Genomic DNA, 53,695 nt, shown 5'->3' with positions numbered 1-53,695 from the left:
ACTTTTGCGCTTTTCAAAAGTGAGCCGCTGTAAAAGCGGAACCCTAAGTGGCCGTTACCGCAGGAATGGATATGTACTCGGTATAGCTGTGTCGGCTGTCAGGCCGTCTTCGCAGGCAAGCTAGCTCCCACATTGACCGAGTTGAGCGCCAAACTCGGCGGCATATTCATATATCGTTTCGGTCTAGCTGGCGCCCTAAATAGAAGAAGTTGCTGTGCTAGCATGCCTCGCTCGAACACGGCCCGCTGGCCGTCCATAAGATCGTTTTTCCGTGAGTAACCATGGTCGACAAACTGACGCATCTGAAACAGCTGGAGGCGGAAAGCATCCACATCATCCGCGAGGTCGCCGCCGAGTTCGATAACCCGGTGATGCTCTACTCGATCGGTAAAGACTCCGCCGTGATGCTGCACCTGGCACGCAAGGCCTTTTTCCCAGGCAAGCTGCCGTTCCCAGTGATGCACGTCGACACTCGCTGGAAATTCCAGGAGATGTACGCGTTCCGCGACAAGATGGTCGAGGAACTGGGCCTGGACCTCATCACCCACATCAACCCCGATGGCGTGGCGCAGAACATCAACCCGTTCACCCACGGCAGCGCCAAGCACACCGATATCATGAAGACCGAGGGCCTCAAGCAGGCGCTGGACAAGCATGGTTTCGACGCCGCATTCGGCGGTGCCCGTCGCGATGAAGAGAAATCCCGTGCCAAAGAGCGCGTGTACTCGTTCCGCGACAGCAAGCACCGCTGGGACCCGAAGAACCAGCGCCCCGAGCTGTGGAATGTCTACAACGGTAATGTCAACAAGGGCGAGTCGATCCGCGTGTTCCCGTTGTCCAACTGGACCGAACTGGACATCTGGCAGTACATCTACCTGGAAGGCATCCCGATTGTGCCGCTGTATTTCGCCGCCGAGCGCGAGGTGATCGAGAAGAACGGCACGTTGATCATGATCGACGACGACCGCATCCTCGAGCACCTGTCCGACGAAGACAAAGCCCGCATCGTCAAAAAGAAAGTACGTTTCCGCACCCTTGGCTGCTACCCGTTGACGGGTGCGGTGGAGTCCGAAGCCGAGACGCTGACGGACATCATTCAGGAAATGCTCCTGACGCGAACTTCCGAGCGCCAGGGCCGTGTCATCGACCACGATGGTGCAGGCTCGATGGAAGATAAAAAACGTCAAGGGTATTTCTAAGGGGCTGTCATGTCGCACGTATCTGATTTGATCAGCGAGGACATCCTCGCCTACCTGGGCCAGCACGAGCGCAAAGAGATGTTGCGCTTCCTGACCTGCGGCAACGTCGATGACGGCAAGAGCACCCTGATCGGGCGCCTGCTGCACGACTCCAAGATGATCTATGAAGATCATCTGGAAGCCATTACCCGCGACTCGAAAAAGTCCGGCACCACCGGTGACGATATCGACCTGGCGTTGCTGGTCGATGGCCTGCAGGCCGAGCGTGAGCAGGGCATCACTATCGATGTTGCCTACCGCTATTTTTCCACCGCCAAGCGCAAATTCATCATCGCCGACACCCCCGGCCATGAGCAGTACACCCGCAACATGGCCACCGGTGCGTCCACCTGTGACCTGGCGATCATCCTGATCGACGCCCGCTACGGCGTGCAGACCCAGACCCGTCGCCACAGCTACATCGCCTCGTTGCTGGGCATCAAGCACATCGTGGTGGCCATCAACAAGATGGACATCAACGGCTTTGACCAAAGCGTATTCGAGTCGATCAAGGCCGATTACCTGAAGTTCGCCGAAGGTATCGCATTCAAGCCGAGCACCCTGGCCTTTGTGCCGATGTCGGCGCTCAAGGGCGACAACGTGGTGAACAAGAGCGAGCGTTCGCCCTGGTACACCGGCCAGTCGCTGATGGAGATCTTGGAGACTGTCGAGATCGCCAATGATCGCAACTACACCGACCTGCGTTTCCCGGTGCAGTACGTCAACCGCCCGAACCTGAACTTCCGTGGGTTTGCCGGCACCCTGGCGAGCGGCATCGTGCACAAGGGCGACGAAGTGGTGGTGTTGCCGTCGGGCAAGAGCAGCCGCGTCAAATCCATCGTCACCTTTGAAGGTGAGCTGGAACACGCAGGCCCAGGCCAGGCTGTGACCTTGACCATGGAAGACGAGATCGACATCTCCCGTGGCGACCTGTTGGTGCATGCCGACAACGTGCCGCAAGTGACCGACGCCTTCGACGCCATGCTGGTGTGGATGGCTGAAGAACCGATGCTGCCAGGTAAGAAATACGACATCAAGCGCGCCACCAGCTACGTGCCGGGTTCCATCACCAGCATCGTGCACCGCGTGGACGTAAACACCCTGGCCGAAGGCCCGGCGAGTTCGCTGCAGCTCAACGAAATTGGCCGGGTCAAGGTCAGCCTGGACGCCGCCATCGCCCTGGACGGTTACGACAGCAACCGCACCACCGGTGCGTTCATCGTGATCGACCGCTTGACCAACGGCACGGTGGCCGCGGGTATGATCATCGCGCCACCGGTGGGGCATGGCGGCGCTGCGCAGCACGGCAGCCTGGCGCATGTCGCCACCGAAGAGCGCGCCCTGCGTTTCGGCCAGCAGCCGGCCACGGTGTTGTTCAGCGGTTTGTCGGGCGCTGGCAAGAGCACGCTGGCCTATGCGGTTGAGCGCAAGCTGTTCGACATGGGCCGTGCGGTGTTCGTACTGGATGGCCAGAACCTGCGCCACGACCTGAACAAAGGGTTGCCGCAGGACCGTGCCGGGCGTACCGAGAACTGGCGTCGTGCCGCTCATGTGGCGCGCCAGTTCAACGAAGCCGGCCTGCTGACCCTGGCGGCCTTCGTTGCCCCGGATGCCGAAGGCCGTGAACAGGCCAAGGCGCTGATTGGTGCCGATCGCCTGCTGACCGTCTACGTACAGGCATCGCCGTTGGTGTGCGCCGAGCGTGACCCGCAAGGGTTGTATGCGGCCGGTGGGGATAATATCCCTGGCGAATCCTTCCCGTATGACGTGCCGTTGAATGCTGATCTGGTGATCGACACCCAGGCATTGTCGTTGGAAGACAGCGTCAAGCAAGTGCTGGAGCTGTTGCGTCAGCGCGGCGCGATCTAAACCCCGCGGCCATCAAAAAGCCCGCCATCGATCACTCGGTGGCGGGCTTTTACATGCTTGAGGCCTGGCTATTGCCATCTGTAGGAGCGAGCTTGCTCGCGAAAAACGTCAACGATTACGCGTGCTTCCTGGACAAACGCGGTGCCTATGAGTTTTTCGCGAGCAAGCTCGCTCCTACAAAGTGATATTAAGGCAAGCCTGCTCCCCCATTTTGATCAGCGGCTGGCTGGAAAGTCTTTGTGCAGTTGCTCCAGCAATGCATCCTTGTCTTCCCACAGCCGGTTGATCCAGCCCTGGAACGCCAACCGATACTCCCCATCCTGCTCATAATTCTTGCCGATGAAATCAGCCGGGATCTGCACCTCTTCAAAGTGCACCACCACGTCCTTCATATTGCCGCACAGCAAATCCCAATAACCTGGGCGCCCGCCGGGGTAGTGGATGGTCACATTCACCAGTGATTTGAGCTGCTCGCCCATGGCGTCCAGCACAAACGCAATACCGCCCGCCTTGGGTTTAAGCAGGTAGCGAAACGGTGACTGCTGCTGCGCATGCTTGCCCGGGGTAAAGCGTGTGCCTTCGGCAAAGTTGAAAATCCCCACGGGGTTGTCGCGAAACTTCGCACAGGTCTTGCGCGTGGTTTCCAGGTCTTTGCCTTTCTTCTCCGGGTGCTTCTCCAAATAAGCCTTGCTGTAGCGCTTCATGAAGGGAAAGCCCAGCGCCCACCACGCCAGGCCAATCACCGGTACCCAGATCAGCTCTTGCTTGAGGAAGAACTTCAGCGGACGAATGCGCCGATTGAGCACGTACTGCAGCACCATGATGTCGACCCAGCTCTGATGGTTGCTGGTCACCAGGTACGAGTGCTGGTAGTCCAGGCCCTCAAGGCCGGTCAGCTGCCAGCGTGTGCGCCGCACCAGGTTCATCCAGCCCTTGTTGTTGGTGACCCAGGCTTCGTGGGTGTGGTTCATCAGCCATTCGCTCAGGCGCTTGGCAAACGGCAGCGCCTTGAACAGCGCGACGATAAACAGGAACGAACACAGCAGGATCGTGTTCAGCGCCAGCAACAGCGAAGCGATCACCCCGCGCACGGCGGCAGGTAGAAAATCCAGCATTTAGATATCCATGGGTCGGTTGGCGGCTTGGATCGCCGTGAGGGCGATGGTGTACACGATGTCGTCCACCTGGGCGCCACGTGGCAGGTCATTGACCGGTTTGCGCAGGCCTTGGAGCATTGGCCCCAGGCTCACGCAATCGGCGCTGCGTTGTACGGCTTTGTGAGTGGTGTTGCCAGTGTTCAGGTCCGGGAACACAAAGACAGTGGCCTTGCCCGCCACCTGGCTGTTGGGCGCCAGTTGCCGGGCGACGTTTTCGTTGGCGGCGGCGTCGTATTGCAACGGGCCGTCGATCAGCAGCGAGCTTTGTTGTTCGTGGGCGAGCAGGGTGGCTTCGCGGACTTTTTCCACCTCCTCGCCACTGGCCGAGTCGCCGCTGGAATAGCTGATCATCGCCACTCGTGGCGTGATGCCGAACGCGGCCGCCGAGTCGGCGCTTTGCAGGGCGATTTCCGCCAGTTCCGCAGCGCTGGGGTGCGGGTTCATCACACAGTCGCCGTACACCAGCACCTGCTCGGGGAACAGCATGAAGAACACCGACGACACCAAGGTGCAGCCCGGCGCGGTCTTGATCAGTTGCAGCGCTGGGCGAATGGTATTGGCGGTTGAGTGAATCACGCCGGAGACCAGGCCATCCACTTCGTCGAGGGCGAGCATCATGGTGGCGATCACCACGGTGTCTTCCAGTTGTTGCTCGGCCATGGGCGCGTTGAGGCTCTTGCTCTTGCGCAAGGCGACCATTGGCTCCACGTAGCGTTGGCGAATCAGGTCGGGGTCGAGAATCTCCAGGCCTTCGGGCAGGTCGATGCCCTGGGCGCGGGCAACCGCCTCCACATCCGCAGGCTTGGCCAACAGCACGCAACGGGCAATGCCTCGGGCCTGGCAGATCGCGGCGGCCTGTACGGTCAGCGGCTCGCTGCCTTCGGGCAGTACGATACGTTTGTTGGCGGCCTGGGCACGTTGGATCAACTGGTAACGGAACACCGCCGGCGACAGGCGCATCTCCCGTGGCGTGCCGCAACGCTGGTGCAGCCAGCGCGCATCGAGGTGGCTGGCGACGAAATCGGTGATGATTTCCGCGCGCTCGCGGTCATCGATGGGGATTTCCTTGTTGAGGCTATTGAGCTGGTTGGCGGTGTCATAGGAGCCGGTGCTCACCGACAACACCGGCAACCCGGCCTGGAAGGCGCCTCGGCACAGATCCATGATGCGCGGGTCGGGCAGGGTGTCGCTGGTCAGCAGCAGCCCGGCCAGCGGCACGCCATTGATGGCGGCCAGGCTGACGGCGAGGATGATGTCGTCGCGATCGCCTGGGGTCACCACCAACACACCGGGCTTGAGCAGCTCGACGGTGTTACGCATGGTGCGCGCGCATATGATGATCTTGGTCATGCGCCGGCTTTCGTAGTCACCGGCGTTAAGGATCTGCGCGCCCATCAAGTCCGCCACATCGCGGGTGCGCGGCGCATTGAGTTCGGGTTGGTAGGGGATGCAGCCGAGCAGCCGGAAATCGCCGCTGCGCAACAGCGGCGAATGCTCTTTGAGGCGCGCCGAGAAGGCCTCCATGCTTTCGTCGGTGCGTACCTTGTTGAGGATCACGCCCAGCACTTTCGGGTCTTTGGGGCCGCCAAACAGTTGGGCCTGCAACTCCACGCGGCCGGAAAGCTCGGTAAGCACTTCGTTTTCCGGGGCCGAGACCAGGATCACTTCCGCGTCCAGGCTCTTGGCCAGGTGCAGGTTGACCCGTGCCGCGTAGCTGGCGCTGCGGGTCGGCACCATGCCTTCGACGATCAGCACATCTTTGCCCACGGCCGCCTGCTGGTACAGGGTGATGATTTCTTCGAGCAGCTCATCGAGCTGGCCGTCACCCAGCATGCGCTCTACGTGAGCCAGTCCCAGGGGCTGCGGCGGTTTCAGGCCGTGGGTGCGTGCCACCAGCTCGGTGGAGCGTTCCGGCCCGGTATCGCCAGGGTGTGGCTGGGCGATGGGTTTGAAAAAACCGACTTTCAGGCCGGCTCGTTCCAGGGTGCGCACCAGCCCAAGGCTGATGGAGGTCAGACCCACACCAAAATCGGTGGGTGCGATAAAAAAAGTCTGCATGCGAATTCTCTGGAGGTGCATGGCTTGGGTGGCGCTCTATGGGTGAGCGCCTACCGCGAATCAGGCGCCAAGGTTATCGTTATTCGTGCCCTTGCGCACACCAGCCGCACGCAAAGGCCTGGCCTATTTTTTCAAGGCGTTGCGTGGGGTCGAGCACCCAGGCGCGCGACTGCCAGGGCGGCTGGTGGCGCAGGTGCTGGGTGTGGCCGCAGGACAGCTCAGCCACCCAGTGCCCATCGTCGTCCTGATGAAAACCTGTGATCGTGACCGTTGATCGGTCCCGTCCGTCCGGGTTCTGTTCGCTTTCGGGCAAATCCTTGTTTAGACTTGTCCGTTCTTCATTCTTATGCAAAAGGTCTCGCCCCATGACGATCGCCGCTAACAAGGCTGTCTCCATCGACTATACCCTGACCAACGACGCTGGTGAGGTCATCGACAGCTCCGCCGGCGGCGCGCCGCTGGTTTACCTGCAAGGCGCAGGCAACATCATCCCGGGCCTGGAAAAGGCTCTGGAAGGCAAGAGCGTCGGTGACGAACTGACCGTCGCCGTAGAACCTGAAGATGCCTACGGCGAATACTCCGCCGAACTGGTCAGCACCTTGAGCCGCAGCATGTTCGAAGGTGTTGATGAGCTGGAAGTGGGCATGCAGTTCCACGCTTCGGCGCCGGACGGCCAAATGCAGATCGTCACCATCCGCGACCTGGACGGCGATGACGTTACCGTTGACGGCAACCACCCTCTGGCTGGCCAGCGCCTGAACTTCCAAGTGAAGATCGTGGCCATCCGCGACGCTTCCCAGGAAGAAGTGGCTCACGGCCACGTCCACGGTGAAGGCGGTCATCAGCATTGATTGATGTTTTGATCAAGCGCTAGCAAAAACGCCCCGACTGGTTCGGGGCGTTTTTTTTGCCCTGAGCTCACTGTAGGAGCGAGCTTGCTCGCGAAAAAACCGAGAGCCCCGCTGGGCGCCAGGCTTCCCGCGTCATCGTTAACGACCTTCGCGAGCAAGCTCGCTCCTACAGTTGTTGGGCGTGTTTTCGGGCACAAACAAAAATGCCCCGGACCTTTCGGTACGGGGCATTTTTTAACTGTTACACAGCCTGGGCTGCGTTGCAGTTGTTACCACTTAGGCTGCAGCAGGAACGCTCAGAGCCTTGATGTGGCCATTCAGGCGGCTCTTATGGCGAGCGGCCTTGTTCTTGTGGATGATGCCTTTATCGGCCATACGGTCGATAACAGGCACAGCCAGAACGTAAGCTGCTTGAGCTTTTTCAGCGTCTTTGGTGTCGATGGCTTTGACTACATTCTTGATGTAGGTGCGAACCATGGAACGCAGGCTGGCGTTGTGGCTGCGACGCTTCTCAGCCTGTTTTGCACGTTTTTTGGCGGAAGGTGTGTTGGCCACCGTCGAGCTCCTCGAAAGACTTTTTAGGAAATAGCAAACAAAATAGGCCGCGAATCATGCCGATGACTTGACGGGTTGTCAAGGGCGGCTGATGCGAACTGCTGAGTGGTCGATCTGAAGAGGCGGGTGATTTATTTCCGGCGCTTGACCTGTAAACTCGCGAGCTTTGGCTCTGTGCTGTTGCAGGCGCGCAGTATCGCATAAGTGGGCGCGTAGTTCGCCTGCTCTTTATCTATAGGCGCAAACTCTTTCAATGAATCTGCTCAAATCGTTGGCTGCCGTCAGCTCTATCACGATGATTTCCCGGGTGTTGGGGTTTGTGCGTGACACCCTGCTGGCACGCATCTTTGGCGCCAGCATGGCCACGGATGCGTTCTTTATCGCCTTTAAACTGCCCAACCTGTTGCGGCGGATCTTCGCCGAAGGCGCATTTTCCCAAGCATTCGTGCCGATCCTGGCCGAATACAAGACCCAGCAGGGCGAGGAGGCGACTCGCACTTTTATTGCCTACGTCTCGGGCCTGCTGACCCTGGTGCTGATGCTGGTGACCCTCATCGGCATGCTCGCCGCGCCCTGGGTGATATGGGCCACCGCCCCCGGCTTTGCCAATACCCCGGAAAAATTCGCGCTGACCACCGATCTGCTGCGGGTGACCTTTCCTTATATATTGCTGATCTCCCTGTCGTCCCTGGCGGGCGCGATCCTCAATACCTGGAACCGTTTCTCGGTGCCGGCCTTCGTGCCGACCTTGCTGAACGTCAGCATGATTATTTTTGCGCTGTTCCTCACGCCGTACTTCGACCCGCCCGTCATGGCGCTTGGCTGGGCGGTGCTTGCCGGTGGCTTGGCGCAGTTGCTGTACCAACTGCCCCACCTGAAAAAAATCGGCATGCTCGTACTGCCGCGCCTGAACCTCAAAGACACTGGCGTGTGGCGCGTCATGCGCAACATGTTGCCGGCGATCCTCGGGGTGTCGGTCAGTCAGATTTCCCTGATCATCAACACCGCGTTCGCCTCGTTGCTGGTGTCCGGCTCGGTGTCGTGGATGTACTACGCCGACCGCTTGATGGAATTGCCATCCGGTGTGCTGGGCGTGGCGTTGGGCACGATCCTGCTGCCGACCCTGGCGCGTACCTATGCCAGCAAAGATCGCCAGGAATACTCACGCATTCTCGATTGGGGCCTGCGCCTGTGCTTTTTGCTGGTGTTGCCGTGTGCGCTGGCACTGGGCATCCTCGCCGAACCGTTGACGGTCTCGCTGTTTCAATACGGACAGTTCGATGCCCATGACGCCTTGATGACCCAGCATGCGCTGGTCGCCTACTCCGTCGGCCTGCTCGGCATTATCGTGATCAAAGTGCTGGCGCCCGGCTTCTACGCCCAGCAGAACATCCGCACGCCGGTGAAAATCGCGATTTTTACCCTGGTCGTCACGCAACTGCTCAACCTGGTGTTTATCGGCCCGTTGGCCCACGCCGGCCTGGCCTTGGCGATCAGCGCGGGTGCATGCATAAACGCGGGCTTGTTGTTTTACCAACTGCGCAAACAACAGATGTACCAGCCCCAGCCAGGCTGGGGCGTGTTTGCGCTCAAGTTGCTAGTGGCCGTAGCCGCGATGTCGATTGTGCTGTTTGGCCTGATGCACATCATGCCGGCCTGGGGCCAAGGCACTATGCTGGAGCGCTTCATGCGCCTGGGTGTATTGGTAGTGGCGGGCGTGGTGGTGTACTTCGGGATGTTGCTGTTGCAGGGTTTTCGCCTGCGCGATTTCAATCGCAAGTCGCTGGGGTAGCGAGTTTGCCGCGATAAAACGGTTGTTTTATCGATTCGACCCATTTGGCCTGCGCTGTTGCCTGTCGTCCGGGGCTGGGTGTGGTTATAATCGACCACTTTATGAGCAAGAAGCGCGTTATGCAGCTGGTTCGAGGTCTCCACAACCTGCGCCCCGAGCATCGGGGCTGCGTCGCCACTATTGGCAACTTTGACGGTGTTCACCGCGGCCACCAGGCTATCCTGGCTCGGCTGCGCGAGCGTGCGGTCGAGTTGGGCGTGCCCAGCTGCGTGGTGATTTTTGAGCCACAACCGCGGGAATTCTTTACCCCGGAAACGGCGCCGGCACGCTTGGCGCGCTTGCGGGACAAGTTGCAGCTGTTGGCGGAGGAGGGCGTGGACCGTGTCCTCTGTCTGGCTTTCAACCAGCGTTTGCGCAGCCTCAGCGCCGCCGAGTTCGTCGACCGCATCTTGGTGGACGGCTTGGGTGTGCAGCACCTGGAGGTCGGCGACGACTTCCATTTCGGTTGTGACCGTGTCGGGGATTTCGATTTCCTGCAACATGCCGGTGTCAATCAGGGCTTCACTGTCGAAGCCGCGCAAACCGTCGAACTGGACGGCCTGCGCGTGAGCAGCACCCAGGTGCGTAACGCCCTGGCCGCCGCCGACTTCGACCTGGCCGAGCGTTTGCTCGGTCGCCCGTTCCGCATTGCCGGACGGGTATTGCACGGCCAGAAGCTGGCGCGCCAATTGGGCACGCCAACCGCCAACGTGCAACTCAAGCGCCGTCGTGTGCCGCTGACCGGGGTTTACCTGGTAAGCGTCGACATCGACGGCCAATCGTGGCCAGGAGTCGCCAATATAGGCGTCAGGCCCACGGTTGCAGGTGATGGCAAGGCCCACCTGGAAGTTCACCTTTTGGATTTTGCCGGTGATTTATACGACCGGCGTTTGACGGTGGTTTTCCACCAGAAGCTGCGTGAAGAGCAGCGTTTCGCCTCCCTGGAGGCGTTGAAAACGGCGATCAATGCGGATGTCGCCGCCGCCCGTGCACTAGCCGCACCTAGCGCCCATCGCTAACCGAAGAGCCTTAAATGACCGACTATAAAGCCACGCTAAACCTTCCGGACACCGCCTTCCCAATGAAGGCCGGCCTGCCACAGCGCGAACCGCAGATCCTGCAGCGCTGGGACAGTATTGGCCTGTACGGAAAGTTGCGCGAAATTGGCAAGGATCGTCCGAAATTCGTCCTGCACGACGGCCCTCCTTATGCCAACGGCACGATTCACATCGGTCATGCGCTGAACAAGATTCTCAAGGACATGATCCTGCGCTCCAAGACCCTGTCGGGCTTCGACGCGCCATATGTCCCGGGTTGGGACTGCCACGGCTTGCCGATCGAACACAAAGTCGAAGTGACCTACGGCAAGAACCTGGGCGCGGATAAAACCCGCGAACTGTGCCGTGCCTACGCCGCCGAGCAGATCGAAGGGCAGAAGTCCGAATTCATCCGCCTGGGTGTGCTGGGCGAGTGGGACAACCCCTACAAGACCATGAATTTCAAGAACGAGGCCGGTGAAATCCGCGCCTTGGCCGAAATCGTCAAGGGCGGTTTCGTGTTCAAGGGCCTCAAGCCCGTGAACTGGTGCTTCGACTGCGGTTCGGCCCTGGCCGAAGCGGAAGTGGAGTACGAAGACAAGAAGTCCTCGACCATCGACGTGGCCTTCCCGATCGCCGACGACGCCAAGCTGGCCCAGGCGTTCGGCCTGGCAAGCCTGGCCAAGCCTGCCGCCATCGTGATCTGGACCACCACTCCCTGGACCATCCCGGCCAACCAGGCGCTGAACGTGCACCCGGAATTCACCTACGCCCTGGTGGACGTCGGTGATCGCCTGCTGGTGCTGGCCGAAGAAATGGTCGAGTCGTGCCTGGGGCGTTACGAGCTGCAAGGTTCGGTGATCGCCACCACCACCGGTTCTGCGTTGGAGCTGATCAACTTCCGTCACCCGTTTTATGACCGTCTGTCGCCGGTGTACCTGGCTGACTACGTCGAGCTGGGTTCGGGTACTGGCATTGTTCACTGCTCGCCTGCCTATGGTGTGGACGACTTCGTGATCTGCAAGAAGTACGGCATGGTCAACGATGACATCATCAACCCGGTGCAGAGCAACGGCGTATACGTGCCTTCGCTCGAGTTCTTCGGTGGCCAGTTCATCTTCAAGGCCGATCAACCGATCATCGAAAAGCTGCGTGAAGTCGGTGCGTTGATGCAAACCGCTGCCATTCAGCACAGCTACATGCATTGTTGGCGTCATAAGACCCCGCTGATCTACCGCGCTACGGCGCAGTGGTTTATCGGCATGGACAAAGAGCCGACCAGCGGCGACACCCTGCGTGTACGTTCGCTCAAGGCCATCGAAGACACCACGTTCGTCCCGGCCTGGGGCCAGGCGCGCCTGCACTCGATGATTGCCAACCGTCCGGACTGGTGCATCTCCCGCCAACGTAACTGGGGCGTGCCGATCCCGTTCTTCCTGAACAAGGAAAGCGGTGAACTGCACCCGCGCACCGTCGAGTTGATGGAAGTCGTGGCCCAGCGCGTTGAGCAAGAAGGCATCGAAGCCTGGTTCAAGCTGGACGCCGCCGAGCTGCTGGGCGACGAAGCGCCGCTGTACGACAAGATCAGCGACACCCTGGATGTGTGGTTCGATTCGGGCACCACTCACTGGCACGTGCTGCGTGGCTCGCACCCGATGGGTCACGAGACCGGCCCGCGCGCCGACCTGTACCTGGAAGGTTCGGACCAACACCGTGGCTGGTTCCACTCGTCATTGCTGACCGGTTGCGCCATCGACAATCACGCGCCGTACCGCGAGCTGCTGACCCACGGTTTCACCGTCGACGAGACGGGCCGCAAGATGTCCAAGTCGCTGAAGAACGTGATCGAACCGAAAAAGATCAACGATACCTTGGGCGCCGACATCATGCGTCTTTGGGTGGCTTCCACCGATTACTCGGGTGAAATCGCCGTGTCGGACCAGATTCTGGCCCGCAGCGCCGACGCCTACCGCCGTATCCGCAATACCGCGCGCTTCCTGCTGTCGAACCTGACCGGTTTCAACCCGGCCACCGACCTGTTGCCGGCCGAAGACATGCTCGCCCTGGACCGTTGGGCCGTGGACCGTACCCTGTTGCTGCAGCGTGAGTTGCAAGAGCACTACGGCGAATACCGCTTCTGGAACGTCTACTCCAAGATCCACAACTTCTGCGTGCAGGAGCTGGGCGGTTTCTACCTCGACATCATCAAGGACCGCCAGTACACCACCGGCGCCAACAGCAAGGCGCGCCGTTCGGCGCAGACCGCGCTGTACCACATCAGCGAAGCGCTGGTGCGCTGGATCGCACCGATCCTGGCGTTCACCGCCGACGAGTTGTGGGAATACCTGCCAGGCGAGCGTAATGAGTCCGTCATGCTCAACACCTGGTACGAAGGCTTGACCGAATTGCCGGCCGACTTCGAACTGGGCCGCGAGTACTGGGCAGGCGTCATGGCCGTCAAGGTTGCAGTGAACAAGGAACTGGAAGTCCAACGTGCGGCCAAGGCCGTGGGTGGCAACTTGCAAGCCGAAGTCACTCTGTTTGCCGAAGATGGCCTGACCGCCGACCTGGCCAAGCTGAGCAACGAACTGCGCTTCGTACTGATCACCTCCACCGCGAGCCTGGCACCTTTCGCCCAGGCCCCGGCAGATGCCGTGGTCACCGAGGTGCCGGGCCTGAAGCTCAAGGTGGTGAAGTCGGCCTTCCCTAAATGCGCCCGTTGCTGGCACTGCCGTGAAGATGTGGGTGTGAACCCTGAGCACCCGGAAATCTGTGGTCGTTGTGTCGACAACATCAGCGGTGAAGGCGAGGTTCGCCACTATGCCTAATGCAGCCAGTCGTTTCGGACGTCTGGGCTGGCTCGTACTGAGCCTGCTGGTACTGGTCATCGACCAGGTCAGCAAGGCTCACTTCGAGGGCTCCCTGGAAATGTTCCAGCAAATCGTGGTGATCCCGGATTACTTCAGCTGGACCCTGGCCTACAACACCGGCGCCGCCTTCAGCTTCCTGGCTGACGGCGGTGGCTGGCAGCGCTGGCTGTTCGCGGTGATCGCCGTGGTGGTCAGTGCTGTGCTGGTGGTGTGGCTAAAGCGCCTGGGCCGCGACGACACCTGGCTGGCCATCGCGCTGGCGCTGGTGTTGGGCGGCGCGCTGGGCAACCTGTATGACCGCATTGCCCTTGGCCATGTGATCGACTTCATCCTGGTGCATTGGCAGAACCGCCACTACTTCCCGGCGTTCAACTTTGCCGACAGCGCCATCACCGTTGGTGCAATCATGCTGGCGCTGGATATGTTCAAGAGCAAGAAAACCGGAGAGACCGTCAATGACTGATCAGGTATTGGCTGAGCAACGCATCGGCCAGAACACGGAAGTCACTTTGCATTTCGCATTGCGCCTGGAGAATGGCGACACGGTAGACAGCACTTTCGATAAGGCCCCGGCGACCTTCAAAGTTGGCGACGGTAACCTGCTGCCTGGTTTTGAAGCAGCGTTGTTCGGGTTCAAGGCGGGCGACAAGCGCAACCTGCAGATCCTGCCGGAAAACGCCTTCGGCCAGCCCAACCCGCAAAACGTGCAGATCATCCCGCGTTCGCAGTTCGAAGGCATGGACCTGTCGGAAGGCTTGCTGGTGATCTTCAATGATGCGGCGAATACCGAATTGCCCGGTGTGGTCAAAGCCTTCGATGATGCGCAAGTAACCATCGATTTCAACCATCCGTTGGCCGGTAAAACCTTGACGTTTGATGTTGAAATCATCGACGTTAAAGCGCTCTAACTGACGAAACCGGTTCCTGTGGGGCTGGCTTGTGTGGGAGCTGGCTTGCCTGCGATAGCATCACCTCGGTGTACCTGATACATCGAGTCGTTTGCATCGCGGGCAAGCCCGCTCCCACAGACGCTTATTCTATAGAGCTGAGTTGATCCAATTTCTTGGCCTGCAAGGCACGAGGCACAGCATGCAAATCAAACTCGCCAACCCCCGTGGCTTCTGCGCTGGCGTGGACCGGGCGATCGAAATCGTCAACCGCGCTTTGGAAGTCTTCGGGCCGCCGATTTATGTGCGCCACGAAGTCGTGCATAACAAGTTCGTGGTCGAAGACCTGCGCGCACGCGGTGCGATCTTTGTCGAAGAACTCGACCAGGTACCCGACGACGTTATCGTCATCTTCAGTGCCCATGGCGTGTCCCAGGCGGTGCGTACCGAAGCGGCCGGCCGCGGCCTTAAAGTGTTCGATGCCACCTGCCCGCTGGTAACCAAGGTGCACATCGAGGTAGCGCGTTATAGCCGCGACGGCCGCGAATGCATCCTGATCGGCCATGCCGGTCACCCGGAAGTCGAAGGCACCATGGGCCAGTACGATGCCAGTAACGGCGGCGCCATCTACCTGGTGGAAGACGAAAAAGACGTCGCCAACCTGCAGGTGCACAACCCTGATCGCCTGGCTTTCGTCACTCAGACCACCTTGTCCATGGACGATACCAGCCGCGTCATCGACGCCCTGCGCACGCGATTCCCGGCCATTGGCGGGCCCCGCAAGGATGACATCTGCTACGCCACGCAAAACCGCCAGGATGCGGTCAAGCAGCTGGCGAATGAGTGCGATGTGGTGCTGGTGGTCGGCAGCCCTAACAGTTCCAACTCCAACCGCTTGCGCGAGCTGGCCGAACGCATGGCCACACCGGCATACCTGATCGACGGCGCCGAAGACATGCAGCGCAGCTGGTTCGACGGTGTCGAGCGTATTGGCATCACGGCGGGCGCCTCCGCTCCGGAAGTGCTGGTGCGCGGCGTGATCCAACAGTTGCAGGCCTGGGGTGCCACCGGCGCCGATGAGCTTGCGGGTCGTGAAGAGAACATCACGTTCTCGATGCCCAAAGAGCTGCGGGTCCGCTCGCTGCTCTGACGGCCAGGGTGCTGGAATAACCTCGGCATAACGCCTGTTCGGTCTTGTCACTGCGCAGGCTGACGCGCCCGCTGGGGGCCAGCACGATCTGATACAGGCTCTGTGCCTGGTCCTTGTCACACACATGCACGGTGCCGGCACGAAATCCCCCGCCGGCGAACACCGGCTCCCCCACGCCGCTGAAGCGCACCTGGCTCGTCACCGGGCCATTACCGGCGACTGGCACGCGTCCATTGTCCTCGCGCTCCAACAATACCGGATTGTCGTCATCCAAGTGGCCGCGCCCACTTACATCCAGTATCACGCGCCATCCCAGGCTCCAGTCCTCGCCCTTTGCATGAACCACCACCGCCCGGTTGCGCGCGATGGCCTCGGTGCGTGCGTAGCGCAACCCGGAGGCGAGTGACTGGGCCACGCTTTGTCGTTGCTGCGATTCAAGCAAACCCTTGAAACCGGGTACGGCCAGTTGCGCTAGAAAACTGGTGACGATCAGCCCCAGCAACATTTCAATCAGGGTGAATCCTTGTTGTTTCATGTGCGTTCCCTCCTTGGGCACGAGTGAGTTGTCTAGGTATAGCGCTTGGTCCTTGGCGCTGGATGATGGCCTTTATATCCAAAGTGTTTCCCTTTATTCCGGGAGCAGCGCGGCTCTAAAACCGACGCTAGTCTTGGGTCGCACAGCAGGCTTTGCCTGCTTTTTTTACCGGCCTTCGACATGGATGACGACGCAAATGCCAGCCTGCCAGAACCGATTTTTCCTGCGCGCTGCGCACTCGCGCCAGTCCGGCATGACGCTGGTCGAAGTGCTGGTAGCGCTGTTGATTTTGGCGATCGGCCTGATGGGCGCTGCGGTACTGCAACTCAACGCGCTCAAGTACACCAACAGCGCCAGGATGACCAGCCAAGCGAGCTTTATTGCCTATGACATGCTCGACCGCATTCGCACCAATGCTGGCGCGGATTACACATGGGGCAGGGCGGAGTTGGCACCACCCAACACTGCCACCGCCAGCGTGCGTGACCTGGACCTGCACGATTTCCAAGCCAATATCATGGGGTTTGCCGGAGAGGATGCCAAAGGTTCAGTGGTGGTGAACGGGCACGAGGTCACCATCAGCATCAGTTGGGCGGATGCCCGGGCAGCAAACCGTCCAGGGGCGCGGGAAACCTTCACCCTGACCAGTCGCATCAGCAATGAACAAGGAGTGTCGCAATGAAGCGTGTTGTGCGAGGTTTCAGCCAGGTGGAAGTGCTGCTGGCGCTCGCCCTCGGGTTGGTCTTGATACTGGGGGCGAGCCAGATACTGATCAGTGCGCGGTTGACCCATGCCAGCCAGCAGGCCGCCATGGTGTTGCAGGATGACGCGCGGTTTGTGCTGAGCAAGATCACCCAGGATATTCGCCAGGCAGGCATGTTGGGCTGTTTGGCCGTGGCCGTTATCGACAATGCTCCGGCTGCCTTTGATCGGCCGATAAGCTGGGAAGCGGCGGGGAGTGCGAAGTCGCTGACGCTGGTGACCGCGAATGTCGGCGATGGCATCGGCAAGCCTGACTGGACCGTGTTGTCCGACTGCAAGGAGGCGGCCAGGGCTTATGCCGGCACACCACCCGCTGTCGAACCCGGCCAACTTCGCTTTGGCATACGCCAACTCACCTACACCTACGAGTCGGGCCAGTTGAAGATCAGTACCCCGGCAGCACCGGCCAGGGCGGTATTGATGGATAACGTACGGGCATTCGATGTCAGCTTCGGCATGGCGGCCACCTCGGCATCAATGGGTGTAGTGCGCTACGACAGCCATCCCGCCGATGAGTCGCTGATACGTAGCGTGCGCATCCTCATGACCCTTCAAGACCCCGCTGGGCGGGTGAAGGACCAGACTTACAGTGTCGTGGCGGCACTGCGGAATCGACTGGGGTAGGGGCGATGACCATACAGGGTGGTATTCGTGTACGGCAGGCCGGGATGGTGCTGCTGATCAGTCTGGTGTTTCTGTTGGTGATGTCGCAGGTGGGGCTGTCTTCGATACAGGCTGCGGTCTCCCAGCAAAAAGTCGCGAGCAGCCTGTGGCATGGCAATCAATCGTTTCAAGCTGCCGAAAGCGGGCTGAGGTGGGGAGAGTCGGCCGTGCAAAGGGCTGGCCAGGCGATGCCTGTCTGCCACTCCATCACCCGCTGTGCGCCGCCTGCTGAAGCTTTTTCCTTGACGGCGGCCGGGACGAACCCTGTCTCGGCGGTCACCTGGCTTGCCTTGAAGGACGGGTTTTATGGCATTCAATCCCTTGGGGAGGGTGAAGGGCTGGCTCATTTGCCGTCCCGTTCCCCGGCCATGCTTTTTCGAGTCACGTCGGTCGGGCTTGCGGGGCAATCGCGCACGGTGCTGGAGACGGTCTATGCGCGGGTAGAGGAGGGCGGCCGCGTCAGGTTTCGACGGGTCTTATGGCGGCAACTTCAATAAGGAGCAATCGGATGGGCAGGGAGAGCCAGGGTTTTACCCTGATGGAGTTACTGATCGTCGTGGCGATCATCGCGTTGCTGGCCGGGATTGCGTATCCCGGGTATCTCGGCCAGGTGAAAAAGGTGTACCGGGCGCAGATCGTCGCGTTGTTGAGCGAACAAGCCCAGCATCTGGAGCGTTCTTACACGAGGAATGGCACTTTTATTGATGCAGGCGACGTCAGCGCGGGCAATGATCACTATAGAATCAGTGTCGTCCTGAACCCCCAGGATTTTGACCTGCTCGCCACACCTGCTGCGGACTCGGTCATGGCGAACGACGCGTGCGCAGCCTTCAGCTTGACCAGCACCGGTATGCGCAGCAACCCGGGAGCGGGGCCTGAAATGTCGCCCAAGGTCTGCTGGGGGCAAGGATGAGCGTACTTGAAGCGTGGGCGCCGGGCGCGCCTTTCCCTGTTTATCGGCTGGATCAAATGATGGCTAAGCAACAGCAAATGGTGATTGTCGGTGGCGGAGTAATCGGGCTGTTGACGGCGTACAACCTCGCCAGTGAGGGCCAGGCGGTCACACTGCTGGAGCGCGGTGGGCTTGGGCAGGAGTCTTCCTGGGCGGGTGGCGGGATTGTTTCACCGTTGTACCCGTGGCGCTATAGCCAGGCGGTCACGGCCTTGGCCCATTGGTCCCAGGATTTTTACCCGCAATTGGCGCAACGGCTGTTTGCTGCCACCGGCGTTGATCCAGAGGTTCATACCACAGGGTTGTATTGGCTCGACCTGGATGATGAAGCGGACGCATTGGCCTGGGCTGCGCGTGAAGGGCGACCGTTGAGTAAAGTGGACGTGTCGGCGGCCCATGACGCGGTGCCGGTGCTGGGGGGCGGCTACGCCCAGGCGATCTACATGGCCGACGTGGCCAATGTTCGCAACCCGCGCCTGGTCAAATCACTGAAGGCGGCGCTGCTGGCGTTGCCGAACGTGACGATTCACGAGCAATGCGATGTGTCAGGTTTTGTGCTGGACGGCGAAAGGGTGGTGGGTGTGAATACCGCTACCGGCCAGGTTTTGGGTGATCAGGTTGTACTCGCGGCCGGCGCCTGGAGCGGGCAATTGCTGGGTACGCTGGGCTTGGGGCTACCCGTGGAGCCGGTCAAGGGCCAAATGATCCTGTACAAATGCGCGTCCGACTTTTTATCCAGCATGGTCCTGGCCAAGGGGCGCTATGCGATCCCGCGGCGTGATGGGCACATCCTGATCGGCAGCACGTTGGAGCATGAAGGATTCGACAAGACGCCAACCGACACCGCGCTGGAAAGCCTCAAGGCGTCTGCGGTGGAATTGATTCCCGCCTTGGCGGACGCCGAGGTAGTCGGGCATTGGGCCGGTTTGCGGCCTGGCTCACCCGAAGGTATACCGTTTATCGGTGAGGTCCCTGGTTTCAAGGGGTTGTGGCTCAACTGCGGGCATTACCGCAATGGCCTGGTACTCGCACCAGCCTCTTGCCAGTTGTTCACCGACTTGCTGCTGGCGCGGGCTCCGATCATCGATCCGGCGCCTTACGCCCCCGTAGGTCGCCTCAACGCTGGATAGACTTTGGCCCTTGTTCCAGGTGGGCCTGGGTGCAGTACCATTGCTGGCGTGAGCTTAGTGCGCGGTCCTGCGGCAGGTGCACGCCACAGTGGGCGCAACGCACCATCAGGGCCGCATCCGGCTCAGCAGGCCGTTGCTGACGGGCGGCAGGGTTTTTGAATTTGCGCCAGAACCATACCGCGGCAGCAATGACAGCAATCCAGAACAGTAGACGAAGCATGATGGGCAGTTTCTCGACAAGGAATGCGCCAGTTTAGCCAAGGTGGTCCCGGGCGCACAGGGCAATAAATACTCGCTCATAAAAAAGGGAGCTCCTTAAGAGCTCCCTTTTGCGTTGCGTCGAACAATCAGTCGAACACACCGAAGGTCATGTAGCTGAACCACGAGCGGTCCTGGTTATCGCCCAGAGCTTGCGGCTCTTCTTCTTCGATCACATCGCCGTTCTCGTCGTGCGGCTTGAGCTCGGAAGGAATGGCGTCCTTGGCGTCCTGGTACTGCTTGATCACGTCCTGGTTGGCGCGGGTTTCACCCGGCGGCAGCGGTGGGCGGGACTCGATCAGGCCCAGGGTGTACTTGCTCAGCCACGAACGGTTGTCCGCTTCGTCAACCTGAGGCACGAACTGGCCGTCTTTCAGGCTCGGGTGGTCAGGGTAGTTGAGCTTCAGGGTTTCCAGGCTGGTGGTCGCCAGGGTGTCCAGGTGCAGACGCTGGTAAGCCTCGGTCATCACGGCCAGGCCGTCACCGACGGACGGGGTTTCCTGGAAGTTTTCCACCACATAGCGGCCACGGTTGGCGGCGGCCACATAAGCCTGACGGGTCAGGTAGTAGTGGGCCACGTGGATCTCGTACGAAGCCAGCAGGTTGCGCAGGTAGATCATGCGCTGCTTGGCGTCCGGCGCGTAGCGGCTGTTGGGGTAGCGGCTGGTCAGCTGGGCGAACTCGTTATAGGAGTCGCGGGCAGCACCCGGGTCACGCTTGGTCATGTCCAGCGGCAGGAAGCGCGCCAGCAGGCCAACATCCTGGTCGAACGAGGTCAGGCCTTTCATGTAGTAGGCGTAGTCCACGTTCGGGTGCTGCGGGTGCAGGCGGATGAAACGCTCGGCAGCGGACTTGGCAGCTTCCGGCTCGGCGTTCTTGTAGTTGGCGTAGATCAGCTCAAGCTGGGCCTGGTCGGCATAGCGGCCGAACGGGTAACGCGACTCCAATGCCTTCAGCTTCGCTGTGGCGCTGGTGAAGCTATTATTGTCCAAGTCTGTCTGAGCTTGCTGGTACAGCTCGACTTCGCTCAGGTTTTCGTCGACGACGTCCTTTGTTGACGAGCAAGCAGCAGTCATGGCGAGGATGGCGATCAGCAGCAGGTGTTTCACTTGCATGGCGGCTTGCGTCCCTATGACGGCCGCTGTCTTGGGCGGGGCCGTCCTGTTATGATGAGCGCCCCGTTGAAAGCCTCGGGGCAAAAGACGCCGTATTTAACCACAAGCGCGCAGCCGAAACCAAAGGCTACGCCACGCCTAGTCTGAGCATGTCCGATAAAATTGAACTTCGCGCAGAGGTGCCGTCCGAATTGGGCGGCCAACGCCTCGATCAAGTCGCCGCACAATTATTCGCTGAGCACTCGCGCTCGCGCCTTTCCGCCTGGATCAAAGACGGCCGCCTGACTGTGGATGGAGCGGTTATCCGCCCGCGAGACATAGTCCATGGCGGTGCGATTCTTGAGCTGACTGCCGAGCAGGAAGCCCAGGGAGAATGGGTCGCCCAGGACATCGAGCTGGATATCGTCTATGAAGACGACGACATCCTGGTCATCAACAAACCCGCGGGCCTGGTGGTTCACCCGGCCGCCGGGCACGCTGATGGCACCTTGCTCAATGCCCTGTTGCACCACGTGCCGGACATCATCAATGTGCCGCGCTGCGGCATCGTGCACCGTCTGGACAAGGACACCACCGGCCTTATGGTGGTAGCCAAGACCATTCAGGCGCAGACGCAACTGGTTACGCAATTGCAGAGCCGTAGTGTCAGCCGTATCTATGAGTGCATTGTGATCGGCGTTGTTGTGGCCGGTGGCAAGATCAACGCACCCATTGGTCGTCACGGCCAGCAGCGCCAGCGTATGGCGGTGATGGAGGGCGGCAAGCAAGCCGTCAGCCACTACCGCGTGCTGGAGCGTTTCCGCTCCCACACCCATGTGCGGGTCAAGCTGGAAACCGGGCGTACCCACCAGATTCGCGTGCACATGGCGCACATCAACTTCCCGTTGGTCGGCGATCCGGCCTACGGTGGTCGCTTCCGTATTCCGCCAGCGGCCAGCCAGACCATGGTTGAGTCGCTCAAGACGTTCCCGCGCCAGGCACTGCATGCACGTTTCCTGGAGCTGGATCATCCGACGAGCGGTAAGCGCATGAGCTGGGAATCGCCACTGCCAGACGATCTGGTCTGGCTGTTGTCGCTGCTCAAGCAGGATCGCGAGGCGTTTGTCGGATGAGTGACTGGCTGATACCTGACTGGCCCGCGCCGGCTCGGGTAAAAGCCTGCGTCACCACCCGTGCGGGCGGCGTCAGCCTGGCGCCGTTCGACAGCCTCAACCTGGGCGATCATGTCGAGGACAGCCTTGAGGCCGTCCTTGAAAATCGCCGTCGCCTGAGTGACGCCTTCGATATCCAGCCTGCCTGGTTGCGCCAAGTCCACGGTACTCAGGTGGTTGAGGCCGATCCGGGCCGCACTGTCGAGGCTGACGGAAGTTGGACCAGTACCCCTGGTATCGCCTGCACGTCCATGACCGCCGATTGCCTGCCGGCGCTGTTCTGTAATCGGGCGGGCACTCGGGTTGCCGCAGCCCATGCTGGTTGGCGTGGTTTGGCGGCTGGCGTGCTGGAGGCTGCGTTCGAACGCCTGGATAGTGCTCCTGCAGATGTTCTGGTCTGGCTCGGCCCTGCCATTGGCCCACAAGCCTTTGAGGTCGGCCCGGAAGTGCGTGAAGTGTTCATGCAGCAAATGCCGGCCACCGCTCAAGCCTTTGTTCCCAGCCACAACCCCGGCAAGTTCATGGCCGACATCTACCAGCTGGCGCGCCTGCGCCTGGCAGCGCGCGGTGTCACCGCTGTGTATGGTGGCGGTTTGTGCACTGTGACCGACCCGCGTTTCTTTTCTTATCGCCGCAGCCCGCGCACGGGCCGATTCGCCTCCCTTATCTGGCTTGAACGCTAGACTGTCCTGACCTGTATCAACCGTCCGCCGCTTGAAACCCCCAGAATCCACCCCATCTATAAGGGTATCTGGCAGGTTTCTTCATTCAGGATGTGTTTGTTCATAGCTCCGGCCTGCTCAAAAGGAAGGTGACTAATGCGTATTGATCGTTTAACCAGCAAATTGCAGTTGGCCTTGTCTGACTCTCAATCCTTGGCGGTGGGCCTCGACCACCCGGCCATTGAGCCTGCGCACTTGATGCAGGCGCTCCTGGAACAGCAAGGTGGTTCTATCAAACCCTTGCTGATGCAGGTGGGCTTTGACGTCAACAGCCTGCGCAAGGAGTTGAGCAAAGAGCTCGACCAACTGCCGAAAATCCAGAACCCCACCGGCGACGTGAATATGTCCCAGGATCTGGCGCGCCTGCTCAACCAGGCCGACCGATTGGCCCAGCAGAAAGGTGACCAGTTCATCTCCAGTGAACTGGTGCTGCTCGCCGCCATGGACGACAACAGCAAGCTCGGCAAATTGTTGCTGGGCCAGGGTGTAAGCAAGAAAGCCCTGGAAAACGCCATCAACAACCTGCGTGGCGGCGAAGCGGTGAACGACCCCAACCACGAGGAGTCGCGTCAGGCCCTGGACAAATACACCGTCGACCTGACCAAGCGTGCCGAAGAAGGCAAGCTGGACCCGGTGATCGGCCGTGACGACGAGATTCGTCGCACCATCCAGGTGTTGCAACGTCGCACCAAGAACAACCCGGTGCTGATCGGTGAACCTGGCGTGGGTAAAACCGCGATTGCCGAGGGCCTGGCCCAGCGCATCATTAATGGTGAAGTGCCAGACGGCCTCAAAGGCAAGCGCCTGCTGTCTCTGGACATGGGCTCGCTGATTGCCGGCGCCAAGTTCCGGGGTGAGTTCGAAGAGCGCCTCAAATCCTTGCTTAACGAATTGTCGAAGCAGGAAGGGCAGATCATTCTGTTTATCGACGAATTGCACACCATGGTCGGCGCCGGTAAAGGCGAAGGCTCCATGGACGCGGGCAACATGCTCAAGCCAGCCTTGGCGCGGGGTGAGTTGCACTGCGTTGGTGCCACCACGCTCAACGAATACCGTCAGTACATCGAAAAGGACGCAGCGCTTGAGCGTCGCTTCCAGAAAGTGCTGGTGGAAGAACCGAGCGAAGAAGACACCATCGCGATCCTGCGTGGCCTGAAAGAGCGCTATGAGGTCCACCATAAGGTGGCGATCACCGACGGTGCGATTATTGCGGCGGCCAAATTGAGCCATCGCTATATCACTGATCGCCAGTTGCCGGACAAGGCCATCGACCTGATTGACGAAGCGGCCAGCCGCATCCGTATGGAGATCGACTCCAAGCCGGAAGTGCTGGATCGTCTGGATCGCCGTCTGATTCAACTGAAAGTCGAATCCCAGGCGCTGAAGAAAGAAGAAGACGAAGCGGCCAAGAAACGCCTGGAAAAACTCCAGGAAGAAATTGTCCGCCTGGAACGTGAATATTCGGACCTCGAAGAAATCTGGACCTCGGAAAAAGCCGAAGTACAGGGTTCGGCGCAGATCCAGCAAAAAATCGAGCAGTCCCGCCAGGAACTGGAAGCCGCGCGTCGCAAAGGCGACCTGAACCGCATGGCCGAGTTGCAGTACGGGGTGATCCCGGACCTGGAGCGCAGCCTGCAGATGGTTGACCAGCACGGCAAGCCTGAAAACCAGTTGCTGCGCAGCAAGGTGACCGAGGAAGAAATTGCCGAAGTGGTCTCCAAGTGGACCGGTATTCCCGTGTCGAAGATGCTCGAAGGCGAGCGCGACAAGCTGCTGAAGATGGAAAGCCTGTTGCACCAGCGCGTCATCGGCCAGGAAGAGGCGGTGGTAGCGGTGTCCAACGCGGTACGGCGTTCGCGGGCAGGTTTGTCCGACCCGAACCGCCCAAGCGGCTCGTTCATGTTCCTCGGCCCAACCGGTGTAGGTAAGACCGAGTTGTGCAAGGCCCTGGCCGAGTTCCTCTTTGATACTGAAGAGGCCATGGTGCGGATCGATATGTCCGAATTCATGGAGAAACACTCGGTGGCTCGCCTGATCGGTGCGCCACCAGGCTATGTGGGTTACGAAGAGGGCGGTTATCTGACCGAAGCCGTGCGGCGCAAACCTTACTCGGTGATCCTGCTGGATGAGGTCGAGAAGGCGCACCCGGATGTGTTCAACATCTTGCTGCAGGTGCTGGAGGATGGTCGCTTGACGGACAGCCACGGGCGTACGGTGGACTTCCGTAATACGGTGATCGTGATGACCTCCAACCTGGGCTCGGCGCAGATCCAGGAATTGGTGGGTGATCGTGAGGCCCAGCGTGCGGCGGTGATGGACGCGTTGACCACGCACTTCCGTCCGGAATTCATCAACCGGGTCGATGAAGTGGTGATCTTCGAGCCTCTGGCGCGGGATCAGATCGCGGGCATCACCGAGATCCAGTTGGGCCGCCTGCGTAGCCGCCTGGCTGAGCGCGAGCTGGACCTGGAGCTGAGCGGCGAAGCGCTGGACAAGCTGATCGCGGTCGGTTACGACCCAGTGTATGGCGCACGGCCACTTAAACGTGCGATCCAGCGCTGGATCGAAAACCCACTGGCGCAGCTGATCCTGTCGGGCAGCTTTATGCCTGGCACTCGCGTCACGGCGACGGTGAAAGATGACGAAATCGTCTTCCATTAAGCCCAGCGTTTGGCGTAAACAGAGAAGGCCCCGCATCGCGGGGCCTTTTTTTTCGATAGGGCGTTGAACTGTAAGGCAAAGGCTTGTAAAGTGCGCCCCGCAGCAACGTCAGCCCACGGGTTTCTTCTCCCCAAGAAGAAATCAGAAAGAAGCGCAAATCATTGTCTTAAAAGCAATTTAAAGGGTTGACAGGGGTTTTTAAGATTGTAGAATAGCGCGCCTCAGAGACGCTAACGTAGCGATACGGACAGGGTCGAAGAGGAAGCAACACAGTAGTAACTTTGAAATATGTAGTTCCGTGATAGCTCAGTCGGTAGAGCAAATGACTGTTAATCATTGGGTCCCAGGTTCGAGTCCTGGTCACGGAGCCAATTTCAAACCGGGGTATAGCGCAGTCCGGTAGCGCGCCTGCTTTGGGAGCAGGATGTCGGGAGTTCGAATCCCCCTACCCCGACCATATTTGGGTCGTTAGCTCAGTTGGTAGAGCAGTTGGCTTTTAACCAATTGGTCGTAGGTTCGAATCCCACACGACCCACCATTTTTGAGACCAGTTAACGCTGGAATCGAATCTTAAGATCAGAGGCCAAAAGCGCTGATCGAAGAAGGCGACTGAAAGGTCGCCTTTTTATTACCGGGGTATAGCGCAGTCCGGTAGCGCGCCTGCTTTGGGAGCAGGATGTCGGGAGTTCGAATCCCCCTACCCCGACCATATTAAAAATCCTCGTATCGAAAGATACGGGGATTTTTTTTGCCTGTTGTTGTTGTAGGAGCGAGCTTGCTCGCGAAAAACTCACAGGCGCCGCGTTCACTTAGAAAGCCCGCGTTATCGTTGACGTTTTTCGCGAGCAAGAACTAGGCGTCCCCCTCGCTCCTACAAGGGGCAAGGTTCGCTTACTTGCCCCCCCCACAGATTAATGCAATTTGAGGCGTGGCTCGGTGCCTCGGCCGATCTTGCTGCCCAGCATCAGCATCGCCGTGCGGAAGAACCCATACAGCGCCATCTGGTGCATGCGGTACAGCGACACGTAGAACATCCGCGCCAGCCAGCCTTCCAGCATCACACTGCCCGTCAAATTGCCCATCAGGTTACCCACCGCAGAAAAGCGCGACAGCGAGATCAGCGAGCCGTAGTCGGTGTACTTGTAGGTCGGTAGCTCTTTGCCTTCAATCCGCAGCTTGAGCGATTTGGCCAGCAATGACGCCTGTTGGTGAGCCGCTTGGGCCCGTGGCGGTACATTGCGGTCGGTGCCCGGCTGCGGGCAGGCGGCGCAATCACCAAAGGCGAAGATGTTTTCGTCGCGGGTGGTTTGCAGGGTTTGCAGGACTTGCAGCTGGTTGATGCGGTTGGTTTCCAGGCCGTCGATGTCCTTGAGGAAACCGGGTGCGCGGATACCGGCCGCCCAGACCTTGAGGCTGGCCGGGATCACCTGGCCGCTGCTGGTGATCAAGGCGTCGGCGGTTACTTCACTGACCGCCGAGTTGGTCAGTACCGTTACCCCTAGTTTCTCCAGGGTCTTGTGCACTGGCCCACCGATCCGCTCCGGCAGGGCAGGCAATACCCGCGGGCCGGCTTCGATCAGGGTGATGTGCATGTTTTCTGGCTTGATACGATCCAGGCCATACGCGGCCAGCTCATGGGCAGCGTTATGCAGCTCGGCGGCCAGCTCAACGCCGGTGGCACCGGCGCCGACGATGGCGACGCTGATCTGTTCGACGGCGTCGGTTTGGCCTGCATGGGCGCGCAGGTAGTGGTTGAGCAGTTGCTGGTGGAAGCGCTCGGCCTGCTTGCGGGTATCGAGGAACAGGCAATGTTGCGCTGCGCCTTCAGTGCCGAAGTCGTTGGTAGTGCTGCCTACCGCAATCACCAGGCTGTCGTAGCCCAGCACGCGGGCGGGCACCAGTTCGCGGCCTTCTTCGTCGAGGGTGGCGGCCAGCTGGATTTTCTTATGTTCACGGTCAAGCCCGCTCATACGGCCCAGCTGGAACTCGAAGTGGTTCCATTTGGCTTGGGCGACGTAGTTGAGTTCGTCTTCCGAGGAATTCAGCGAGCCGGCCGCCACTTCGTGCAGCAAGGGCTTCCAGATGTGGGTCAGGTTGGTGTCGACCAGCGTGATGCTGGCCTTGCCACGCTTGCCCAGGGTCTTACCCAGGCGGGTAGCCAACTCCAGGCCGCCGGCACCGCCGCCGACGATAATAATACGATGGGTCATGGGGATATCTCGCAAGGCTAAAAGAAATCGGAGCAGTTACCCTCGCGAGCGCCAGGCGGCTCATAGCGTCAGGTAACTCAATAGGCGGCTCAGCACACCGAGCCCGATCACCACTACCAGCACCACGCAGAGGAGCAGCCACGGCCGGAAAGGCTTGCGCTCGACTCTGTTCTGGGAGAGTTGCAGGTACTGTTCGACACGCTCTTGGTCATCGGGTTTCAGGCGGCTGGTCATAAAGGCCTCGTCAGGTAGACGTTGCAAAGGGGCGCCACGTTACAGCCAGGGGCATCAGAGGCTGATGCCCACGTCAAACACTATGCTGCGGCCCAGGTTGTTGCGCAAGAAGTCCGGCGCGTCCGGGTGCGCGAACAACACGCGGGCGAAGGTTGGACCCACCAGTGACAGCGAGCGCCAGCCCTGGCGCAGATATTCGGTCGGTGGAGGAAAATGGCTGTTGAGGTCCAGTACCTCGCGTTTGAGGCTGGTAAACGCGATGAGATCCAACTCCCCCAGGTCCATGCCGCGCTCTTTGTAGTTGTGGGCTTTTTTACGCAGTGTGGGGGCCAGGCGCAGCAGGAACTCATGGGCGGGGATACGCCGTGGCTTGGCTTCGCGCCGTACCAGTTGGCTCAAGGAGAAAGCGCTGCGCCTGCGCAGCAACTCATCGCGCCACTCGTCGTTCAGGCGGCGCCCCTCGTCGAGCACAAAAAACACCTCGAAGCTGGCGTCGCGAAACAACACGTCGGGCGGCTCCTGGCCTGCTGCGTGGAACTCTTCGACGCGGTAGGGCACGTTCAAGCCTTGCAGCAGGCGCTGGCAGACCCAACGCTCACGCTCCCACTTGCGGGCATTGGACAGGAATGCGTTGGCTTGTTCGGCCGCTACGGTGAGCAGGCGCAAGTAATCTGAGTCATCCATAGTCGCAGCTTAGCGTTCAAATGATGACCACAGGAAGTCTTGCCTTAAAACGCGGGTGTAGAATGCTCACGTGAAACAGGCCAGGGACGAGGTGTGTGATGAGTTTTTTGGTAAAGGCAGAGCGTCCGTGATCAGTGCAGCGGTTCTGGCACCCCAGACCCTCGGTATCGGCTGGCTGGTGTATGCGCCCGTGGTGATATGGGCGATCCTGCGCTCGCCATGGGTGGAGCTGTTTGCCGACCGACGGCGCCAGCATTTGTTGTTCGGTACGGTGTTCGCGCTGTTCATGCTGTGGCTGGTGCGGCGGGATTTCGATACCGGTGTGTCCTATCACTTTATCGGCATGACCGCCGTGACTTTGCTGCTCGATTGGCCGCTGGCAATCGTCGGTGGCTTTGCCGCCCAGCTTGGCTTGATGCTGTTGGGGCGTCAGGACCTTGCTGCGCTTGGCGTCAATGGCCTGCTCCTGATTGCGCTGCCGGTGCTGGTCACCGAAGGATGCGCGCTGTTGGTGGAGCGGGCACAGCCGCGAAACCCCTTTGTGTATATCTTCTGTTCGGGCTTTTTTGCTGCCGCACTGTCGGCATTGCTGTGCCTGTTGGCCGGCCTGGGCCTGCTGTGGTTCGACGGCCTTTTTGCGATGCCGGAATGGCTGGAGGATTTTGTCGGTTACCTGTGGCTGATCATCTTTCCCGAAGCCTTTATCAACGGCATGGTCATCAGCGCGCTGGTGGTGTTTTGCCCGGAATGGCTGGAGACCTTCAACCGCACCCGCTACCTCTCGGCGCCCTGGAAGGACGACGATTCGCGGCGTTGATCCAGGTCAAATGCAGGGCAGCGGCGCAGGTCCATGCTCGGCAAAATTTTCAGGAGCACGAATTATGAGTGTGTATGAATGGGCACGGCAGGAGTTGCGCAGAAGCCAGGATGCAGCGCAGGAAATCGGTTTTGACCCAGGTTTGACCTTGCGCGCCATGCTCAGCGCAGTGGTGCAGCAAAGCAAGGGTGTACGCAGCTTTGAAGACCTGGCCGACGAGTTGCAATACCTTGCAGAAAACCTCGACGACCAGCAGGAATATGCCTTTATGCGGCCTTAGTGGCGCGGCGGCAGGTCTTCGGAAAACAGTTCGTCTTCGGCGTCCGGGGCCACGGGGATCTTGTGTTCTTCAGCGGCCCAGGCACCCAGGTCGATGAGTTTGCAACGGTCCGAGCAGAACGGCCGGTTGAGGTTGGTCGCTTTCCATTCCACGGGGGCGCCGCAGGTTGGGCAGTCGACGGTCAAGGGTTGGCTCATGATCGGCCTCCACGCAAAGTAAGGTAAAAGTGGTGCAGTCGCTCGACCTCGCCGTGCAGCCAGGCGAGGTCCTTATCGTTGACCAGCACGTCATCGGCATGGTTCAGGCGGTCTTCGCGGCTGGACTGGGCCTTGAGAATCGCCTGCACCTGTTGTTCGCTGATGCCGTCGCGCTGCAGGGTACGCTGAACCTGCAGCGATTGCGGCACGTCGATCACCAGGATGCGCTGGGTCATGCTGTACTGCCCGGACTCGATCAGCAGCGGTGACACCAGGATCGCGTAGGGCGACTGGGCGCGTGCCAGGTGGCTGCGAATTTCCTCGGCGATCAGCGGGTGCAGCAAGGCTTCCAGCCACAGGCGCTCTTGTGGGACCTCAAAGATCAGCTTGCGCAGCGCGGCACGGTCCAGTTGACCGTCGGCCTGCAGCACGCTGGCGCCGAAATGTTCGGCAATGCGCGCCAGCGCCGGGCGGCCAGGCTCGACCACCCAGCGCGCGGCGTGATCGGCGTCCACCAGGTCGATGCCCAGCTTGATAAAGTGCTCGGCCGCAGCGCTTTTGCCGCTGCCAATGCCGCCCGTGAGCCCAAGAATCCAGGGTGTTGCAACAGAAGTGGTCATCTGAAACCGACAGACTGCAAATAGAAGTCGGTTATTTGACCACCCCAGAGCAATGCAATCCAGCCGGCAATTGCCAGGCAGGGGCCAAACGGCATTGGCGCTGACGCCTGGGCCTTACGCAAACGCAGCAAAATCAGCCCGGCAAACACGCCCAGCAGCGAGGCCATCAGCAGGGTCATCGGCAGTATCTGCCAGCCGCCCCAGGCTCCCAGCAAGGCCAATAACTTGAAGTCGCCATGGCCCATGCCGTCTTTGCCGGTGGCCAGCTTGAACAGCCAAAACAGGCTCCACAAGCTCATGTAGCCGATAACCGCGCCCCACACGGCATCGGGCAGTGGCGTCAGCAGGTCAGCGCTGTTGAGGATTAGCCCCAGCCATAGCAGCGGCAGCACCAGCACATCCGGCAGCAGCTGGTGGTCCAGATCAATCAGGCTCATCCCCAGCAAGCCCCAACTCAGCAGCATCACCGCGCCGGCTTGCCAGCCGAAGCCGAAGTGCCAGGCGACAGCGGCGCAGATCAGCGCGCAGGCCAGTTCGGTGAGAGGGTAACGCCGGCCGATGGGCTCACGGCAATGGGCACAATGCCCCCGGAGCAGCAGGTAGCTGAGCACCGGGATATTTTCCCAAGGCCGAATCGGATGATTGCAGCGCGGGCAGCAAGAGTTCGGATGCATCAGGTTATAGGCCGGCCCACCTGGCTCGGCTGGCAAGTCGAGAATCTCATGGGCCTGGGCACGCCATTCCCGCTCAAGCATTTTGGGCAGGCGCCACGCCAACACATTGAGGAAGCTGCCGACGATCAGGCCCAACACCAGCGCCACGCCGACAAACGCCCAGGGATACTCACTCAGCAGCAGGCTCAAAACGCCGTCCCCAATTGGAACACCGGCAAGTACATGGCGACTACCAGCGCGCCGACAATCCCCCCTAATACCACCATGATCAGCGGCTCCATCAGGCTGGTGAGGTTGTCGACCAAGGTATCCACGTCTGACTCGTAGTGGTTCGCGACTTTTTCCAGCATGCGGTCCAGGGTGCCGGACTCCTCACCGATTGCGGTCATCTGGATCGCCATGCGTGGGAACAGGCCGCTGTTATGCATGGATTGATTCAACTGCATGCCTGTGGATACATCGTGGCGCATACGTTCAATTGCCTGTTTGAAAGGGCCATTACCGACGGCGCCGGCCACCGATCCCAATGCCTGTACCAGAGGAACGCCCGCCGCAAAGGTAGTGGATAGCGTGCGAGCGTAGCGGGCGACCGCAGATTTGTGCAGCAGTTTGCCTGCCACGGGCACTTTCAACAAACCTGCTGCCCACCAATGGCGAAACCCCGGGTAAGTACGGTAGACGTGGCTTCCTGCAACCAGCGCCGCGCCCACACCCAGCCCAAGCATCCACCACGCCTGTTGCAGCAGTTCCGATAGCGCGATGACCGCCAGGGTAAACCCCGGCAATTGGCCGTTGACCCCGGCGAACAAGTTCTGGAATTGCGGCACCACATGGATCAACAGCACTGTGCTCACCCCTGTGGCAATTACCAGTACCGCGATAGGGTAGGTCATGGCTTTCTTGATCCTGGTTTTGAGCCGTTGGCTTTTTTCCAGATGAATCGCCACGCGCTCCAGCAGGGTTTCCAGGGCACCGGCCATTTCGCCAGCCGCTACCAGATTGCAGTACAGCTCATCGAAGTGGCGGGGATACTGACGCAGGGCAGCGGCCAACGGGTGGCCGCTGGCAATATGCTGTTTCAGCGCCTTCACCTGTTCGCGCAGCTGTTGGTTTTCGACGCCTTCACTGATGATGTCGAAGGCTTGCAGCAGCGGGATGCCGGCCTTGAGCAAGGTGGCCAACTGGCGAGTGAACAGGGCGATATCCACAGGCGTTATGCGCGTCTTGAAGGTTGGCAGTGCACAAGACTTCTTGTGCACACGCTCGGGGCAGATTCCTTGCTGGCGCAGTTGTACCTTGATCAGCGCAAGGTTATGCCCGGCGATCGTTCCGGATACCCGGCGCCCTTTGCGGTTGATGCCCACCCAGGCATAGATTGTCGACGTGTCGTTCATGTGAGGTTGGCGCACCCAGGTCGTGAAGAATTTATAGCTTAGTCAGGTGGCGGAGTCGGGCAGGCTGGTGCTGGGCGATAAAATGTCAGATTGTGCGTCTTGCAGGCGAACGGCTGCGTGGGGATGAGTACACTGGCGCCGTTGCACACTACGAGGCGCAGGACGCGCCTTGTCATGGTTCTATTCTGGAGAGTGAAAGAGATGCGTCAAAAAGGTTTTACCTTGATCGAGTTATTGATCGTCGTGGCAATCATCGGCATTTTGGCCACCATCTGCCTGCCCATGTACACCAAGCACCAGGCCAAGGCCAAGTTCACCGCGGGGTTGGCTGAAATCAGCGCGTTGAAGGCCGGCTATGAGGACGTCATCAACCAGGGCGCCGTGCCGACCCTGGCCCTCATCGGGGGCACAAGCCCTACCGCCAACTGTACGATCGAAGTGACGGGCGATGTGGCCTCGGGCGCCGGTACCCTGCGTTGTGAAATCCTCGATGCGCCCGCGCCCGTGCTCGGCAAGACCATCACCCTGACCCGCAGCGCCACCACCGGCTGGAGCTGTGCCACCACGGTAGACCCGCAGTACGCTGCCAAGGGTTGTGGCGCCAACGGGGCGTGACAGTCGCCGGGCGGTGAGCGTGCAAGTTGCTGCCTGCCCAATGCAGTGCTAGCTTTAGCCCACCGCCCGTGTAGCTCAGCCGGTAGAGCAGCGCACTCGTAACGCGAAGGTCGCAGGTTCGATTCCTGTCTCGGGCACCACAGGCACCACTGTTTCAACGGCAATGTTTTCAGATGATCCCAGAATGGTTCTGAAGGCCAGGTGAGCCGGGCATTTGCGCCCGCTCTTTTGTATCTGCGCAACCTTGAAGACCCAGATGCATTCCCATTCCTCGATCTAAGAGAACAACATGACCACGACTGAGATGACCCAGGAAGTTCGGCACCAAGAAGCTCTCGAGAAATACCTTGAGGCGACGCCGCAGCTTAAAGAAGAGATCAAGGACCTGAGTGCCGACGATCAGCGCGACCAGATTCAGTGGGCATTTGAAGATGAGGCCGAGAGCCAGGGCTACCAGCCTTGGGAGTTGACCCTCAAGTACACCTCGACACCGGAAGAATTCGAAGCCGCGCGGTTGGCCTTGCACAAAGAGGCGGCCGAGGTGCTGGGTGTCGAATGGGACGAGTACTGCGAGATGAATGATCTTGTAGTTTAAAAGCAGCTTGTAGGAGCGAGCTTGCTCGCGAAAAACTCAAGACCACCGCGTGGCCCCAGAGGTACGCGTTATCGTTAGGGTTTTTCGCGAGCAAGCTCGCTCCTACAGTTACGGCATCGTTAGATACTGAGGCGCATCGACAGGTCCACCGCCTTCACATCCTTGGTCATCGCGCCGATGGAGATGTAGTCCACGCCGGTTTCAGCGATAGGCAGCAAGGTGGTTTCATTGATCCCGCCGCTGGCTTCCAGCTTAGCTTTGCCGGCGTTCAGGCGTACGGCTTCGCGCATGTCTTCCAGGCTCAGTTCATCCAGCATGATGATGTCGGCACCTGCCGCCAGGGCTTCACGCAATTCCTCCAGGCTTTCCACTTCGATCTCCACCGGCTTGCCCGGGGCGATCTTGTGGGCGGCGGTGATCGCTTGGGCAATGCCACCGCAGGCAGCGATGTGGTTTTCCTTGATCAGGAACGCGTCATACAGCCCGATGCGGTGGTTGTGGCAACCGCCGCAGGTCACCGCATACTTCTGCGCCAAACGTAGGCCGGGCAATGTCTTGCGGGTATCCAGCAGCTTGACCTGGGTACTGGCGACAAAGTCCGCCAAAAATTGCGCACGGGTGGCAACCCCTGACAACAGCTGCAGGAAGTTCAACGCACAACGTTCACCGCTGAGCAGCGAGCGGGCGGGGCCCTCGAGGTGGAACAACGCCTGGTTGGGGCTCACACGTTCACCGTCGGCTACCTGCCAGTGCACGGCAACCCGTGGGTCCAGTTGACGAAACACCGCATCCACCCACGCTGTGCCGGCGATAACAGCCGCCTCACGGGTAATGATCGTGGCCTTGGCCAGCCGTTCGGCGGGGATCAACTGCGCGGTGATGTCACCACTGCCGATGTCTTCCAGCAGTGCGCGGCGCACGTTGGCTTCGATTTCGGCGGTGAGGTCGGCAAGACGGAGGTTCGGCATAACAGGCTCCACAAACAAAGTGCCTCGATTATAGGGCCAGCGTGCGTTCTAACCCAGGCTCGCCACTCATTTACCGCACAAAGTCAGAGTGTGCTGGCGCAACTGCCCTCGTTTGCAAGATAATCTCGCGCCTTGCAATTGGCGTCATAGCTTTGACGTCTTGGTGGTGACCGGGATATTTGCAGTGCCTGCCGGGCCTGCTCCCGGTCTTTCCACCTCTCAAAACCGCCGTTTCAGGAGGCCAGGATGCACAATGACGGGAAGGTGGTGCCTATCAACAGAGCACAGGCCACGCCATCGCCGCTCGCGCGCCTGCCGGTGGTGTTGCTGCAGGTGCGTGACAAGGCTGCGCAACAGCTGCAGCAAGGCTTGCAGGAACTGTTCGATAACGCCGACGACACCCTGTTCGAAATGGCCGAAAAGGCCCGTAGCACCGTCGACCATCATATTTTTTTCGAGGCCATGCGCGACCTGCGCCTCAAGCGCAAGAACTTCGAACGCGTGTTCATGGAGCAGCTGTTCGTGGCGTTCGCCAACCTGGGCCAGGCCCGGTGCAGCGGGGCACACCTGGTGCCGCTGGTGTCTTATGAGGCGGTACCCGGCACCAGCGCCGATGACGTGGAAAAAGCCGTGGCCCTGGAGGCGATGCTCGGTCGGGTGCGCCACCGTGATGGCTTGGCGCTGGGGCAATTGAACGCGCGCTTGAGTGAACTGCTCGGCAGGCGCCTGGATGATCCGGAAAACCCCTTGGCCCCGGCGCGGCTGTGCGGGTTTTTCTTGCAGGCAGGGCGCAGCCTGGGGGTGGAAATACGCGTCAAGCTGGTCATGCTCAAGCTGTTTGAGAAGTACGTGCTCAGTGACGCCGACCTGTTGTATGGCGAGGCCAACCAATTACTGATCGCCACTGGCGTATTGCCGGAACTCAAGGCGCTCCCGTCCCGTCGAGCCGGCGGGCGAGCGGCCCGGGAGCATCAGGATTGCACCGGCCAAGCGGTGGCCGACCCGCCGCTGGATAAAAGCGGCCAGCAAGCGTTCAGCGCCTTGCAGACGCTGCTGGTAGCCGTGCGTGGCAGCGTGGCGCCGACCCTTGAAGCCAGCGCCGAGCCGCAACCCATTGCCACCCGCGATCTGCTGCGGCTGCTGTCGCATTTGCAGCAATATGTTCCGGAGCCGGAGTGCGAGGACGATTTCGACCTGCGCAGCCAGCTTGAACAGTTGCTCACCCGGGTCAGTGTCAAAAGTGGCAAGTCGCGGGTGTTGGAAGAAGCAGACGAAGATGTGATCAATCTGGTGGCCATGCTGTTCGAGTTCATGCTCGATGACCGCAGTGTACCGGACGCTTTCAAGGGGCTGATCGCCCGCTTGCAAATCCCGCTTCTGAAAGTGGCGGTGCTGGACAAGCGCCTGCTCAGTTGCACGCAGCATCCGGCGCGGCGCTTGCTCAACGACATCGCGAGCGCCGTCATCGGCTGGAGCCCGCCCCATGACCACCCACGGGACAACCTCTATCTGTGTATCGAGCAACTCGTACAGCGGTTGCTGAATGAGTACGTCGAAGACCCGGCGATTTTCTCCCAGTTGCTCACCACGTTCAGCGCATTTACAGCCCAAGAGCGCACGCGCAGTGAACGCCTTGAGCGGCATACCCGTGACGCCGAGCAAGAGCGCCTGCATATCGAGGGGGCGCGCCAACGTGTGGCGCAGGTGCTCAGTCGGCGGCTCGTGGGCAAAACCCTGCCGCAATCGGTGCTGACATTTGTGCAGCAAGCCTGGAGCCAGGTGCTGTTAGTGGCCGTTCTCAAGCATGGCGAACAATCGCTGCAATGGCAGGCGGCGCTGCGTACCCTGGATGAATTGGTCTGGAGCGTCGGCCTGCGTGAAGACACCGAAGCGGGTCGGCGTTTGCTGGAGCAATTACCCGGGCTGCTCAAGGCATTGCGTGACGGGTTGGCCGGTGCGGCGTTCGATCCTTTCAGCACCCGCGAGTTCTTCCTGCGGTTGCAGGCCATGCATGTTGAGCCGCTCGACGGCGAGGTGCTGGTTGAAGTGCGTGAGCCTTTTACCCTGGGGGCTGGCCCGCCGGCTGCCGACGAACCACTGCCCCCTGATGACCCCGACCTGCTCAAGGCCCAGCAGTTGCGAGTCGGTGACTGGGTAGCGTTGCAACAACATGAAGCCGGTACCCTGGGCTGCAAATTGACCGCGATCATGCCGCCCGTCGATACCTATATTTTTGTCAGCCGCACGGGCCTCAAGGTCCTGGAGAAAAGCGCGGGCCAGTTAGCCCTGGCGTTCAAGCAGGGCGTCCTGCACACCTTGGACGATGGCCCGCTGTTCGAACGTGCGCTGGCAGCCGTGGTGGGCAACCTGCGACAACTCAATCGCGGCAAGTGATCGCAACCGCAGGGTGGAACGCGGCATACTGGTCACACCTCGTCTCACTCAAGGAGCCTGTATGCAGTTGGACCCCGCCAGCGGTTGGTGCCAGGGCATTCGTCATTGCCCTTCGCCCAACTTCAACGAGCGCCCTGAAGGCGAAATCTCGCTGTTGGTGGTGCACAACATCAGTTTGCCTCCGGCGCAGTTCAAGACCGGCAAGGTGCAGGAGTTTTTCCAGAACCGCCTGGATATCTCAGAGCATCCTTACTTTGAAGGGATAGCCAGCCTACGGGTGTCTGCGCATTTTCTGATTGAACGTGACGGCACTGTGACGCAATTTGTTTCGTGCCGCGACCGGGCCTGGCATGCCGGTGTTTCGGTTTTTGACGGGCGCGAGGTGTGCAACGATTTTTCCCTGGGGGTCGAGCTGGAAGGTACGGACGACCTGCCGTTCACCGATGCCCAGTATGCGGCGCTGATCGACCTGACCCGCCAGTTGCTCAAGGCTTACCCAAAGATCACCCACCAACGTATTTGTGGTCACAGCGACATCGCTCCGGGGCGCAAGACTGACCCGGGCCCCGCTTTTGATTGGACGCGCTTTCGCAGCGCCCTGCAGGATGGAGGACACGAACGATGAGTTTCCTGGTGTTGGTGCTGGCGGTATGGATCGAGAAGTTCTCGGCCTTGCGCTTGCGGTTGCAGCGTGACGGCGGATGGCTGCGTGAACTGGCCAAGCTGGAATCGAGCCCGCGCATGGGTAAGCGGCCCTGGTTGATCCTGCTGGTATTGGTGCTGTTGCCGGTGGCATTGCTGGCCTTGTTGTTGCTGGTCCTGGAGCCGGTGGCCTATGGCCTGTTGGCATTGCCGGTGCATTTGCTGGTGGTGATCTATAGCCTGGGCCGTGGCGACCTATTGGCAGGGCTGGGACCGTTTCGTGATGCCTGGCGGCGCGGTGACCTGCAAGCGGCCGAGCATGTGGCCGAACGCGACCTCAAGCTTGGCGCCGACAGTGGCGAGCAACTGCTGGAGCGCGTCCAGGGCTACCTGCTGTGGCAGGCGTACCAAAGCTTCTTTGCGGTGATTTTCTGGTATTTCCTGTTGGGCCCGGTGGCCGCCCTGGCGTACCGCCTGTTGGCGCTGGCCAGCGAAAACAGCCAGAACCCCTTGGTGGCCGAGCGCGCCACGCAATTGCGTCACGCGTTTGACTGGTTGCCGGTACGCCTGCTGGCGGCCAGCTTTGCCTTGGTGGGCAATTTCGTCGGGGTCAGCCGGGTGATGCTCCACGAACTGCTGAGCTGGGACATCAGCGCGGCACAGCTGGTGGAAAAAGTCGGCCTGGCCGCTGCGGAAATCCCGCCGCCAGTGGTGGGGGCCGATGGCATCAACAGCCTGGATCGCCTGTGGGAACTGCTGCTGCGCGCGGCGGTGCTGTGGTATGCCGGGTTTGCCATCTGGACGGTACTCCCCTGATTTGTAGGAGCGAGCTTGCTCGCGAAAAACCTCAACGATAACGCGTGCGTCCTGAATCAACGCGGCGTCGTTAAGTCTTTCGCGAGCAAGCTCGCTCCTACATGGCATTAGGGCTTGCCCTTCTCCGTTAACCTTACGTTACAAAACTCCCTTTCGAATTGAGCTATACAGATAGAGCGCCAAATAGTGGCTATCTGCCGCCGCCCTGCGCCTCAATAAAAATAAAAGAAGGGGAGGTCACCTGTGAAGAGCTTGCTCTATCCCGCCGTCGCGCTGATGAACCGCCTGAGCTTCGGCATGAAGTTCAGCCTGATCAGCGTGCTGTTCCTGCTGCCGATGCTGGCGACCAACTATTACCTGGTGCGCGACTCGTGGCGTGAATACCAGGGCACCCGCGTCGAACTGCAAAGCCTTGACCTGCTCGGCAGCAGCCTGGCGTTGCGTCGCGAGCTGGAAACCCTCAACAACCAGGTACAGATCAACGCCACCCTCGGCCAGTCTGGCAAAGCGGCAGACCTGGAGACCCGGATCAGCGCCTTGCAAGCCAGTGTAGTGGAGCGCTTGCAGGGCTTGCGCGCCATTGCGACCCAGCCCGAGCAAGTTGCCGTCTTCGACAGTAAACGCGACGAACTGATCGCTGCGTTCAAGGCCCAGCAGCAGGAAACCTCGCTGCTCAACAAAGCGGCGCTGATCGGCAAGTTACTCAACCAGGCCCAGATGTTCAGCCAGATCATTGCCAGCCAAGCCGGGTTGAGCCGTGATCCGCAAAGTGATCTGCGCCAGCTCAGCGACCTGGTCACCACCGTCACTCCTCAAGTCACCCAGGCCTTGGGTGAAGGCCGTGCCATGGGCGCGTACTCCCTGGGGCAGGGCTTTATCAATTCGTCCTCCAGCACCCGTTTTGACGAACTTTTGCAGCAACTGGAAAAACTCCACGGTGAATATGGCCTGAAGCTGCAGGACGTGCTTGGCGCCAGCCAGGCCGCGCACGCCGCCCTTGACGTTTCGGCGCAAGCCAGCCAGGCGAGCCTCAAGCAAGGCAGTGAGTTTTTCGAAGAGCAGGTGGTGATGGCCGAGACCCTCGACGCGCCTTGGCAAGGCTTTTATGACGGCATCAGCCAACTGATGGCCAAGACCTATCAATTGGATGACGCCACCCTGGCGTTCCTCGGGCAGCAGTTGCAGCAGCGCCTGGCGCAGAACCGTTTGCACATGGTGTTGCTGGTCACGGCCCTGGCGGCGGTGTTTGCGCTGATTTTCTATCTCTATGCCGGTTTCTTTGTCTCCACCCGCACCACCTTGCGCCGCCTGGGGGCGATGATGGACAAAGTGGCGGCGGGCGATATGACGGTCACCTTCGTTGCCCAGAGCCGTGACGAACTGGGCGACCTGGGCCAGGTGTTCAATGGCACCGTGGCCAAGATTCATGACCTGATCGAGCGCGTTGGGCATACGGTCAGCCAGGTCGAGTTGCAGGCCGGCCAGGTGCAGGCGGTGTCGGCACAGAGTAACCAGGCGGTGTCCGGCCAGCGCAGCCAGATCGAGCAAGTGGCGACGGCGATGAACCAGATGTCCGCCACCGCCCAGGAGGTGGCGCGCAGCGCCGCGGCGGCGGTCAGCAGTGCCCAGAGTGTCAACGATGAAACCGTCAACGGGCGTGCGCTGGTGCAATCCCAGCAAGGCGGCATCGCGCGTTTGGCGGCGGAGATCGACGAATCGGTGCGGGTGATCAACCAACTGGCTACCGACAGCCAGTCCATCAGCAGCGTCCTGGAGGTGATCAAGAGCATCGCCGAGCAGACCAACCTGTTGGCGCTAAACGCGGCCATTGAAGCGGCGCGCGCCGGTGACCAAGGGCGCGGGTTTGCGGTGGTGGCCGACGAGGTGCGCACCCTGGCCCGGCGTACCCAGCACTCCACCGAGGAAATCGAGCAGATGATCATCCGCTTGCACAGCGGCGTGGGTGCGGCGGTGAAGGCCATGGGCAGCAGCCATGAAATGGCGAATGGCACGGTAGGGCAGTCGGAAAAAGTCCAGCAAGCCCTGGAAAATATCCTGGGGGCGGTTGGGATGATCGTCGATCAGAACCAGCAGATCGCCGCCGCCGTGGAGCAGCAAACGGCGGTCGCCCAGGACATCGACCAGAACATTGTCGAAATTAACCGTGCTGGCGAGCATGCGGCGCAGGGCGCGCAGCACACGGAGGCGGCCAGTCGGCAACTGGCAACCCAGGTGGTTGAGTTGAAGCAATTGATTGGAGCGTTTCGGGTGTAGGGAGGTTCTGAAGGATGTCGCTACCCGACCCTGTAGCCGATGTCTTGATTTACCTGGGCATGTTTTATCGCGGCGTGAATAGGTGAAAATTTATTTCATCCGTCACGGTCACGAGGGGACAAAACGATGGCCGCCGCAATCGGTATCAAAGGGCATTGCGCCCAATGCAACATGACGTTTGAGCTCAAGCCCTGGCAACTGAACGCCATTGCCATTGAGGTACCGTTTGACTGTACGTATTGCCATTGCGGTTTGCAGTTGGAGTGTGTCAAGCAGTTGCGCCAGTTCAGAGCCCTGGACCACTGGGCGCTGGTACGCCCGAGCATGATCATGCTGACGTGCGCGACCTTGCTGGTGGCCTTGGTCGCTGAATGGTTGGGGCTGCTCAGTGTGATCGGGCAGCTGAACATTTCGCTGGTCGCCGTGCTGATCCATTTGCTGGTGGTGCGCTATGCCCGCCATCGACAGAGAATGACCTTGAAGTTGCAGGTGATCAGCCCGCTACCAGTTGAACAGCTCGCACGCATTGCGTGTGCTCGCCTCAGCCAGCAATAAAGGGCTGATACCCATGCGCTCGGCCAGGGCCGTGCAGATCTGCGGCAGGTGCTGCGGGCTATTGCGCTGGTTGGGGTACATGGCCGGGGCCATATCCGGCGCGTCGGTTTCCAGCACCACGGCGTCGAGTGGCAACTGCGCCAGTACCCGGTGCATGCGCTTCGCCTGGGGCCAGGTGGCAGCGCCGCCCAGGCCCAGTTTGAACCCGAGCTTGATGTACTCGCGTGCCTCTTCAGCGCTGCCGGCGAACGCATGGATGATGCCACCTCTGGGCACGCGGATACGCTTGAGGGTGGCAATCACGGCGGCGTGGCTGCGGCGAACGTGGAGCAAGGCCGGCAGTTTAAACTCCACCGCGAGTTTCAGTTGGGCTTCAAACAGCGGTTGCTGGCGCTCGTGGTCCAACTGTTCCAGAAAGTAATCCAGGCCAATTTCGCCCACTGCGCACAGTTGCCGGTGGCCATGCAGGCGCGTCAACCAGTCGCCCAGTTCCAGCAGGTCGGCGGGGCGATGCTCATCGAGATACACCGGGTGCAAGCCGAAGGCGGCGAACAGACCTTCGTCCTGTTGCACCAAGTCCCACAGCCGCTGCCAATTTTTCTGGTACACCCCTAGCACCACCAGGCGTCGCACGCCGAGTTCACGGCTGTGGGCGAGTACGCGCGAGCGATCCTGGTCGAAGTCCTCGAAGTCCAGGTGCGTGTGGGTGTCGATCAGCTCCACGCTCAGGCCTCGTGGATACGCTGCTTGAAGGTCCGGCCAATCGCATGCACGCCGGGTTGGTACTGTTCCTCTTCAATGGCGGCCAGGGCCAGGCGCAGGGCGGTTTCGGCAATCAACTGATGTTGCTGGGCCATGGCGTTGACCGGCAGCGGCAGGAAATCCAGCAACTGCGTATCGCCGAAGGTGCCCAGGCGCAGGGGCCGCGACTTGAGGGGGAAGTCATGCAGCGCGTCGAACACGCCTTGCAGCAGTACGTAGGAGGTGGTCACCAGCGCGTCCGGCAGATGCCCCAGGCGTTGCAGCAGTTGCTCCATCAGCTCTCGGCCGCAGTCACGACTGAAGGCTTCGCCCTGTTCGATGATCACGTCGCCCGTAAAGCCTTGCAGCGCATCACGGAAACCGGCGGTACGTGCCTGGCTGATGCTCAGCTCGGGCCGTGCGCCAATCAGTGCGATCTGCTTGGGCAACGGTTGCAGCAGGCTGCTGGTGAGTTGCTGGCAGGCCTGGTGGTCGTCGCTGACCACGGAGCAGAACTGGTTCGGCTCCATCTCCCGGTCGATGGCAATCACCGGCAGCCCCTTGGCCTGCAGCTCGCGATAGCTGTCATCGCTGGCCGGCAGGCAACTGGCGACGAACAACGCATCGCAACGCCTGGCACGGAACAGTTGCAGCAGTTGGCGTTCGCTGTCCGCTTCATCATCGGAGCTGGCGATCAGCAACTGGTAGCCCCGCGCCCGCGCACCCTGTTCAAGCAGTTTGGCGATGCGTGCGTAGCTGGGGTTTTCCAGGTCTGGCAGGATGAACCCCAAGGTACGCGTATGCCGGCTGCGCAGCCCGGCGGCTTGAGGGTTGGGGGTAAAGCCATGGGCCTGGACCACGGCACGCACACGCTCAACGGTTGCGTTGCTGATGCGCTGCTGTTCGGCCTTGCCATTGATGACATAGCTGGCGGTGGTAACGGACACACCGGCCAGACGTGCGATATCACTGAGTTTCAAACCGGGATTTCCTTGTTTTTTGGAGCTCGCCCCGACATTTTGTCCAATCGTAACCGATTCCAGCATTCGACCAATGTCCCACAGCAAGCGCCGAGTGGCCCTTCAAGCTTGTGCAATTAACGCGTAATCTGCCATAAATTCTAGATTAAACGTTTCAGCAAGCGTATTTTTACGATGTTCGCCGCTGAGTGATCACTGCCAATTGACCGCTCAGTCAGTTAATTTTGAACATATTTACCTACAACAATACCTAGTGCGCCCGTCGCACTAACTAGGAGAACGGCATGCTTGAGCTCACTGTAGAGCAGATATCCATGGGCCAGGTGGCTGTGGATAAATCTGCTGCCTTGCACCTGCTCGCTGACAAATTAGTGGCCGATGGCCTGGTTGCCGAAGGTTATCTCAGTGGCTTGCAAGCCCGTGAAGCCCAAGGTTCGACCTTTCTCGGCCAAGGCATTGCCATTCCCCATGGCACGCCAGAAACCCGCGACCAGGTGTTTTCCACCGGTGTGCGCCTGCTGCAGTTCCCCGAAGGGGTGGACTGGGGCGATGGCCAGATCGTTTACCTGGCGATTGGCATCGCGGCTAAATCCGATGAACACCTGCGTCTGCTGCAACTGCTCACCCGTGCGCTCGGTGAAACCGACCTGGGCCAGGCGCTGCGCCGTGCCAACAGTGCCGAAGCCCTGCTGAAACTGTTGCAAGGCGCGCCCCAGGAACTGGCGCTGGATGCGCAGATGATCAGCCTGGGCGTGTCGGCCGATGATTTTGAAGAATTGGTGTGGCGCGGCGCACGCCTGCTGCGCCAGGCCGACTGTGTGAGCAATGGCTTTGCCGCCGTGTTGCAGCAAGTCGACGCGCTGCCCCTGGGTGATGGCCTGTGGTGGCTGCACAGCGAGCAAACGGTCAAGCGTCCGGGTCTGGCCTTTGTGACGCCGGACAAACCCATGCGTTACCTCGGCCAGCCCTTGCACGGCCTGTTCTGCCTGGCGAGCCTCGGTGAAGCGCACCAAAGCCTGCTTGAACGCCTGTGTGCCTTGCTGATCGAAGGGCGCGGCCAGGAGTTGGGACGCGCCACCAGCAGCCGCGCGGTACTGGAAGTGCTGGGCGGTGAATTACCCCCGGACTGGCCCCGCGCCCGCATCACCCTGGCCAACGCCCACGGCCTGCATGCACGCCCGGCGAAGATCCTGGCGCAATTGGCGAAAAGTTTTGACGGCGATATCCGCGTGCGCATCGTCGATGGCGCGGTGGGCGCCGTGTCGGTCAAAAGCCTGAGCAAGTTGCTCAGCCTCGGCGCACGTCGTGGCCAGGTGCTGGAATTTGTGGCCGAGCCGACGGTGGCCGGTGATGCACTGCCCGCCCTCTTGGCCGCCGTGCAAGAGGGCCTTGGCGAAGAGGTCGAGCCCTTGCCTACGGTGAGTGCACAGCCAGCGCAGGTCGATATCGAACCCGTGCTCAGCGCGCCACTGAGCGGTAGCCAACTCCAGGCCATTGCCGCCGCGCCGGGTATCGCGATCGGCCCGGCCCATATTCAGGTGCCGCAGGTGTTCGATTACCCGTTGCGCGGTGAGTCTGCCGCCGCCGAACGCCAGCGCCTGCACACGGCCTTGAGCGACGTGCGCACGGATATCCAGGGCTTGATCGAGCGTAGCCAGGCCAAGGCCATCCGCGAGATTTTCATCACCCACCAGGAAATGCTCGACGACCCGGAACTGACCGACGAAGTCGACACCCGCCTCAAGCAAGGCGAAAGCGCCGAAGCCGCCTGGATGAGCGTGATCGAAGCCGCCGCCAAGCAGCAGGAAGCCTTGCAGGATGCCCTGCTGGCCGAGCGTGCTGCCGACTTGCGTGACATCGGCCGCCGCGTGCTGGCCCAGTTGTGCGGCGTCGAGAGCGTCCAGGAACCGAGTGAACCCTACATCCTGGTGATGGAAGAAGTCGGCCCTTCGGACGTGGCGCGCTTGGACCCGGCCCGCGTTGCCGGCATTCTCACCGCCCGGGGTGGCGCCACCGCCCACAGTGCCATCGTCGCCCGCGCCCTGGGCATTCCGGCCTTGGTCGGTGCTGGCGCTGCGGTATTACTGCTCAACGCCGGCACGCCACTGTTGCTCGATGGCCAGCGCGGTCGCCTGCATGTCGACCCTGACGCCGCCACTTTGCAACGGGCCACCGTAGAGCGCGACAGCCGCGAACAACGCTTGCAAGCCGCCTCGGCCCAACGCCATGAAGCGGCGCTGACCCGTGACGGCCACGCGGTGGAGGTGTTCGCCAACATTGGCGAAAGCGCCGGGGTGGCCAGTGCCGTGGAGCAGGGCGCCGAAGGTATCGGCCTGTTGCGCACCGAGCTGATTTTCATGGCCCACCCCCAAGCGCCGGACGAGGCCACCCAGGAGGTCGAATACCGTCGCGTACTCGACGGCCTCAATGGTCGCCCGTTGGTGGTGCGCACCCTGGATGTGGGCGGCGATAAACCTTTGCCCTATTGGCCGATCGCCGAAGAGGAAAACCCCTTCCTGGGTGTACGCGGTATTCGCCTGACGCTGCAGCGCCCGCAGATCATGGAAGCGCAACTGCGCGCACTGCTGCGTGCTGCGGATAACCGCCCGCTGCGCATCATGTTCCCCATGGTCGGCAGCGTGGATGAATGGCGCGCCGCCCGGGACATGACCGAGCGCCTGCGCCTGGAGATCCCGGTGGCGGACCTGCAACTGGGGATCATGATCGAAGTGCCTTCAGCCGCCTTGCTGGCGCCGGTGCTCGCCAAGGAAGTCGACTTCTTCAGCGTCGGCACCAACGACCTGACCCAGTACACCCTGGCCATCGACCGTGGCCACCCGACCCTGTCGGCCCAGGCCGATGGCCTGCACCCGGCAGTTTTGCAACTGATCGACATCACTGTGCGCGCCGCCCATGCCCACGGCAAATGGGTGGGCGTGTGCGGCGAGTTGGCGGCGGACCCGCTGGCGGTGCCGGTGCTGGTCGGCCTGGGTGTGGATGAGTTGAGCGTGTCGGCCCGCAGCATTCCCGAGGTGAAGGCGCGGGTTCGTGAATTCAGTCTGAGCGAGGCCCAGGGCCTGGCGCAACAAGCACTGGCGGTGGGTTCGCCCGCGCAAGTGCGTGCCCTAGTGGAGGCCGTGTAGATGGCGAATATTCTGACCCTGACGCTGAACCCGGCGTTGGACCTCACGGTACGCCTGGCGCACCTGCAACCCGGTGAGGTCAATCGCAGTGAAGCGATGCTCACCCACGCGGCGGGCAAGGGCGTGAATGTGGCGCAAGTGCTGGCGGACCTGGGCCATTACGTCAGCGTGGGCGGGTTCCTCGGCAGTGCCAATCCCCAGGCTTTCAATGCGCTGATCAAGCGCCGTGGGTTTGGCGATGCCTTCATCCGTGTTCCCGGCGAAACCCGCAGCAACATCAAGATTGCCGAACAGGATGGGCGGGTCACCGACATCAATGCACCGGGGCCGCTGGTGACTGAAGAGGCGCTAAAAGCGCTGCTTAAGATGGTCGCGATCATTGGCCCGGAGTTCGATGCGGTGGTGGTGGCCGGTAGCCTGCCGCGCGGCGTCAGCCCGCAGTGGTTTACAGGTCTGCTGGAGGCGTTGAAGGACCTCGGGTTGAAAGTCGCCCTGGACACCAGCGGTGAAGCGCTGCGCCTGGGGTTGGAGGTTGGCCCGTGGCTGGTCAAGCCCAATACCGAAGAGTTGGCCGAGGCCCTGGGTAGCGCCACCGACGCCATCAGCCGCCTGCATCAGCAAGGCGTCGAACATGTGGTGGTCTCCGACGGGGCCGCAGGCGTGACCTGGTACCGCCCAGGTGCGGCGCTGCACGCCACGCCGCCCAAAGTGGCAGTGGCCAGTACCGTGGGCGCCGGCGACTCGCTGCTGGCCGGGATGCTCCACGGTTTGCTCAGTGGCGACACGCCGGAGCACACCCTGCGCCGGGCCACGGCAATTGCCGCGATGGCGGTGACACAGATTGGTTTTGGCATCAGCGATGACGCGCAGTTGGCGCGTCTCGAAAGCGGCGTCGATGTGCGCACGCTGACAGAACAATAAGAGGGTTTGTGATGAAGTTAGCCATTGTTACCGCCTGCCCGAACGGCATGGTCACCAGTGTGCTGTGCGCCCGCTTGCTGGACGCCGCCGCCCAGCGCATGGGCTTGCACACCAGTGTGGAAGTCGTCGATGTGCAACGCCCGGAGCGCCAGTTGTCCCAGGCGACGATTGATGATGCCGAATGGGTGCTGCTGGTCAGCAGCACCCCGGTGGATATGCAGCGGTTTGTCGGCAAGCGTGTGTTCCAGAGCACGCCGGCCCAGGCGTTGGCGGATGTCGAAGGCGTGTTGCGCCGGGGCGCCGAAGGGGCCCAGGTGTATGTCGCCAACGACGCCCCGGTGGCGGCCAAGGCTGCGCCGCGTATCGTTGCGATTACCGCGTGTCCCACTGGCGTGGCCCACACATTCATGGCCGCCGAAGCCTTGCAGCAGACGGCCCAGCGCCTGGGTTATGACTTGCAGGTCGAGACCCAAGGCTCGGTGGGCGCCCGCACGCCGTTAAGCCCGCAAGCGATTGCCGATGCCGATGTGGTGTTGCTCGCGGCCGATATCGAAGTCGCCACCGAGCGTTTTGCCGGCAAGAAGATTTACCGCTGTGGCACCGGCATTGCCCTCAAGCAATCCGAAGCCATCCTCAACAAGGCCCTGGCCGAAGGCGCAGTGGAAAGCGCGGCCAGCGGTGCAGCGGCCAAGGCCGAGAAAACCGGCGTCTACAAACACCTGCTCACCGGCGTGTCGTACATGCTGCCGATGGTGGTGGCGGGGGGCTTGCTGATCGCCTTGTCGTTTGTATTTGGCATCCATGCCTTCGAACAGCCCGGCACCTTGGCGGCGGCGCTCAAATCCGTGGGTGACCAGGCGTTCCTATTGATGGTGCCGTTGCTGGCGGGCTACATCGCCTACTCGATTGCCGACCGTCCTGGCCTTGCGCCCGGCATGATCGGCGGGCTGCTGGCGGGCACGCTGGGGGCTGGGTTTATCGGCGGCATCCTCGCCGGTTTCGTCGCCGGGTATTGCGTCAAGCTGATCAGCCGGGCGGTGCAACTGCCCCAGAGCCTGGAAGCGCTCAAGCCGATCCTGATCATCCCGCTACTGGCGAGCCTGTTTACCGGCTTGGTGATGATCTACCTGGTGGGCCCACCGGTCGCCCGCTTGCTCACGGGCCTGACGGATTTCCTCAGCACCATGGGCACCACCAACGCGGTGCTGCTGGGCATTCTGCTCGGCGGCATGATGTGCGTGGACTTGGGCGGGCCGATCAACAAGGCGGCCTATGCGTTCTCGGTCGGCCTGCTGGCGGCCTCGAGCGGTGCGCCGATGGCGGCGACCATGGCCGCCGGCATGGTGCCGCCGATTGGCATGGGCATCGCCACGTTGCTGGCCCGGCGCAAGTTCGCCCAGACCGAGCGCGAGGCCGGCAAGGCGGCGATGATCCTGGGCCTGTGCTTTATCTCCGAAGGCGCGATTCCCTTCGCCGCCAAAGACCCGCTGCGCGTGATTCCGGCCAGCATCGCCGGTGGTGCGTTGACCGGTGCGCTGTCGATGTACTTCGGCTGCAAACTCGCCGCGCCCCATGGCGGCTTGTTTGTGTTGGTGATTCCGAATGCAATGAACCATGCGTTGTTGTACTTGTTGGCGATTGTGGCGGGCAGTGTGTTGACCGGCTTGGTGTATGCCCTGCTCAAGCGACCGGAAGCGGCCGAGCTGGCCGTGACTGCCTGACCAAGACCCTGTAGGAGCGAGCTTGCTCGCGAAGAACTCAAAGGCGCCGCGTTCATTCAGCAAGCCCGCGTGATCGTTGACGTTTTTCGCGAGCAAGCTCGCTCCCACAGTTGGCACCTGTCATCTGCGCTTCATCCCATCATGCTTAAGTGGCCCTTTTGATACTCAAGAGGGCATCCTGCATGAGCCACTTCGATCTCGGTCGCCGCCGTGTGATGCAAGCTGTGGGCGCTGGCCTGTTGTTGCCGGGCCTGGCGCCGGCGGTGATCGCTTCGGTGAAGGACCGACCGCAACTCACTGACGGCGTGCAGTCGGGCGACCTGCAGGGCGACCGCGCGATGATCTGGAGCCGCAGCGACCGCCCGGCGAAGATGGTGGTGGAGTGGGACACCCGCAGCGTGTTCAGCAACCCGCGCCGATTCGTCTCGCCCCTGGCTGACAGCCGCACCGACTTTACCGCCCGTGTCGAACTTACGGGGCTGCCGGTCGACCAGGCGATTTTCTACCGCGTGCATTTCGAAGACGCCCAGACCGGCATTGCCAGTGAACCCTGGTTTGGCCACTTGCGCAGCGTGCCGCAGCAGCGTCGCGATATCCGCTTTGTGTGGAGCGGCGACACCGTCGGCCAAGGCTTCGGCATCAACCCGGACATCGGTGGCATGCGCATCTATGAAGCCATGCGCTTGCGTCTGCCGGACTTTTTTATCCACAGCGGCGACACCATCTATGCCGACGGCCCGGTCCCCGCCCAGCTCACCACCGAAGGCGGGCGCATATGGCGCAACATCACCACCGAAGCCAAGAGCAAGGTCGCGGAAACCCTCGATGAATATCGCGGCAATTACCGCTACAACCTGCTGGATGAAAACGTGCGCCGCTTCAATGCCGAGGTGCCGCAGATCTGGCAGTGGGACGATCACGAGGTGATCAACAACTGGTCATCGAGCAAGCAGTTGGATGAGCGTTACCAGACCCGCGACATCAACACCCTGGTGGGGCGTGCCCGCCAGGCCTGGCTGGAATATTCACCCATGCGCCGACAGAGCGCCGACGCTGGCGGGCGCATTTATCGCAAGCTCAGTTATGGGCCGCTGCTGGATGTGTTTGTGTTGGATATGCGCAGCTATCGCGGGCCCAATGACGACAACCTGGGCGCTGAAAAGCCCTTCCTCGGGCGTGAACAGTTGGACTGGCTCAAGCGCGGGCTCAAGGCCTCGCAAGCGCAGTGGAAGGTGGTCGCTGCCGACATGCCCATCGGCCTGGGCGTGCCCGACGGGGAAGTCAGCCCCGGCGTGGCGCGTTGGGAAGCGATCGCCAATGGCGACCCTGGCCCGGCGCAAGGGCGTGAGCTGGAGATTGCCGAGCTATTACGGTTCCTGCATGTGAATAAGGTGCGCAACCATGTGTGGCTGACGGCTGATGTGCATTACTGTGCGGCGCATCACTACCACCCGGACCGCGCGGCGTTCCAGGATTTCGAACCGTTCTGGGAGTTTGTGGCGGGGCCTTTGAATGCGGGAAGCTTCGGGCCCAACCCACTGGATAAAACCTTTGGCCCGCACGTGGTGTTCCAGAAGGCGCCACCGGCACAGAACACCTCGCCGTTTGCGGGTTTCCAGTTTTTTGGTGAAGTGCAGATTGATGGGCAGACGGGAGAGTTGACGGTGATGCTGCGTGATCTCGATGGCGTCTCGGTGTTCGAGCAAAAGCTGCAACCGGCCTGATTGGAATGCGATCAAAACTGTAGGAGCGAGCTTGCTCGCGAAAAACTTAACGACGCCGCGTTATTCAGGAAGCCCGCGTTATCGTTGACGTTCTTCGCGAGCAAGCTCGCTCCTACAGAAGGCAGGTATTAGCAGGGTCAGTAGACATCCCGACGATAGCGGCCCTGTTCGATCAGGCGCTCCAGCGCCTCATTGCCCAGGATGTCTACCAGTGCCTGATCCACCCCCGTCGCCATCCCTTGCAAGCTGCCACATACATAAATCGCCGCGCCATCCGCCAGCCATTTACGCAGCACATCCGCTGATTCGCGCAAACGGTCCTGTACGTAGATCTTCTCCTCTTGATCACGGGAAAATGCGAGGTCCAGCAGGGCCAGGTCTCCACTGGCGAGCCAGCCTTGCAGTTCGTCCTGGCACAGGTAGTCGTGGGCGATATTGCGTTCGCCAAACAGCAGCCAGTTACGCTGCTGGCCGTCGGCAATGCGTGCTTTGAGCAAGCTGCGCAGGCCCGCAAGCCCGGTGCCGTTGCCCAGCAGAATCAGTGGCACAGGCGCGTCGGGCAAATGGAAGCCGCTGTTGCGTCGCAGGCGCAGGCTGATGGCCGAGCCGAGGGCGGCGTGTTCAGTCAGCCAGCCGGAGCCAAGCCCCAGGCTGCCGTCGGGGTGGCGCTCCTGGCGCACGATCAACTCCAGCACACCGTCGCTGGCAATTGAGGCGATGGAGTATTCGCGCATGCCCAGCGGTACCAACGCGTCCACCAGTGCCTGGGCGTGCAGGCCGACCAGGTGCGTGCGGTTGTCCGGCAGTTGGCGCGTGGCCAGGGCCTGATCAAGGGTGTGGGCCACGCCGTCAATCACCACGCTGTCGCTGCCGACCAAGCCCAGGCCGGCCAGGAAGTGTTCGATAGCCCACGGGCAATTGCGCGGCAGCACTTCCACCAGGTCGCCGGCCAGCCAGCTGTGCGCAGATGTGGACATGAGGCCCAGCAGGTAGACGGGCGAGCCGACACTGTCGGGGTTGAGCAGAGTGCGTTGGCTCAGGGTCCAGTTTTCGTACTGGGCCGTCGGCCAGGCCGCTGCCGGAGCATGCCCGGTGAGCTGGCCTAGCTGCTGCTGCCAGGTCTGCAGCGCCAGGGTGTCGCCGCTGTCGACTTCCACCGGGGCAAACAGCGGGGTACCGCCCTGGTTGGTCAGCCAGAAATGCAGGCGGCGGGCAAAGCCACAAAAATGTTCATACTGCCGGTCACCCAGGGCCAGCACCGAGTAGTTCAAGCCTTTGAGGGGCAGCGCCTGGCCGAGCACGCTGCGCTCGAAACCACGGGCGCTGTCGGGGGCTTCACCGTCGCCAAAGGTACTGACCACAAACAGCGCGTTCTGCGATTGGCTGAGGTCGTCGCGGCTGACACTGCCCAGGGGCTGCACCTTCACCGCCAGGCCCGCAGCCTGTAATTGCCCGGCCGTTTGCCAGGCCAGTTGTTCGGCAAAGCCGCTCTGGCTGGCGAAGCCGATCAGCCAGGCCGGCGCATCGCTGTGGTTGTCTGTCAGACCTTTGCGGGCATCGCGGACCTGGCGTTTTTTACGGCGTCGGTCCAGGTACAGCAGCCAGCCAGTGATGAAAAACAGCGGCATAAGCAGTGAGCTGACGGTGAGGATAATCCGCCCGGCCAGGCCGAAATAGCTGCCGGTGTGCAGCGCGTACACACTGGTCAGCAACTGCGCCTTGAGGCTTTTGCTGGCGTAGCGCTCGTGGGATTTGACCTCGCCGGTGGCCGGGTCCAGGTTGATCTGGTTCAGCGCACGGTCATGGGGCGATGAAGTGAGCAGGTAATACACGGTGGCCGTTTGCCCGGCGACCGCAGGCATCCGAATGTTGTAGGCGCTCAAGTCGGGGCCGGCGTTGCTGTAGATGCTGCTCCAGATCGCGTCGTAGTTGGCCACCGGAGCCGGGCCTGCGGGGGCTGGGCCGCGCTTGCGCATGCGCTCGTTTTGCGGCGCGTCCGACAGCAGTTGGGTCACGCCACGGTTGTACCAGTCGTAGGACCAATACAGCCCGGTCAGCGCCGCCAACAGATAAAACAGCAGGCACCAGGTGCCGAATACCGAGTGCAGGTCCCAATTGAAACTGCGGCCCTTTTTGCGCCAGTCCAGGGTCAGCCAGACACGCCAGCTTTTCACCTGGCGCGGCCAGCGCAGGTACAGGCCGGAGAGGCAGAAGAACAACAGGATCAGGGTGCAGGCGCCGGTGATGTTGCGCCCGGTGTCACCGATGGCGAGGAAGCGGTGCAGTTGCAGGATAAAGCCGAACAGATCCTGGCCGACCGCGTCGCCCATGTAGTCGCCGGTGTACGGGTCAAAGTAGCGCATCTGGCCACGGCGCTCGCCCGGTGGCGGGGTGAAGGACACGCGGCCGGCGTTGCCGCTTTCACGTTCTACCCATAGCATGGCCACGGTCTTGCCTTCGGCGGCTTCCAATTTGCGTACCAGTTCGGCGGGCGGCAGTACACCGGCCTCGCGTTTCTGCACGCTCAACACGGTGGGGTTGAGCGCCCGCAGGATCTCGTCCTGGAACGAGTACGCGGCCCCGGTGACCCCCATCAAGGCCAGCACCAGCCCGGCCGTGATGCCGAAGAACCAATGCAACTGGAACAGGGTTTTCTTCAACACGTCGGAGCGCCTCGCTTAGCTGGATATCTGATCACGGCGCGCATTATGCCGTGAGTTGCCGGGAAACACGCAAAAGCCCCACGCATCCGATGTGTGGGGCTTCTGGTTGAACCTTGACCGCTTTTAGAAGTGGAAGCTGGTGGTCAACAGCGCCGTACGACCGGCCGCCTGGTTGGCGAAGTGCGTGGAGAAAGCCTTGTCGTAGTAGGTCTTGTCGGTCAGGTTCTGCACGTTCAGTTGCAGGTCGACGTTCTTGGTCAGCTTGTAGCTGGCCATGGCGTCGTAGCGGGTGTAGGAGGGCACATACACCGTGTTGCCGACATCACCGTAAACCTCATCGACATAGAAGGCGCCGCCGCCGATGGTCAGCTTGGGCGTAAC

The 53,695-nt window shown here is 61.0% G+C and carries 49 protein-coding genes, 5 tRNA genes and 1 pseudogene (1 of these 55 running past the window's edge); 36 read left to right on the top strand and 19 right to left on the bottom strand.

Features of this window, described 5'->3' with window-relative positions:
* The first annotated feature begins 281 nt into the window (after positions 1-281).
* A complete protein-coding gene (gene cysD, locus DK871_RS10015) occupies positions 282-1,199 on the top strand; it encodes a sulfate adenylyltransferase subunit CysD (RefSeq protein WP_161904890.1) in 918 nt (305 codons plus the stop codon).
* Positions 1,200-1,208: 9 nt separating this feature from the next.
* Complete coding sequence (cysN, locus tag DK871_RS10010) at positions 1,209-3,107, top strand: sulfate adenylyltransferase subunit CysN (RefSeq protein WP_089041399.1); 1,899 nt, start codon at positions 1,209-1,211, stop codon at positions 3,105-3,107.
* A gap of 215 nt (positions 3,108-3,322) precedes the next feature.
* Here the strand turns inward: cysN and DK871_RS10005 are convergent, their stop codons facing one another.
* The 3 genes from DK871_RS10005 to DK871_RS09995 all read right to left on the bottom strand — a co-directional run bounded on the left by DK871_RS10005 (position 3,323) and on the right by DK871_RS09995 (position 6,689).
* Positions 3,323-4,222 (bottom strand): acyltransferase, encoded by a 900-nt coding sequence (locus DK871_RS10005; RefSeq protein WP_161904889.1) that lies wholly within the window; start codon positions 4,220-4,222, stop codon positions 3,323-3,325.
* Positions 4,223-6,322, bottom strand: coding sequence for a phosphate acetyltransferase (gene pta, locus DK871_RS10000; protein ID WP_003188396.1), 2,100 nt, complete (start codon positions 6,320-6,322; stop codon positions 4,223-4,225). It abuts the gene before it with no gap.
* A 79-nt stretch (positions 6,323-6,401) separates the two neighbouring features.
* Positions 6,402-6,689 (bottom strand): DUF3565 domain-containing protein, encoded by a 288-nt coding sequence (locus DK871_RS09995; RefSeq protein ID WP_161904892.1) that lies wholly within the window; start codon positions 6,687-6,689, stop codon positions 6,402-6,404.
* On the opposite strand from DK871_RS09995, the gene DK871_RS09990 reads away from it, so the two are divergent.
* Complete coding sequence (locus DK871_RS09990; RefSeq protein ID WP_017737905.1) at positions 6,688-7,173, top strand: peptidylprolyl isomerase; 486 nt, start codon at positions 6,688-6,690, stop codon at positions 7,171-7,173. The genes DK871_RS09995 and DK871_RS09990 overlap by 2 nt on opposite strands.
* A 276-nt stretch (positions 7,174-7,449) precedes the next feature.
* On the opposite strand, the gene rpsT is transcribed toward DK871_RS09990, so the two are convergent.
* A complete protein-coding gene (gene rpsT, locus DK871_RS09985; RefSeq protein ID WP_003188401.1) occupies positions 7,450-7,728 on the bottom strand; it encodes a 30S ribosomal protein S20 in 279 nt (92 codons plus the stop codon).
* Between the two features lie 253 nt (positions 7,729-7,981).
* On the opposite strand from rpsT, the gene murJ reads away from it, so the two are divergent.
* The 6 genes from murJ (at position 7,982) to ispH (ending at position 15,503) form a co-directional block, all read left to right on the top strand.
* On the top strand, positions 7,982-9,520 hold the full coding sequence (gene murJ, locus DK871_RS09980; RefSeq protein WP_161904888.1) for a murein biosynthesis integral membrane protein MurJ: 1,539 nt from the start codon (positions 7,982-7,984) through the stop codon (positions 9,518-9,520).
* A gap of 119 nt (positions 9,521-9,639) precedes the next feature.
* Positions 9,640-10,578 carry a bifunctional riboflavin kinase/FAD synthetase gene (gene ribF, locus DK871_RS09975; RefSeq protein ID WP_003188404.1) on the top strand — a complete coding sequence of 313 codons (939 nt, stop codon included), beginning with the start codon at positions 9,640-9,642 and terminating at the stop codon, positions 10,576-10,578.
* 14 nt (positions 10,579-10,592) lie between these two features.
* Positions 10,593-13,424 (top strand): isoleucine--tRNA ligase, encoded by a 2,832-nt coding sequence (gene ileS, locus DK871_RS09970; protein WP_161904887.1) that lies wholly within the window; start codon positions 10,593-10,595, stop codon positions 13,422-13,424.
* Positions 13,417-13,929: a signal peptidase II gene (gene lspA, locus DK871_RS09965; protein ID WP_003188406.1), complete on the top strand. Its 513-nt coding sequence runs from the start codon at positions 13,417-13,419 to the stop codon at positions 13,927-13,929. Before ileS ends, lspA begins: the two co-directional genes overlap by 8 nt.
* A gap of 7 nt (positions 13,930-13,936) precedes the next feature.
* Complete coding sequence (locus DK871_RS09960; RefSeq protein ID WP_169855857.1) at positions 13,937-14,374, top strand: peptidylprolyl isomerase; 438 nt, start codon at positions 13,937-13,939, stop codon at positions 14,372-14,374.
* Positions 14,375-14,555: 181 nt separating this feature from the next.
* Positions 14,556-15,503 carry a 4-hydroxy-3-methylbut-2-enyl diphosphate reductase gene (gene ispH, locus DK871_RS09955; RefSeq protein ID WP_032893637.1) on the top strand — a complete coding sequence of 316 codons (948 nt, stop codon included), beginning with the start codon at positions 14,556-14,558 and terminating at the stop codon, positions 15,501-15,503.
* Here the strand turns inward: ispH and DK871_RS09950 are convergent.
* Positions 15,457-16,038: a GspH/FimT family pseudopilin gene (locus DK871_RS09950; protein ID WP_161904886.1), complete on the bottom strand. Its 582-nt coding sequence runs from the start codon at positions 16,036-16,038 to the stop codon at positions 15,457-15,459. The two genes, ispH and DK871_RS09950, sit on opposite strands and share 47 nt — an antisense overlap.
* A gap of 196 nt (positions 16,039-16,234) precedes the next feature.
* Here DK871_RS09950 and pilV point away from each other — a divergent pair, with 196 nt between their 5' ends.
* The 5 genes from pilV to thiO are packed head-to-tail and all read left to right on the top strand — an operon-like array spanning position 16,235 to position 19,545.
* Positions 16,235-16,720, top strand: a complete 486-nt coding sequence (gene pilV, locus DK871_RS09945) for a type IV pilus modification protein PilV (protein ID WP_161904885.1) — start codon at positions 16,235-16,237, stop codon at positions 16,718-16,720.
* A complete protein-coding gene (locus tag DK871_RS09940; protein WP_161904884.1) occupies positions 16,717-17,424 on the top strand; it encodes a PilW family protein in 708 nt (235 codons plus the stop codon). Before pilV ends, DK871_RS09940 begins: the two co-directional genes overlap by 4 nt.
* A gap of 5 nt (positions 17,425-17,429) precedes the next feature.
* On the top strand, positions 17,430-17,960 hold the full coding sequence (locus DK871_RS09935) for a PilX N-terminal domain-containing pilus assembly protein (RefSeq protein ID WP_161904883.1): 531 nt from the start codon (positions 17,430-17,432) through the stop codon (positions 17,958-17,960).
* A gap of 11 nt (positions 17,961-17,971) precedes the next feature.
* Positions 17,972-18,376, top strand: a complete 405-nt coding sequence (locus DK871_RS09930; RefSeq protein WP_161904882.1) for a type IV pilin protein — start codon at positions 17,972-17,974, stop codon at positions 18,374-18,376.
* A 59-nt stretch (positions 18,377-18,435) separates the two neighbouring features.
* Positions 18,436-19,545 (top strand): glycine oxidase ThiO, encoded by a 1,110-nt coding sequence (thiO, locus tag DK871_RS09925; protein ID WP_161904881.1) that lies wholly within the window; start codon positions 18,436-18,438, stop codon positions 19,543-19,545.
* On the opposite strand, the gene DK871_RS09920 is transcribed toward thiO, so the two are convergent.
* Positions 19,532-19,765 carry a PP0621 family protein gene (locus DK871_RS09920; RefSeq protein WP_032897621.1) on the bottom strand — a complete coding sequence of 78 codons (234 nt, stop codon included), beginning with the start codon at positions 19,763-19,765 and terminating at the stop codon, positions 19,532-19,534. The genes thiO and DK871_RS09920 overlap by 14 nt on opposite strands.
* Before the next feature lie 127 nt (positions 19,766-19,892).
* Entirely contained in the window at positions 19,893-20,918 is a 1,026-nt protein-coding gene (locus DK871_RS09915; RefSeq protein WP_034128050.1) for an outer membrane protein assembly factor BamD, read from the bottom strand.
* Positions 20,919-21,067: 149 nt separating this feature from the next.
* Between DK871_RS09915 and rluD the strand changes: the two genes are divergently transcribed.
* The 7 genes from rluD (at position 21,068) to DK871_RS09880 (ending at position 26,161) form a co-directional block, all read left to right on the top strand.
* The gene (gene rluD, locus DK871_RS09910; RefSeq protein WP_003188422.1) at positions 21,068-22,030 is read left to right on the top strand and encodes a 23S rRNA pseudouridine(1911/1915/1917) synthase RluD; all 963 of its coding nucleotides are present in this window, start codon (positions 21,068-21,070) and stop codon (positions 22,028-22,030) included.
* Positions 22,027-22,752 carry a peptidoglycan editing factor PgeF gene (pgeF, locus tag DK871_RS09905; RefSeq protein WP_161904880.1) on the top strand — a complete coding sequence of 242 codons (726 nt, stop codon included), beginning with the start codon at positions 22,027-22,029 and terminating at the stop codon, positions 22,750-22,752. Before rluD ends, pgeF begins: the two co-directional genes overlap by 4 nt.
* Positions 22,753-22,887: 135 nt before the next feature.
* Positions 22,888-25,452: an ATP-dependent chaperone ClpB gene (gene clpB / locus DK871_RS09900; protein WP_003188426.1), complete on the top strand. Its 2,565-nt coding sequence runs from the start codon at positions 22,888-22,890 to the stop codon at positions 25,450-25,452.
* Between the two features lie 295 nt (positions 25,453-25,747).
* A tRNA-Asn gene (locus tag DK871_RS09895) sits at positions 25,748-25,823 on the top strand.
* Between the two features lie 9 nt (positions 25,824-25,832).
* A tRNA-Pro gene (locus DK871_RS09890) sits at positions 25,833-25,909 on the top strand.
* Positions 25,910-25,914: 5 nt separating this feature from the next.
* Positions 25,915-25,990 (top strand) — tRNA-Lys (locus DK871_RS09885).
* A 94-nt stretch (positions 25,991-26,084) separates the two neighbouring features.
* Positions 26,085-26,161: transfer RNA gene (locus tag DK871_RS09880), tRNA-Pro, on the top strand.
* 202 nt (positions 26,162-26,363) lie between these two features.
* Here the strand turns inward: DK871_RS09880 and DK871_RS09875 are convergent.
* The 3 genes from DK871_RS09875 to DK871_RS09865 are packed head-to-tail and all read right to left on the bottom strand — an operon-like array spanning position 26,364 to position 28,580.
* A complete protein-coding gene (locus DK871_RS09875) occupies positions 26,364-27,662 on the bottom strand; it encodes an NAD(P)/FAD-dependent oxidoreductase (protein ID WP_161904879.1) in 1,299 nt (432 codons plus the stop codon).
* A gap of 60 nt (positions 27,663-27,722) precedes the next feature.
* Positions 27,723-27,896: a DUF3094 family protein gene (locus DK871_RS09870; RefSeq protein ID WP_161904878.1), complete on the bottom strand. Its 174-nt coding sequence runs from the start codon at positions 27,894-27,896 to the stop codon at positions 27,723-27,725.
* A 54-nt stretch (positions 27,897-27,950) separates the two neighbouring features.
* Positions 27,951-28,580 (bottom strand): DUF1780 domain-containing protein, encoded by a 630-nt coding sequence (locus DK871_RS09865; protein ID WP_003188431.1) that lies wholly within the window; start codon positions 28,578-28,580, stop codon positions 27,951-27,953.
* Between the two features lie 127 nt (positions 28,581-28,707).
* On the opposite strand from DK871_RS09865, the gene DK871_RS09860 reads away from it, so the two are divergent.
* Positions 28,708-29,397 carry an energy-coupling factor ABC transporter permease gene (locus tag DK871_RS09860; protein ID WP_161904877.1) on the top strand — a complete coding sequence of 230 codons (690 nt, stop codon included), beginning with the start codon at positions 28,708-28,710 and terminating at the stop codon, positions 29,395-29,397.
* Positions 29,398-29,461: 64 nt separating this feature from the next.
* On the top strand, positions 29,462-29,677 hold the full coding sequence (locus tag DK871_RS09855; protein WP_003171680.1) for a hypothetical protein: 216 nt from the start codon (positions 29,462-29,464) through the stop codon (positions 29,675-29,677).
* On the opposite strand, the gene yacG is transcribed toward DK871_RS09855, so the two are convergent.
* From yacG to DK871_RS09835, 4 genes are read right to left on the bottom strand one after another with little or no spacing between them, the layout of a single operon-like run.
* Complete coding sequence (yacG, locus tag DK871_RS09850) at positions 29,674-29,874, bottom strand: DNA gyrase inhibitor YacG (RefSeq protein WP_003188437.1); 201 nt, start codon at positions 29,872-29,874, stop codon at positions 29,674-29,676. The genes DK871_RS09855 and yacG overlap by 4 nt on opposite strands.
* The gene (gene coaE, locus DK871_RS09845; RefSeq protein WP_161904876.1) at positions 29,871-30,494 is read right to left on the bottom strand and encodes a dephospho-CoA kinase; all 624 of its coding nucleotides are present in this window, start codon (positions 30,492-30,494) and stop codon (positions 29,871-29,873) included. Before coaE ends, yacG begins: the two co-directional genes overlap by 4 nt.
* On the bottom strand, positions 30,491-31,357 hold the full coding sequence (locus tag DK871_RS09840) for an A24 family peptidase (RefSeq protein ID WP_161904875.1): 867 nt from the start codon (positions 31,355-31,357) through the stop codon (positions 30,491-30,493). The genes coaE and DK871_RS09840 overlap by 4 nt, the downstream gene beginning before the upstream one ends.
* Positions 31,354-32,562 carry a type II secretion system F family protein gene (locus tag DK871_RS09835; protein ID WP_161904874.1) on the bottom strand — a complete coding sequence of 403 codons (1,209 nt, stop codon included), beginning with the start codon at positions 32,560-32,562 and terminating at the stop codon, positions 31,354-31,356. Before DK871_RS09835 ends, DK871_RS09840 begins: the two co-directional genes overlap by 4 nt.
* Before the next feature lie 201 nt (positions 32,563-32,763).
* On the opposite strand from DK871_RS09835, the gene DK871_RS09830 reads away from it, so the two are divergent.
* The 3 genes from DK871_RS09830 to DK871_RS09820 all read left to right on the top strand — a co-directional run bounded on the left by DK871_RS09830 (position 32,764) and on the right by DK871_RS09820 (position 33,772).
* Positions 32,764-33,177, top strand: coding sequence for a pilin (locus tag DK871_RS09830; RefSeq protein ID WP_161904873.1), 414 nt, complete (start codon positions 32,764-32,766; stop codon positions 33,175-33,177).
* A 64-nt stretch (positions 33,178-33,241) separates the two neighbouring features.
* Positions 33,242-33,317 (top strand) — tRNA-Thr (locus DK871_RS09825).
* A 149-nt stretch (positions 33,318-33,466) separates the two neighbouring features.
* A complete protein-coding gene (locus tag DK871_RS09820) occupies positions 33,467-33,772 on the top strand; it encodes a DUF6388 family protein (protein WP_161904872.1) in 306 nt (101 codons plus the stop codon).
* Between the two features lie 119 nt (positions 33,773-33,891).
* On the opposite strand, the gene nadC is transcribed toward DK871_RS09820, so the two are convergent.
* A complete protein-coding gene (gene nadC, locus DK871_RS09815; protein ID WP_073523961.1) occupies positions 33,892-34,740 on the bottom strand; it encodes a carboxylating nicotinate-nucleotide diphosphorylase in 849 nt (282 codons plus the stop codon).
* A gap of 246 nt (positions 34,741-34,986) precedes the next feature.
* Here nadC and DK871_RS09810 point away from each other — a divergent pair, with 246 nt between their 5' ends.
* The 6 genes and pseudogenes from DK871_RS09810 (at position 34,987) to DK871_RS09790 (ending at position 41,421) form a co-directional block, all read left to right on the top strand.
* Entirely contained in the window at positions 34,987-37,134 is a 2,148-nt protein-coding gene (locus tag DK871_RS09810) for a DUF1631 domain-containing protein (RefSeq protein WP_161904871.1), read from the top strand.
* A gap of 61 nt (positions 37,135-37,195) precedes the next feature.
* Complete coding sequence (ampD, locus tag DK871_RS09805) at positions 37,196-37,759, top strand: 1,6-anhydro-N-acetylmuramyl-L-alanine amidase AmpD (RefSeq protein WP_003188448.1); 564 nt, start codon at positions 37,196-37,198, stop codon at positions 37,757-37,759.
* Entirely contained in the window at positions 37,756-38,592 is an 837-nt protein-coding gene (gene ampE, locus DK871_RS09800; RefSeq protein WP_161904870.1) for a regulatory signaling modulator protein AmpE, read from the top strand. The genes ampD and ampE overlap by 4 nt, the downstream gene beginning before the upstream one ends.
* Before the next feature lie 276 nt (positions 38,593-38,868).
* Positions 38,869-39,960 (top strand): annotated as a pseudogene (locus DK871_RS29655) (methyl-accepting chemotaxis protein); the annotation flags it as partial.
* A complete protein-coding gene (locus DK871_RS29650) occupies positions 39,937-40,866 on the top strand; it encodes a methyl-accepting chemotaxis protein (protein WP_375139735.1) in 930 nt (309 codons plus the stop codon). The pseudogene DK871_RS29655 and the gene DK871_RS29650, both read left to right, overlap by 24 nt.
* A gap of 126 nt (positions 40,867-40,992) precedes the next feature.
* A complete protein-coding gene (locus DK871_RS09790) occupies positions 40,993-41,421 on the top strand; it encodes a hypothetical protein (RefSeq protein WP_161904868.1) in 429 nt (142 codons plus the stop codon).
* On the opposite strand, the gene DK871_RS09785 is transcribed toward DK871_RS09790, so the two are convergent.
* Both DK871_RS09785 and cra read right to left on the bottom strand, forming a co-directional pair.
* Positions 41,368-42,144 (bottom strand): TatD family hydrolase, encoded by a 777-nt coding sequence (locus DK871_RS09785; RefSeq protein WP_161904867.1) that lies wholly within the window; start codon positions 42,142-42,144, stop codon positions 41,368-41,370. The genes DK871_RS09790 and DK871_RS09785 overlap by 54 nt on opposite strands.
* 2 nt (positions 42,145-42,146) lie before the next feature.
* Complete coding sequence (gene cra / locus DK871_RS09780; RefSeq protein ID WP_003188455.1) at positions 42,147-43,142, bottom strand: catabolite repressor/activator; 996 nt, start codon at positions 43,140-43,142, stop codon at positions 42,147-42,149.
* A 284-nt stretch (positions 43,143-43,426) separates the two neighbouring features.
* On the opposite strand from cra, the gene ptsP reads away from it, so the two are divergent.
* The 4 genes from ptsP to DK871_RS09760 all read left to right on the top strand — a co-directional run bounded on the left by ptsP (position 43,427) and on the right by DK871_RS09760 (position 50,651).
* Positions 43,427-46,285: a phosphoenolpyruvate--protein phosphotransferase gene (gene ptsP / locus DK871_RS09775; protein ID WP_161904866.1), complete on the top strand. Its 2,859-nt coding sequence runs from the start codon at positions 43,427-43,429 to the stop codon at positions 46,283-46,285.
* Entirely contained in the window at positions 46,286-47,206 is a 921-nt protein-coding gene (pfkB, locus tag DK871_RS09770; protein WP_161904865.1) for a 1-phosphofructokinase, read from the top strand. It abuts the gene before it with no gap.
* 11 nt (positions 47,207-47,217) lie between these two features.
* Positions 47,218-48,927 carry a PTS fructose-like transporter subunit IIB gene (locus DK871_RS09765; protein WP_161904864.1) on the top strand — a complete coding sequence of 570 codons (1,710 nt, stop codon included), beginning with the start codon at positions 47,218-47,220 and terminating at the stop codon, positions 48,925-48,927.
* Between the two features lie 182 nt (positions 48,928-49,109).
* The gene (locus DK871_RS09760; protein WP_161904863.1) at positions 49,110-50,651 is read left to right on the top strand and encodes an alkaline phosphatase; all 1,542 of its coding nucleotides are present in this window, start codon (positions 49,110-49,112) and stop codon (positions 50,649-50,651) included.
* Positions 50,652-50,788: 137 nt separating this feature from the next.
* On the opposite strand, the gene DK871_RS09755 is transcribed toward DK871_RS09760, so the two are convergent.
* Both DK871_RS09755 and DK871_RS09750 read right to left on the bottom strand, forming a co-directional pair.
* Positions 50,789-53,314, bottom strand: coding sequence for a sulfite reductase flavoprotein subunit alpha (locus DK871_RS09755; RefSeq protein ID WP_161904862.1), 2,526 nt, complete (start codon positions 53,312-53,314; stop codon positions 50,789-50,791).
* A 123-nt stretch (positions 53,315-53,437) separates the two neighbouring features.
* Positions 53,438-53,695 carry the end of a TonB-dependent siderophore receptor gene (locus DK871_RS09750; protein ID WP_161904861.1) on the bottom strand. The gene runs 2,043 nt beyond the window's last position, so only the last 258 of its 2,301 coding nucleotides appear in the window; its start codon lies off the right edge, out of view — the gene reads right to left on this strand; its stop codon occupies positions 53,438-53,440.

It is taken from the genome of Pseudomonas sp. L13, assembly GCF_009935965.1.
GTDB lineage: Bacteria > Pseudomonadota > Gammaproteobacteria > Pseudomonadales > Pseudomonadaceae > Aquipseudomonas > Aquipseudomonas lactis.
The sequence above is the reverse complement of the archived record's forward strand: the minus strand, read 5'-3'. Positions and strand labels throughout refer to the sequence as shown.

Excerpts from the sequence above, each read along its gene's own strand:
- DK871_RS09950 (WP_161904886.1), bottom strand. The coding sequence starts at position 16,038 with ATGAAACAACAAGGATTCACCCTGATTGAAATGTTGCTGGGGCTGATC.
- thiO (WP_161904881.1), top strand. The coding sequence starts at position 18,436 with ATGGCTAAGCAACAGCAAATGGTGATTGTCGGTGGCGGAGTAATCGGG.
- DK871_RS09835 (WP_161904874.1), bottom strand. The coding sequence starts at position 32,562 with ATGAACGACACGTCGACAATCTATGCCTGGGTGGGCATCAACCGCAAA.
- clpB (WP_003188426.1), top strand. The coding sequence starts at position 22,888 with ATGCGTATTGATCGTTTAACCAGCAAATTGCAGTTGGCCTTGTCTGAC.
- DK871_RS09790 (WP_161904868.1), top strand. The coding sequence starts at position 40,993 with ATGGCCGCCGCAATCGGTATCAAAGGGCATTGCGCCCAATGCAACATG.
- ileS (WP_161904887.1), top strand. The coding sequence starts at position 10,593 with ATGACCGACTATAAAGCCACGCTAAACCTTCCGGACACCGCCTTCCCA.
- DK871_RS09915 (WP_034128050.1), bottom strand. The coding sequence starts at position 20,918 with ATGCAAGTGAAACACCTGCTGCTGATCGCCATCCTCGCCATGACTGCT.
- DK871_RS09760 (WP_161904863.1), top strand. The coding sequence starts at position 49,110 with ATGAGCCACTTCGATCTCGGTCGCCGCCGTGTGATGCAAGCTGTGGGC.
- DK871_RS09990 (WP_017737905.1), top strand. The coding sequence starts at position 6,688 with ATGACGATCGCCGCTAACAAGGCTGTCTCCATCGACTATACCCTGACC.
- pfkB (WP_161904865.1), top strand. The coding sequence starts at position 46,286 with ATGGCGAATATTCTGACCCTGACGCTGAACCCGGCGTTGGACCTCACG.
- ampE (WP_161904870.1), top strand. The coding sequence starts at position 37,756 with ATGAGTTTCCTGGTGTTGGTGCTGGCGGTATGGATCGAGAAGTTCTCG.
- DK871_RS09930 (WP_161904882.1), top strand. The coding sequence starts at position 17,972 with ATGGGCAGGGAGAGCCAGGGTTTTACCCTGATGGAGTTACTGATCGTC.
- DK871_RS09935 (WP_161904883.1), top strand. The coding sequence starts at position 17,430 with ATGACCATACAGGGTGGTATTCGTGTACGGCAGGCCGGGATGGTGCTG.
- DK871_RS09870 (WP_161904878.1), bottom strand. The coding sequence starts at position 27,896 with ATGACCAGCCGCCTGAAACCCGATGACCAAGAGCGTGTCGAACAGTAC.
- ampD (WP_003188448.1), top strand. The coding sequence starts at position 37,196 with ATGCAGTTGGACCCCGCCAGCGGTTGGTGCCAGGGCATTCGTCATTGC.
- DK871_RS09875 (WP_161904879.1), bottom strand. The coding sequence starts at position 27,662 with ATGACCCATCGTATTATTATCGTCGGCGGCGGTGCCGGCGGCCTGGAG.
- DK871_RS29650 (WP_375139735.1), top strand. The coding sequence starts at position 39,937 with ATGACGGTCACCTTCGTTGCCCAGAGCCGTGACGAACTGGGCGACCTG.
- DK871_RS09810 (WP_161904871.1), top strand. The coding sequence starts at position 34,987 with ATGCACAATGACGGGAAGGTGGTGCCTATCAACAGAGCACAGGCCACG.
- yacG (WP_003188437.1), bottom strand. The coding sequence starts at position 29,874 with ATGAGCCAACCCTTGACCGTCGACTGCCCAACCTGCGGCGCCCCCGTG.
- DK871_RS09820 (WP_161904872.1), top strand. The coding sequence starts at position 33,467 with ATGACCACGACTGAGATGACCCAGGAAGTTCGGCACCAAGAAGCTCTC.
- DK871_RS09865 (WP_003188431.1), bottom strand. The coding sequence starts at position 28,580 with ATGGATGACTCAGATTACTTGCGCCTGCTCACCGTAGCGGCCGAACAA.
- ribF (WP_003188404.1), top strand. The coding sequence starts at position 9,640 with ATGCAGCTGGTTCGAGGTCTCCACAACCTGCGCCCCGAGCATCGGGGC.
- murJ (WP_161904888.1), top strand. The coding sequence starts at position 7,982 with ATGAATCTGCTCAAATCGTTGGCTGCCGTCAGCTCTATCACGATGATT.
- DK871_RS09920 (WP_032897621.1), bottom strand. The coding sequence starts at position 19,765 with ATGCTTCGTCTACTGTTCTGGATTGCTGTCATTGCTGCCGCGGTATGG.
- cysN (WP_089041399.1), top strand. The coding sequence starts at position 1,209 with ATGTCGCACGTATCTGATTTGATCAGCGAGGACATCCTCGCCTACCTG.
- DK871_RS09830 (WP_161904873.1), top strand. The coding sequence starts at position 32,764 with ATGCGTCAAAAAGGTTTTACCTTGATCGAGTTATTGATCGTCGTGGCA.
- cysD (WP_161904890.1), top strand. The coding sequence starts at position 282 with ATGGTCGACAAACTGACGCATCTGAAACAGCTGGAGGCGGAAAGCATC.
- coaE (WP_161904876.1), bottom strand. The coding sequence starts at position 30,494 with ATGACCACTTCTGTTGCAACACCCTGGATTCTTGGGCTCACGGGCGGC.
- nadC (WP_073523961.1), bottom strand. The coding sequence starts at position 34,740 with ATGCCGAACCTCCGTCTTGCCGACCTCACCGCCGAAATCGAAGCCAAC.
- ispH (WP_032893637.1), top strand. The coding sequence starts at position 14,556 with ATGCAAATCAAACTCGCCAACCCCCGTGGCTTCTGCGCTGGCGTGGAC.
- DK871_RS09940 (WP_161904884.1), top strand. The coding sequence starts at position 16,717 with ATGAAGCGTGTTGTGCGAGGTTTCAGCCAGGTGGAAGTGCTGCTGGCG.
- pilV (WP_161904885.1), top strand. The coding sequence starts at position 16,235 with ATGCCAGCCTGCCAGAACCGATTTTTCCTGCGCGCTGCGCACTCGCGC.
- ptsP (WP_161904866.1), top strand. The coding sequence starts at position 43,427 with ATGCTTGAGCTCACTGTAGAGCAGATATCCATGGGCCAGGTGGCTGTG.
- pta (WP_003188396.1), bottom strand. The coding sequence starts at position 6,322 with ATGCAGACTTTTTTTATCGCACCCACCGATTTTGGTGTGGGTCTGACC.
- DK871_RS10005 (WP_161904889.1), bottom strand. The coding sequence starts at position 4,222 with ATGCTGGATTTTCTACCTGCCGCCGTGCGCGGGGTGATCGCTTCGCTG.
- rluD (WP_003188422.1), top strand. The coding sequence starts at position 21,068 with ATGTCCGATAAAATTGAACTTCGCGCAGAGGTGCCGTCCGAATTGGGC.
- DK871_RS09765 (WP_161904864.1), top strand. The coding sequence starts at position 47,218 with ATGAAGTTAGCCATTGTTACCGCCTGCCCGAACGGCATGGTCACCAGT.
- pgeF (WP_161904880.1), top strand. The coding sequence starts at position 22,027 with ATGAGTGACTGGCTGATACCTGACTGGCCCGCGCCGGCTCGGGTAAAA.
- DK871_RS09855 (WP_003171680.1), top strand. The coding sequence starts at position 29,462 with ATGAGTGTGTATGAATGGGCACGGCAGGAGTTGCGCAGAAGCCAGGAT.
- lspA (WP_003188406.1), top strand. The coding sequence starts at position 13,417 with ATGCCTAATGCAGCCAGTCGTTTCGGACGTCTGGGCTGGCTCGTACTG.
- DK871_RS09995 (WP_161904892.1), bottom strand. The coding sequence starts at position 6,689 with ATGGGGCGAGACCTTTTGCATAAGAATGAAGAACGGACAAGTCTAAAC.